Below are 57671 nucleotides of genomic sequence, written 5' to 3'. Positions count from 1 at the left end.
GTGTCGCTAAAGACAACCCATCCCCTTCGCCGAGTGATTCGAATTATTGGTTATACCAAGCGGTGACCATGGGTAATACCGCGGCAATGATGAAATTGGGGTTGCATTATCTGAATGGTATCGGTGTGTCCAGTGATCATCGCAAAGCCTGTTATTGGCTGGAACGCGCATCAGAACGGGGAAGTCGTGAAGCGATGTTTCATGCGGGTCATGCGTGGATGGATTACGGGACAAACGGTAATGAAATTGCTTACATCTGGTTTTTCTTGTCGGCAATGTGCCAATACGAACCCGCTAAAGCCATTCGTGATGCGGTCGGCGCTAAAATTGGGGTTGAATCCGTGGTCGGGTTACAGTCTTTAGCAAAACCGCTGCATAAAAAAATCATCAACAAAGACGTGTCTGACCATGCGCTCATTCGAGTTTTGAACCGATTGTATAAACGGCCTATTCCTGTCTCAGATGAAGACAAAGTGGACGTGCCGTTCGAATCGCTTTCGTCAGAGCATGATATCAATGCGCCAGAACAAGGAGTGTCATTGGTCGAACCGTCGCTCGATGATGAGCAACAAGACGCTCAGTCACCGTCTTCGACGGTGGACAAAGTGGAAGAGTCTAAGGATATAAAACCCTCGTTAGATTTTACTCAGAAGCACTTTTAACCGGATATAATAGGCATAAAAAAACCGACATGATGTCGGTTTTTTTGTTTTTAACGCTCGCGTTAGTTTTGCTTGCTACGACACACTGCCGCAGTAAAGACAACGTCCGTTGAGCTGTTTAACGCGGTTTCGGCTGAGTCTTGGATCACACCGATAATAAAGCCAACTCCGACAACCTGCATTGCAACGTCATTAGAAATACCAAAGAGGCTACAAGCTAGGGGAATCAATAGGAGTGACCCACCCGCAACACCAGAGGCGCCACACGCGGAAATGGCCGCAACCAAACTTAAGAGGATCGCGGTGGTAATATCAATATCGATCCCTAGTGTATGCACGGCTGCGAGTGTCAGCACTGTGATGGTAATGGCTGCGCCACCCATATTAATGGTTGCGCCCAGTGGGATAGAGACAGAATAAGTATCTTCATCCAACTTCAGTTTTTCACACAAGTTCATATTGACTGGAATATTGGCAGCGCTTGAACGCGTGAAAAATGCCGTCACGCCACTTTCACGTAAGCATTGAAGAACTAATGGGTATGGGTTAACGCCTGTTTTGATATAGACAATCAGCGGGTTGACGATTAGGGCAATAAATATCATTGCGCTAAGCAAAACAGCCAGTAAGTGTCCAAAGTTTAATAGAGAGTCAAACCCTGTGGTTGCAAAAGTGGAGGCAACTAAACCGAAGATACCAATAGGGGCTAGACGGATAATAAAGCGAACAATTTGTGATACCCCGTGGCTAAGGTCTTCAAACACTCCCTTGGTGCTCTCTGAGGCGTGATGAAGGGCGAGTCCTAAACCAATGGCCCAAGCCAAGATACCGATGTAGTTGGCATTCATCAATGCACTGATTGGGTTATCGACCAACTTAAAAAGTAGGGTATGCAGGACTTCACCAATGCCTTGAGGTGGCGTGGTTCCTGTCACTGAGTCGCCTAAGTTCAATGTGGTTGGGAAAAGAAAGCTCAGGGCAACGGCGGTTAATGATGCTGCAAATGTACCGATGAGATACAAGGTCACAACGGGACGCATGTTAGAGCTTTGGTTTTTTTTCTGGTTGGCAATTGATGCTGCGACCAAAATAAATACGAGAATAGGTGCAACGGCTTTGAGTGCGCCAACAAAAAGTGAGCCAAGTAGTTTGACACTAATGGCAGCGGCCGGCGAAATGAGAGCGAGAACGACACCCGCAATAATACCCACTACGATCTGGAGAACCAGATTCCCTTGAGCATAGCGTTGAACTATGTTACTGCTTTGCATATTTATTCCTATATAAAAATGGTTTGTGGCAATTTCTAATTATGGATTTTTGAATAGTAAACAATACTAACGTCATCAGTCGAGCTGTCTAGAGTTTATTGCTGTATTGATAAAAAATTAGCGGTGAGTAGCGTTATAAGGTTCACAGCTAGAAAAATTTCATACATAACGGGGATTTCTAGCTGCGGATTCAGAGGGGGAAGATGTGCGTGAGCAATGGATGACCGAGCGGAGACTTGGAATGAATATTAATTCGTCGCTTTATGGTCGATGGGGGGTGGAATAACCCCCGGTGAGTGCAGCGCATCTTTTAAGCTTAAGCGGACAGGGACTTCCACGTTAATGGTTTTTTTGTTACTGAAGTGCAGCGTGAGCGTGATGTGTTCATGGGCTTCTAGCGGTTTGACTAAGCCTAATAACGCAATACGAGTATCACCGGGCTCTAAAACTTTTGAGCTTTGTGCTGGGATAGTCAGTTGATCGACTTTGCGCCCGATGGCTTTGGCATTGTGACTGTCCATTGTTTGTATTTCAACGCGTGTCGAGGCGCTGGTGGTGATGCTGGTGAGTGTCTGTGCTTGATTAGTATTATTGACAATTTTTCCATAAACAAAGCCACTTAATTGCGCCGCTTGAGTGACCGTGACGTAAGGTTGTATCACCGTGAGATTGGTATTCGTTTTGCTCTGGACACTTGGGCTGGCGGCCAGTGTAAGAAGAATTAGGGCGAAAAATGGTTTCATATGAGATTATCCCGTCATAAATATACAGTCATTATACCGCGAATGAGCCATGCTTGCAGTGCGAAGTCTCTTATGGTGAGGAAAAATCCCCTCACCATAAGAGTGGTCAGTACACACTATTTATTATTTTGACTTGCGTACTTTTCTAACCCTAAAACGGCGGCAATGGCACATAACATCATGACAATGGCTAACAGTAATTGTGGGGGATGAGATGTAACGGCTTCATAGTGGAATGGGGATAAGTTCTTCTGCAATAGAGGTACTTGTTCGCCATGAGAATTAATACGCCACGTTAAGGTTTCTTTCCAAGGCCAGATTTTCGGTAATGTCCCGAGCATTAATCCGGTAAGCAGCATCAAGGTTGTGTCTCGGTGGCGATTCAGCAACCAAGATAATAAATGAGAGAACGTCATTAACCCTGCGATACAGCCAATGGCGAATAGCCCGATCACCTCAAACTGCATGGACTTCACTGCGCCCAAAATCGGCGCGTACATTCCTAATAACAACAGAATAAAACTGCCAGAAATGCCGGGTAAAATCATCGCACAAATAGCAATAGAACCAGCAATAAAAATGTTGATGCCTGATGCGTCCATCGCGATAGGTTTGATCTCAGTAATACTGTAAGCGATCGCAATACCCAGCAATAATGTTAGCCACTGTGGTATCTGTTTGTGTTCTATTTGTTTCATCATGTGATACACAGACACCAGAATGAGGCCAAAGAAAAAAGACCACGTTGGTGTGGGGTGCGTTTCCAAAAGCCAAGAAATCAGTTTTGCGAGTGTCAGAATGCTGGTGAGAATGCCGCCAAATAAAGACAGTAAAAAGAAAAGATTGATGTGTTTACAGACGGCTTTAAAGCCCTGCTGACGCCACAAAGAGATTAAGCTTGGGTTAACACGGCGGATACTTTCTAACAGCGTATCATAGACACCCGTGATGAACGCGATCGTGCCACCAGAAACACCAGGAACCACGTCGGCGGCTCCCATGGCAATGCCTTTCAAGTACGTACTTATGTAATTCATTAGATACCTTAAGCCAACTAATTTACTGAGAATGACATGCAGTATAACGAAATTTTATTCGTTTGAGTGATACTGGATGAAAACCTTGCAAAGGCTTTGCTTACGCTAAGGAAATGAGTGCAAAAATTTGCAATATAGGAATTGCATTTTGCGAAAAATAGAGCGTGTTGTTGGATTATCGACCGGAAAATAGCCATCTCAGCATAAAAACAGACACTAATTAGTTGGCACGTATAATGCTTATTATAAAGTGACTCTTTAAGCCAGAGTCACCTAGCCAACTGACGTTGTTAGTGAATGTTTTTGTTCACACGATATTTAAGCCAATCGTACTTTTACGATTGGCTCTTTTTTTATCTGCGCAGCACAACGCATTGTCAGGTTGGCGCGGGCTCTTGGTGTATCAAGGATGCGGTTTAGAGTGTGTCATCAGTTTAGTCTTCGTGACACACTTGGTTGCGTCCGTTGGCCTTCGCTCGATATAAGGCTTTGTCCGCGCGGTGGAAGGTTCTCTGAGTATTCTCTCCAGAACGATGTAAGGTGGCTCCAATACTCACGGTGAGCTGTCTGTCACCTAGTATGGGACTCCAATCGGTCTGCGCGATAATGTGGCGGAGTTCTTCCGCTAGCAGTTTGACCGTTTCTAAATTTTGATTTTCGATGATCACTAAGAACTCTTCACCACCAAAGCGCACCCAGTGTTGCCCCTCTTGATTGAAATAATGACGTATTTCCAAAGAGACTCGACTGATGGCCTGATCCCCAATTAAGTGACTGTACTCGTCATTAATTGATTTAAAGTGGTCGATATCGATGATTAAAAACGCAAAGTCTGTGTCATGCAGTAACATGTCTTTTAACTGACCATCCAGCCAACGGCGGTTATGCATTTGCGTTAAAGGATCGGTGAAGACGTCTTGCTGTAACTGTGCCACCGCATTACGTTGTGTTTCCGTTGTTTCTTTTAGTTCGCGGTTTTCGATTTCAGAGAGAATTAACTTGAGTTGCAAATCAAGTTGCGAAAGGCGGCGTAATTGATTCGGCCCCAGCTCGGCTATTGGCATAAGTCTAATCAGCTCTGACTCACATTCGAACGCTAACTTTTCATAACGCAATGCGTGTTGATACTCCCCCGATTGTGTATGAATGTCGCTATAAGCATTATACAAATCGATTTTGAGCTTTGGATGATAGGAGCGGGTCGCACGACGCTGGGCGTTATCGAGTAAATACATGGCGAGATGCGATTTGTGAAGATAATACAGACAATAGGCTTGTTCTATGCGACATGCACACGCAAACCAATTGTCATGCACCACCCCGAGGGTATAGGAGATCGATGACAAGATTTTTAATGCGGCGTTAAATTGCCCTTTGAGGCGATAAATTCTCGATTTATAGAGTAACACTTTACCATTGAGAAGCTTATCATTGACCAGAATCGATAGCTCTTCACACTCCGACAGCAACACTTGCGCGGCTTTATAACGTTTTAAGCGAATGTAGCTTCCGAGCTTATAGAGTTTATATTGTAAGCGTAAACTGCGACTGGATAGCGCATGATCAATACGGTCGATTTTCTTATAATAGCGATTGGCTCGATTATAATCGCCAAAATGCTCACACATGCGGCCCATTCCAATAATGGCTGAAGCATGGGTATCTAAATCATAGTTTTTAATCGCTAATTTGGTCATCAACACATATTCGTCTAGTGCTAACGTGTATTGTTTTGTCGCGATGTAGCATTCACTCAGGCTTTGCTTAATGGATAATTGTAATTCAATGTTTTGATCGTCATCTGCCACGAGGTTGAGCGCATCTTCTAAGTACTGGATGCTTTGTTCGTAGCATTCGGCATTAATCAGATATTCGGATGTGATCAGTAAACAAAGAGCATGTTCCACATCCGTTTCGGCCACATTTTGGCGAATCGTTTCCCATGACGCGATGGCCTCCTGTCCAGAGAGATGGGTGATATCGTACCCATAGTCTTGTACTTTTTTTAATAATGCTTCCATACGATCAATCTTGTCCTATTATTGAGCTTTCTTCTAGTTCTAATTGCTCTAACGTAAATGGGAACATTAAAATATTATGTAAAGAGACATTAGGGCGAGTGTTGGCTAATCCACGTCGCTCCCATGGATACAGCTTCAGCATTTGACGTAATATGTCATACAGTTCAGAGGCGGAACTGCCTTTGGAATTAATGAGCCAGCCTAGATGAGTACTATCGAGCCGAGCTAAGTAATCTCCAGGACCAGAGAGACTGTGTGTCATTTCTGTACAGGTATCAATATGCTCTGGGCTAGCATGATGCAGCATAATCACCGAATAGTTGGAATTTTTTAATTGGGTTTTAAACTCGACTAAGCGTTCCCACCACAGTGTTTCTGAGACCAACTTAGGAAGTTGTTTCCCTGAATCAAAGTCATACTGACCGCGCAGGCGATTAATGATTTTTCGAGCCCGTTGTTCATGTAAACTTTTCGACTTACGGGCTTTATCGAGTCCCAATTGCATTGCCGTTTCACGCTCATGTGCCAAGGAGTGAAAACGAAAACGTTGATACGCATTGAGAGCTTCGTGGTATTCAGTGAGTGATTCTAACGTTACCGACTGCTGGAGGTAAATGAGCGCAAGGACCTCATGATTAATGCTGGTATTGGCATTGGCGATAGTTTCCGCTTTGAATAACCATTCCAGCGCTAACTTAGGCATCTCTCGGCGTACGTCAATTTTCGCTTTATTAATGAGTGCCAAAATATGCATTTCATCAAAGCCATGTGTTTCTGCAAGGGTTTGAGCAATCGTTGTTGCTTGATGCGCATCTTCTATACAGCCCAATTCTAATAGAGCGGCCGCTCTAAAATCGAAAGTTTGTGCTTTTAACGTGTCATTGGGCGTGCTTTTCAGTAAATCTTCAGCCACCTCAAGCTCTGTCAGCATAGACGGATACTGCTTTAATAGGTACAAATCCCAAGAGAGAAAAATCCGAGATCGAATTTCCAGTTGGCCCTGACGGGTATGGTTGGCTATTTTCACCGCGAGTTCATGGGTGACTTTCGCCAAATTATACACGCTAGTGGCTCGCCACACATTTCCCAGACCGATCAGTGCTTGTATTTGTACATCTGTACTGTCTGACCATGCCGATAATTCAAGCGCGCGCGTCCAAAATTGCAGTGCGGAGTAGTATTTGGCTTGTTTCCAAAAAATACGAGCATGTATATGGAGAATCTCAGCGAGATAATCATCGGTTTCGAGGGTTTGCTGAAGTCGATAGGCGTGACGAATGTGTTTTAAGCCCTTTGGGAGCTGTTCGTTATCCAAGTAGAATTTTGCTGCCAACATCATGAGTTGCAGTACGAGGATGGGCTCTTGGGATGTCGATTCTTGACTTAAGAGGTGTTCAATCTTTTCACAGGCGTGGATGGGATCAACCATCAATTCATTATCAAGTTCTTGAATCGTTTCATCATTTAAGCGGCAATAATTCGTCAAATCTGTATACCCTTTGGCACATCGTATAAAATGTGTTGTTCCTATAATAGTAATGGACTTCTATTTCACGAGAATTACTATGATTGATAGCTGAATATACGCTTCTTTTTAGACTACTCGTTTCACTCACTTGCTCATTATACAAGCCTCTTAGCCATTGTACCTTACCATCATGTCAGGCAAAAGTTGATTTGATTAACAAACGGCTTTTCTCTTTCGATGTTAATTAAATTTTTACTGTGATTATCCTCATAATATATTGAAACATATTGTATAATTTTTCTTTTTTCATATTTGTACAATTATGGAATTTGTATAACTAAATCCCTTGTGTTATACCTATACAAAATATCTATTTGTACAATGGTGATTCGATGACAGCACAACCTATTTTAGTTGGAATCAGTGCCTGTGTCTTAGGTGAGCAAGTACGATTTGATGGTGGTCACAAGCGCAATGCATTTGTGAATGATGAACTGGGTAACTTCGTCGAGTTTTTGCCGATTTGCCCTGAAGTCGCGATCGGCATGCCGATACCACGTAAAGCGATTCGCTTGGTACGAGAAGACGAGCGCATTGCGTTGGTTGAAACCAAAGACGACTCGCAAGACTACACCGACGCAATGAATCAGTTCTCCATGTCGAAAGCCTCAGAATTACAATCCCTGCCGTTGTGTGGGTATGTCGTGTGTGCAAAATCACCGACGTGCGGAATGGAGCGCGTCAAAGTGTATCGCGAGAATTTCGCCGAAAAAGATGGGGTGGGTCTTTATACTCAGCAGTTGCAACAACAGTTGCCTTGGTTGCCCATCGAAGAAGATGGCCGTTTACATGATGATGTTTTACGCGAAAATTTCGTGACACGAGTTTTCAGTCTACATGATTTGTATGAATCACTTGGCGAAGCGCCAACGGCAAAAGATATTGTCAATTTCCATTCACGATACAAGCTCATGCTAATGGCGCATGATCCGCAAGCCTATCGATCATTAGGTCGTATGGTCGCGATTATTAAAGACTACGATCTTGACACGTTTATTGAAGAATATCGACTCGGTTTCATGCAGGCGTTATCCCATCGTGCCAGCCGCAAAAACAACACAAATGTGTTGATGCATTTTCAAGGCTATTTCAAACGGGATTTATCGAAAGCGCAGAAAGCTGAGCTGAGTCAAGTTATTCACGATTACCGCAAAGGGGTATTGCCTCTTTTGGCTCCAGTGACACTGATTAAACATTATTTAGCCATGTACCCCGATGAGTATTTGAGCCAGCAGCGGTATTTAGAGCCTTATCCACAGGAGTTAAGATTACGTTATGGTTTATGATGAACCCTTGTATACCATTCGAGAAGTCTCTGAAATAACAGGCGTTAAGCCCGTAACCTTACGTGCTTGGCAACGCCGCTATAGTTTAGTGCAGCCGCAACGTACGGAAAAAGGGCACCGCTTATATTTATCGAGTGATATTGACACCATTCGTCAGATTCAAAGCTGGTTGGCCAAGGGGGTTTCTATCGGAAAGGTGAAGCCGCTACTACTCGGTCAGCAGTCGGAAGATGAACTGGATAAAGCCAGTGAGCTCGCAGAATGCGCTGCATTGCTCGAGGCGTTGTCTACGCTGCATCGAAATAAAGCGCAACAGATTATTTCTACCGTGTTCAAAGAGTACCCCTTAGATTTAGTGGAAACCCAGTTTCTTAACCCGGTTATGAACACTTTAGAGCATGTCAAAGGCTCATTGCGCAGTCTCCAAAAAGGATTACTGCAGACGCTCATGCTAAGTACCTTAGTGGGCATTTATGAAGCGGAAAATAAAGTGCGCCATAAGCATCATTGTTTGTGTGTCAGCATGGACCCAGTAGGCAACATTCATGCGTGGTTATGGATGTTGAGATTATCCGAGCGTGGGCTCAATGTGACGTTTCTTGATGGCGTTGACGATTTATCCAGCTTACTCGCCAATGACATGCTTACGTCCTATTCCCATATTGGGATTTTTACGAATCGCAGTCTTACCTCGGTGCACTATGAACAGATTCGCGATATCCAAGCGAATTTCAGTGGTAAATGTTGCTTATCGGATGTGTTAACTACGTTGATGACCTAAGGATTGTATATGAAATTAGTCTGGCTACGCCGTGATCTACGATCGATTGATAATACTGCCCTCAACCGAGCGCTCGAGAGCGGTGAGCCTGTCGCTGCCTTGTTTATTGCAACGCCCAAGCAATGGGAAAGGCATGATATGGCGCCAGTTCAGGCTGATCTACTGTATCGACGTTTATTTGAGTTGCAAAAAGAACTGGATAAGTATGACGTTCCGCTCTTATATCGGCAGTGCGATGACTTTACCCAATCACTTGATCTGGTCATGGACGTTGCCTCAGAGCTAACGGCTGACCATATTTTCGTCAATAAAGAGTATGAAATCAATGAAACCTTGCGTGATGAGCGTGCCGCGCAATTGTGCCATGACGCTAAGATAGGGTGGAGCCAGTTTGACGATAAGTGCGTGATGACTCCGGGAACGGTTCTTAATCAGCAAGGCGAGTATTTTAAGGTATTCACTCCGTTTAAAAAGGCATGGCTCAAGAAGATGAGTTGGCCGACCATAGCCAAAACCGTGTCTGCTTCTCAGCGGGCACCATTATCGAATATGGCTCAGCAATGGCTGTGGTCAAAAGACCAAGCGTTCGATTACCCTCGTGTCGATAGTCGAGATTATGCCGTGGATTTTGATTCGATACGCCAGCAGTTACGTGCATTTTGCCAGCAAGCCATGGATGAGTATCACACGCAGCGTGACTTTCCCGCTGAAGATGGCACCAGCCTTCTGTCGCCCTATTTGACCATTGGTGCCTTATCTCCTCGACAATGCATGGCAAGATTGCATGAGGAGACACTATCTCGTCCAATGAGTGAAGGCGCAACCACTTGGTTAAGTGAGGTGATTTGGCGTGAGTTCTACCAACATTTAGTGTATTTCGAACCTCGTTTGTGTAAGGGCGAGAACTTTCATCGCTGGGCCAATCACATTCATTGGCAGCACAATGATGACTATTTTCAAACATGGTGTCAGGGGAGAACCGGGTATCCGATTGTGGATGCGGCCATGAGGCAACTGAACCACACTGGATGGATGCACAATCGATTAAGGATGATTGTGGCGAGCTTTCTTACCAAAGATTTGCACATTCATTGGCACCACGGTGAGCGGTATTTTATGCGTCAGTTAGTCGATGGTGACTATGCGTCGAATAACGGCGGTTGGCAATGGTGTGCCTCGACGGGGTGTGATGGTCAGCCTTATTTCAGGATTTTCAATCCCACCACTCAGAGTGAGAAATTTGATCCAACCGGTAAGTTTATTCGTCGTTGGGTACCTGAGCTGTCGGAATTGGACAATAAAACGATTCATCAACCTTGGAAAGCGACGCAAACGCTCAATTATCCTAAACCAATAGTTGATCATAAAGCGGAAAGAGAAGTAACCTTAAGCCTCTACAAACAGGCAAAAGGGAATGAATAACATGCTGTTGAAAGTTATCGTGCTGTTGGGGCTGTTGAGCAGTGCGATGCTATCGCCTGCCTATGCAACGACGTATGATCTGCCGATGAAAGACAGTCGCATTGTAGGTAACCTACAGTATCATATTGTTAAAAAAGGCGAGTCTCTGGCCCAAGTGGCCAAGCAGTACGATGTGGGGTTTCTTGCGTTGATGGCAGCGAACAAAGGAGTGGATCCCTTCTTGCCCAAAGCAGGCTACGTCCTCACCATTCCTTCACAAATCATTTTGCCTGACGTTGAATATCAAGGCATCGTGATTAATTTGGCTGAGTTACGACTGTATTATTTTGAGCCAAATAAACACACGGTCAGCATTTTTCCCGTAGGGATAGGTCGGATAGGTCGGGATACGCCAGTAATGAAGACGGTGATTAGCCAAAAACGTCCCCATCCGACGTGGACGCCTCCTCAGTCGATTCGCGCTGAATATGAAAAGAAAGGGAAGAGCTTACCGGCAGTTGTTCCTGCAGGCCCGGATAATCCATTAGGCGATTATGCGTTACGTCTCGCATATGGAGATGGATCCTATTTGATTCACGGTACCAATAAGAATTTTGGTATCGGATTACGGGTCAGCTCGGGTTGCATCCGTATGGAGCCGAAGAATATTGACTGGCTGTTCCATCAAGTCACCACAGGCACAAAAGTACGAGTGATCAATGACCCAGTCAAAGTCAGTCTTGAGCCGGATCATCATGTATACCTAGAAGCGCATGAGCCGTTAACTCGTAGTAATGGGTCGAAAGAGCATTTGGTTGTGCCTGCAGAACTGGGCTGGTGGTTGACGGAATTTCATCAGTCCGAGCAGCGAGCGAAAGCCGCGATTATGGCCAAAAATGGCGTGCCTGTGCGCGTTGCATCCCGTCCCGAATAGACATGGATATATGATAAAAAAGAGCCAGCATTTGCTGGCTCTTTTTTGAGATAAATTGGCTTATTTTGTATAAGACTGAGCAATATTATCAATGCGTTTGTTTGCGCGTTGAGCTTCGTCTTGGGCTGCCATAGCGGCATCCGCTGCTTGGTTTGTTTTAGACGCTAGCGCCGCATGCTCAGTTTTTAGTGACGCGACTTCATCTTTCAGTTGCTCAACTTGATTTGTTAAGTTATCGAGCTTAGATGTGCTTGCTTCGCCGTCGGTGCCCGATGCACAACCTGCCAATAAAAGAACTGATGACGTTGCTGCAGCCAGTAACATCTTGTTCATAATGAACTCCTTGATTATTGTCGTTTGTCGCGATGAATTATCGCAAAAGTGTAAGTAAAACTACTACCCCTATAGTGTAGTGCTAAATGCCATGACTCTGCGAGCCTGAAAGTAAAAAAAAACCAAAGATTTCATCAAGAAATGTCTATTTTTTCTTATCCTGTGTGAATCTGTGATCTAGATTCACATTCACAGGGCTTATGCATCTGGGTGAAACGGTCAGATTATTTGTCATATTCTCTATGCTTAATACTCGGTTTCGCGGTAATATACCCTGTTTTTAATTGATACTCTTTGCCTGAATGACGCGGGCAGACACTTAACTTGGAGAATCCTTTGCAGTTTAAAGATTTAGGCTTAGATAATCGTTTATTGAAAAACTTGTTGCACTATGATTTCAAAACACCGACTGAAATCCAGCAGCAGGCAATTCCGTATTCTATGTTAGGGAAAGACTTACTGGCCTCCTCAAAAACGGGGTCGGGGAAAACCTTGGCATTTTTGCTGCCTATGCTTCATAAATCTCTTAAAAGTAAGGCTTTTTCTGCGCGAGATCCTCGTGGTGTTATTCTCGTGCCTACTCGTGAATTGGCCAAGCAAGTCTATAGCGAACTTCGTACCATGTTGGCGGGGTTTAGTTATACGGCGACGCTGATTTCGGGAGGTGAGAACTTTAACGATCAAGTGAAAGCGCTACGTCGTTATCCACGTTTTATCGTGGCAACACCTGGACGTCTTGCTGATCACCTTGATCATCGTTCCCTGTTTTTGAACGGGTTAGAAACCTTAGTGCTGGATGAAGCGGATCGCATGCTGGATTTAGGGTTTGCCCCTCAACTGCGTCGTATTCACCGCGCAGCGAAGCATCGTCGTCGTCAAACCTTGTTATTTTCCGCAACGTTAGATCATGATCAAGTGAATGACATTGCCTCTGAAATGTTGAATGCGCCGAAGAGTATTTCAGTGGGTACGTCCAATTCTGTCGATAAAGACATCACGCAGCGTTTTTATCTTTGTGATCATTTAGACCATAAAGAAGCCATGCTTGAACGCATTCTTGAACAAGAAAACTATCGACAACTGATTATCTTTACGGCGACCCGCGCAGATACAGAACGTTTGACCGATAAGCTCAACGAGCGCGATCTCAAGGCGGTTGCTTTAAGCGGTAACCTCAATCAAACACAGCGTAATACCATTATGAGCCAGTTTGAGAGAGGTGTATTCAAGATTCTGGTGACGACCGATGTGGCTTCACGTGGCCTTGATATTTCCAATGTCACTCATGTTGTTAACTTTGATATGCCAAAGCATACGGAAGAATACGTGCATCGAGTTGGTCGTACTGGACGAGCTGGAAATACGGGCGATGCGATTTCGTTTGTCGGTCCGAAAGACTGGGAAAGTTTAAAACGTGTTGAACGCTACCTTCAACAGGAAATGCCATTTAGCGTGTTAGAAGGGTTAGAAGGTAAGTTTAAAGGGATTAAACCCGCTAAAAAGTCGGTTAATAACGTCGCTGATAATCGGGTGAAACAAAAAGCCAAACCGAAGAAAGTGACCAAGAAACCCGTGAAGCGCGATAAGAGTTTCTATAATAATGTGGATGTGGGCGATACGGTTTTCATCCCTAAAAAGAAAAAAGCGCCTATCGTTGATGACGATGAGTAACTGACTCCGTTTCTTGATTAAGCGATTCTAGGATAAAGAAAAAGGCAACCCATGGGTTGCCTTTTGTATATCAGAGTATTGCTATAGTGAGAACTTATTCAGTTCATGGTTTTGCTTCTCAGCCAGGCTTGATAATTCTTGGCTCGCTGCTGCTGATTGGGTAATACCGGCTACATTTTGACTGACGAGTTCGTAAATATTCGTCAGGTTTTTATTGATGTCCGCCGTCACATGACTTTGCTCTTCAGACGCACTCGCCACTTGGGTATTAATGCTCGTCAGCTCTTCAATCGTATCATGGATACGGTTGAGGTATTGACTTAACTGAGTTGCCATTTCTTGACTTTCATTGAGTGTGTCTAACGTTACAACCATACTGCTGTTTGCGGTGCCTGATTGAGTTTGCAGCTCTTCGATAATCGCTTGGATTTCTTTGGTTGAATCTTGGGTTCGCGCTGCCAGCATCCGGACTTCATCAGCCACGACCGCGAAACCACGACCTGATTCTCCAGCGCGGGCCGCTTCGATCGCTGCGTTCAATGCCAATAAATTGGTTTGTTCAGAGATACTTTGAATGACTTCGATGACCTGACCAATTTTCTCAGATTGTACTTTCAGGTTGCTGACCACATCCGCTGCTGCAGTCAGTTGATCCATCATCTTGTCATTGGCTTGCTGACTGGATGCAAACATTTTTAAGCTGTCTTCCGTGACTTCTTTTGCTTTCAGTGCGGCATTATCGGCTTGATGAGCGTTGTCTGTGACATTATTCGCCGTGCTTTCGAGCTGATTTACCGCAGAGGCGACTTGCTCGACTTCCTGCTTTTCTTGATCCGAATTGACGGACGATTGTGTCATCACAGCAGCCAGTTCAGTAGAAGCGGAGGCAACGTCTTCACTGACTCGAACCAGTGAGCTCATGGTCTCGCGTAAATGTGAAACGGTTGAGTTGATGTCTTTCGCCAGTTGCGCGATTTCATTGTTTCCTTCAACCTTAGCTTTCACAGTTAGGTTACCCGTGGAGACCGACGCCATCACGCTTTGTAGTTTTCGAATCGGCTCGACAATGATGCTTGCTAATCCCCAACTTGCACCCGCAGCAAGGAGCAAAATCACGATCAACCCTATGGTTGTATTGTCCATGACCGCTGAAGAATGCGTGGAATTGGCTTTCATTTCTTGCAAAGCGCGTTCATTCATTTGCGAGGATAAGGCATCAATGGCTTGAACCATTTCTTGGCCTTTTAAGCTATAGGTTTGAGAGGCTTGCGTATAGCGTTGCTCCAGAGCGCGATCCATACCACCCAGATGCTTTTGTTTTAGTATCGGCATCATGGTTTGCACAGAGAAATGCACATATTCATCGCCAGCTTTGCGTAACCGCTGTACGGCTTGGCGCAATTCAGGGACCTTACTCAATTGATCTAAGAGTTTGTGGTTCGCGTTGAGCTTTTTATTCAAATTGTCTTCTAAGGCATCTAAATCATCGGTACGAAACAAACTGTAGATGGCTTTAATACGCATACCATAGGTGTTATCGATGATATGGATCACCGCTTCTTTATTGTCGATCAGATTTTCAGTCGACGTTGTTGCTTGGTGAAAGCTACTTTTCAGTGTTGATGTGCTGTATGCAATACCAGCAAGCAACAACACCATTGTAATAATAACCGGCACGACAACCTGTAACTTTATAGACAAGTTACTGAGCATTTGGCGCATAATCAGTGGTCCTTTTTATCCTAAATAGAAATTGTAAAAAATGTATCAAAAGCTTAATTGTAGTTATTCGCCATAAAATAACGGCTATTGAGCAAAGGTTCATGATTTTGCCGTGAGAATGGATTTTAATCAACTGAATATTTATTAATAATACATTAGTATAATCATGTAATTATAATGAGATGCTTGTTTTTACAACGATTTTTCCCCTATTTCCTCGATACTGAATACCATCCTGAAAATACATTTTTCGTGTTTCTACCCACAAAGGATTATTACTTCTTTCTAATACGAAAGGGCGTTGTTGACCAAATAATCTTCGAGGAAGCCCAGCCCCAAGGGCTTTGCCCCGTTTAATTGACCGCTGATCTAACAGGCATACCGAGTCCTATGACTTTGTTCATCGCTTTTACCCCTGCGAGTGCTTCACCGACTTGGCCGTTGTAATCACGAAGAGTCAGTTTAGGACTGTTGAGCTGCTTGTAGCGATACATCCCGGTCTCCGACAGTGAACGTTGATGATAGTCCGTGTCTTTTTTCCACTGTTTCAACTCTCCGTTTTTCAATGCTTTGACCGCATCATTTCGTGGATGCCCGTCTTCCCAGTACCCCGCATTTGAACGAGGCACAATGGTGGGTGTCGCCCCTTTTCGTTGCAGCACCCTATGGCATTCTTTTGTGTCGTAAGCGCCATCAGCATAGACTTGTTCTATCCGTCGGCGTAATGGATTCAGCAGGGTAGGAAGCGCCTCATTGTCCGCCACGTTGACTAAGCTGACGACAGCGGATACGACTTCATGCGTTTCGGCATCGATAGCCAGGTGGAGCTTGCGCCAGATACGTCTTTTTTCTGTACCGTGCTTACGGGTTTTCCATTCGCCTTCACCATAGACTTTCAGGCCTGTTGAATCGACAACCAGGTGAGCAACTGGGCCTCGACTAGGATTACGATACTTCACTTCAACCGTTTTCGCCCGTTTGCTAACACAGCTGTAATCCGGTGAACGCAGCGGCACATCCATCAATCTAAACAGTGAATTGATAAAGCCTTCCGTTGCTCGTAGTGACAAGCCGAAAATTCCTTTGAGCATAAGCGCAGTCTCGATAGCCGTGTCACTGAACTGAAAACCTCTTCCCCTCCCTCCATGATGTTCTTGGCATTGCCAAGCATCTATCGCTTTCTCATCAAGCCAGAAGGTGAGGCTTCCCCTATTTACCAAAGCTTGATTGTACTCTTTCCAGTTTGTCATTTTACGCGTTGATTTGCCCATGGTCCCGTCCCTTGAAGATACTCACGGGATCTGATCGATGAATAGGCAAAAGGTTCCCGACATTTAGTCAACAACGCCATACGAAAGTGGCAATTTTTCACGGACTATATCTATGCGTATGTGATTGTAAATTTGAGATTTACACTCTGGTGTGGAATCAAACTGACGGGGAGGAGTCAAACATTTTATTGTCAATATATCAAAATAGACAAGATTGTTGTTTTTATCGCATATAGGGTGTTTTTTATGCTTAGTGCCTTTTTTGTAAAGCCGAAGTGGTTGTTTGGCTCTGTATTTTTCTGGTTTTTGTTCTGCATGCTTGCTTGGTACAGTGTGGTCAAAGGCATGGGCCCCAGTTTCAGTCTTGGAGAATGGGTAGGATATGGGTTTCCACATCGATTACCCAGCGGGGCGAGTAAAGCCGCTCAGCATAGTTATCAGTTGGCGGTAGAGCAAGCGTATGAAGTGTGGTTATCTCAGTATCTCATGGTATGTTTTGGCGTGTTTATCGGTGGGTGGGTGTGGCTGACCGATCACCCTTGGAGATACTGGTCTGTAGGCGGTTCGGGGCTGATTATTTTGATTGTCTGGTTTCAAGTGGAGGTGAGTGTGCGCTTGAATGACTGGTACGGGGATTTCTATAACTTAATCCAGACAGCATTGGGTCACCCGAATGCCATCAAGTTATCCGAGCTATATGGCGAATTGATGACGGTTGGCGTCCTTTTAATGACCGCGATTATTGTGTCAGTATTGAACGATTTTTTTGTCAGTCACTTTGTGTTCCGTTGGCGGACTGCATTGACGGAGTACTACACTTCGAAGTGGCAAACGGTTCGTCACATTGAAGGGGCATCGCAACGGATTCAAGAAGATACCATGCGTTTTGCTAATATCATGGAAAGCTTGGGAGTCAGCTTTCTTAATGCCGTCATGACGTTGCTCGCGTTTCTTCCCATTTTATGGCACCTATCAAAGGAAGTCCCCGTCTTGCCACTGGTTGGGCATGTGTCGCAAGGATTGGTATTTGTCTCGATCATTTGGTCGATTATAGGCACTGGCTTGTTGGCGATTACCGGGATAAAGTTGCCTGGACTTGAGTTTAAAAATCAAAAGGTGGAAGCTGGGTATCGCAAGGAGCTGGTGTACGGTGAGGACGATGCGCAGCGTGCTCAGCCCGTCACGTTAACCACATTATTCAGTCATGTCCGCTTTAGCTACTTTCGTCTTTACTTGCATTATGTGTATTTTAACATCGTTCGTTATAGCTATTTGCAGTTTGGAAATTTTATTCCTCTTATCATGTTGGCGCCATCGATTGTGGCTGGTGCTTTTACATTGGGAGTGATGCAGCGCATCATGAATGCGTTTGGTAAAGTGGAAGACTCATTTCAATATTTAGTGAACTCATGGACGACCATTGTTGAACTGCTGTCGATTTATAAACGCTTGAAAGCCTTCGAGCAGGCGATTGATCATGAAGCGTTGGATAAGCTTGAGTTCGAAACCATTGAAGACTAGGGTGAGTTAGGTAAAGCGTATGATCATCCTCCGAGATCAGCATCATGCAGTACACACGAATACGTAGCGATGATAAACTGCGATTACAGGTAGCATAGTGAAAGGTAGGAATATGAATCCAATTATTGCGATTTTAAAAGAAAATAATGTCAGTGACGCCCAAATTAAGGACGTTTTCGAAACGTTAACGCAAAATCCATTGGCTGCGATGGCCACCATCAGTCAACTAGGATTACCTCAGGAACAATTGCAGCAAGTCATGGCTGAAGTGATGCAAAATCCTAGTCTCATTAAGGATGCTGTCGATGAGCTAGGCCTCGACTTTTCTAAAGTAGAAGCGGCGAAAAGTCAGATTCAGCAGTAATGATGCGAGTATAGATAACAACAAAAAGGTCGTGAGCGTATCACGACCTTTTTCTTTTTCGCTAGAACGGCAAGCGCCGGACTACACGATGGTTAACATGACATCGATGTTGTTTTGTGTCGCATTAGAGTATGGGCAGACGACGTGAGCCTTCTCAGCCAACTCTTCGGCTTCTTCTTTACTTAAGTTTGGCACGTGAATCTTTAACTCGACTTCAATACCGAAGCCCGTTGGAATCGCACCAATGCCAACGTCACCGGTGACGGTGGTGTCTTTGGAGAGTGATACACCATCTTGCTTGGCGACGAATTGTAAGGCACCTAAGAAGCATGCCGAATACCCCATCGCGAAGAGTTGTTCTGGGTTTGTACCTGAGCCACCAGCACCGCCTAGCTCTTTCGGAGTTGAGAGTGTTAAATCCAATTTGCCATCAGTGGTTTTGGCTGAGCCTTCTCGACCACCTTTTGCGGTTGCTTCTGCACGGTATAAAACATTTTCAATGGACATGACGCCCTCCTTCAGTAGGTAAAAACCTTGCAGCCTTTTGTCTTGTTGTCTCGATGGAAACCAGACGTTAACTGCATAATGTCTAATTAACGTAAACGAGAGTCGGCCTAGCGGTTGTCATAGCTATGTTAGATCGTACTCAAGACGCGCAGAGACTGTCTGTTTTGCTTACCAAATAAGAAGTGGGTATCATATCGACATTTTCTCACCTTCAGAGTTAACAACGGATGCTTTCATGGGTAAACAAACCATAGTTCTCGAAACCCCTACACCCTCCAATAATGTGTTGCTCCATTCTTGCTGCGCACCCTGTGCTGGCGATGTGATGCAACGAATGAGCGATGCAGGGATTCGCTTTACGATCTTTTTTTACAATCCCAATATACATCCGAAAAAAGAGTATTTACTGCGTAAAGAAGAAAACATTCGCTTTGCCGAGCAACTGGGCATTCCGTTTATTGATGCCGACTACGACGTACAGAACTGGTACGACAGAGTGAAAGGATTGGAGTGGGAGCCAGAAAGAGGGCAGCGTTGTACAGAGTGTTTTGATATGCGCTTTGAACGCACAGCCCAATATGCTCACGAGCATGGATTTGACACTTTTACAAGCTGTCTTGGGATCTCGCGTTGGAAAAATATGACGCAAATAAACGATTGTGGCGAGCGAGCGGCTGCGCGTTATCCTGGCCTGATTTATTGGACCTTTAATTGGCGTAAGCAGGGAGGGGCTAACCGTATGGTGGAACTTGCGAAGCGTGAACGATTTTATCAGCAAGAATATTGCGGTTGTTCTTATTCACTGCGCGATGCCAATTTATGGCGTGATCAGCAGGGCCGAGAGCGCATTAAAATCGGTGTGCAATATTATGGTGATGAAGAATAAACACCGCCCAATAGGGCGGTGTTTACGGAATATTATGTATTAAAAGAGGCAATGCGCGACGCCAGCAATGACTGGCAGCGTAATGAGCGTACGTAATACAAAGATCATGAACAGTTCGACGATATTAACGGGAATCTTACTGCCAAGCATGAGCGCGCCCACTTCCGACATATAAATAAGTTGCGTCACGGACATGGCCGCGATGACAAAGCGCGTCATGTCACTCTCAATCGAGGTTGACAGTATTGCCGGGATGAACATGTCGGCAAAGCCCACGACGATAGTACTCGACGCTTCCACGGCTTCTGGTATGCCCAATAAGTGTAGATACGGGATGAAGGGTTTGCCGAGTAAGGAAAAAACCGCGGTATGCTCGGCCAATAATAGCGCGGCTGTGCCGAGCCCCATCACGACAGGTAACACGCCAAACACCATATCGACCGCATTTTGTGCCCCCGAAAGTAGCACCCCACGCAATGATTTCACATTGTCTGCTTTTGTCAGAGCCAGCTTAAGTCCCCAAGAAAACGCCGTTTCTCCTTTGGGCAAGTGGTTGGCGTCTGGTTCTGGTTGAGTGCCGTCAACAAAATGATCGCGTTTCCAGCAGAGCGGAGGTAAACGGGGAATCACGACCGCGGCAACCAGTCCCGCTAAGCAAATAGTGCCATAGAAGGGCAGGAACATTGACTCAAGACCGACTTGGGCAATCACGACCAAACTGAATGTGATAGAAACCGCTGAAAACGTAGTCGCGACCACCGCGGCTTCACGCTGCGTGTAGAATTTCTCTTCGTATTGCTTACTGGTTAAGAGAATGCCCACGCTACCATCACCAAGCCAAGAGGCCATACAGTCAATGGCACTGCGTCCTGGTAAATTGAACACTGGACGCATGACTTTACTGAGTAAGCTGCCAAATAATTCCAATAAGCCAAAATTTAACAGCAGTGGTAGGAGTAATCCTGCAAAAATGAAGACAGAAAAAAGTGTGGGTAGTAAATCCCCCAACACTAGTCCACCGGTATTTGATTCCCAAATCATTTCCGGACCGACTTGCCAAAACGTCATCACAACGGAGAGGCTGCCAAACAGACGCACGCTGAGCCATAGCCACGATGGATTGAACAGACCGTTGAGAAAGGGCTGTTGAGTAATGGCTTTTGGCTGCACCAGTTTAACCAACAGTGATGCCACTCCCATGAAAGAGATAATCACAGTAATGAGAGGGATGAGAGAACCCCCTAATAAGGATTGCAGTGACTTTGCCATGATCGCGACAGGAATAGTAAACGAGCCCTGATGCTGAATTGGGGCCATGAACAGGAACATCCCCAGTAAAGAAGGCAATAGAAATCGCCAAAAAGTGGCGGAAGCGATGGGACGTTTTTGTGCGTTGTTCTGCATCATTTATCTCATGTGACTAAGGGTTAATTCCTCCTTCCGTGGAATATTCATTCACTTAATGTCCCTGTTTAAGCGGTCGGAGAGAATATCTATTTTTACTGCTAATCGCAATACTATTCACCATTAATATTTAAATATTCAGACGGAACGGCTTTTTTACGCAATCGTTACCGTATTATTAATTTTAATAATAATGAATAACTTACCGAACAGTGCGGGAGGAAGACAGTGTGCGTGAGATACCTCATTCATGTAACAGGTTTCAGCGAGTTATTGGCAGAGCTTGCGTATTCTCATAGTTCGCACTATTTTTTAACGACAACATTGTGCATACAAACGAATGAACTTATTATGGTGATGTTGAGTGTTTTTTATACAAAACGGAGTTTGTTATGATCAATAAACGCTTTTTTAAAACAAGAGATGAAGTGGAAGTGACCTTTGATATTGAGGTGCCGGACACCGCATCTCAGGTGGCTATTGTCGCTGACTTTCTCGATTGGGAACCGCAACCAATGAAGAAAGTGCCTAAATCTCATCACTTTAAGTTTAAAACTCGCTTACCCAAAGATGGCCAGTTCCAATTTCGTTATCTCATGAATGATCAGACGTGGGTCAACGATCCGGTGGCGGATAGCTATATCCCGAATGGGTATGGCGAAGAGAATTGCTTAGTTTATACCCATGGTTAATGGGCTATGCAAACGTGTCAATCTTGTCGGTTTCGACGGAGCATGGAACTTTCTTCCAAGACGTGTGTACTAAGGTTGAATAATATATAGGCGAAGAGGCACGTTATGTGCCTTTTTTATGAGTTGTTTTCATCTCTCTGGTGACATTTTCCTCAGAAAGCCTTAATCTTGGAACAGTTTTATGAATTACACGGGTTAGATTGTGCAAATAAAGTCCCTGCTGCAGCGGTTTTCCGAGTTGTCTAAGCGACAAAAAGTCTTAATAATCGGTTTTCCGCTGATTGGAATGACGCTCCTCCCCTCCACATTTCACGACAATGGTCTGCACAAGCAAATACAGGTCAAGATACCTGAAAGCCAAGTGGTTGGCTCCATTTTGACGAAGCAGTTGGAACAGCAAAAACAGGTTCAAAATGTACCCGATTATGAGTACACCATTAAAACTGGTGATAATTTGAGTACCATATTCTCACGCCTGCATTTCCCATACAGTGATCTGATGAAGGTGATGGAAACCGATTTAAATTACCTTAAGCTGGATACGTTACAGCCTGGTAATACACTTCGTTTTTGGCAAACCGAGGATGGTGAGCACCTGCAAAAAATGGAGTTGATATTCGATATCGCCCACAGCGCGTCTTATACACTTAATTCTGATGGTGATTATGATTACCACGAAGTCAATTTGCCAGGGACGTGGAAAAATAGTGCTATCATTGGTACCGTCAATGGCACCTTTTCTCAGTCTGCACACCGTGCTGGCTTGAGTATTTCGGATATCGATCAGATCGTCACCTTATTAAAAGATAAAATTAATTTTGGTCGCGACTTTCGTGCCGGTGACAAATTTGAAGTGGTGCAAGCCAATCAGTATGTTAAAGGTCAATTGACCGGTTCGAGCGAAATAAAAGCGATTAAAATTTATAATCGCCATCGAGTGATTGCCGCGTATCTTAATAAAGATGGTCAATATTATGATCGTAATGGTGAGAGCTTACAAAAAGCCTTCCGCCGTTACCCAACCGCTCATCGTTATCGTATTTCATCTCCTTTCAATGCGCATCGTCGCCACCCTATTACCGGGCGGATAATGCCGCACTACGGGACCGATTTTGCTACGCCAGTCGGGACGCCAGTTTTGAGTACCGGGGATGGTGTGATTACCTTAATACGTCATCACCCTTATGCGGGTTTGTATGTGGTCGTACGTCATGACAGCACTTATACCACACGCTATCTGCATCTAAGTAAAATTTTGGTGCATCGCGGTCAGCATGTGAAGCGCGGACAAAAAATTGCTCTGTCAGGCTCGACCGGTCGCGTCACTGGGCCGCACTTGCATTACGAGTTGATCATTAAAGGTCACCCTGTCAATGCGATGAAGGCGAAAATCCCGATGGCGCGCTCCGTACCCAGTCAGGATCGTCAGCAATTCATTCGCCAGCGTGACAAAATGGATGTATTGCTTAATCAGCAAAGTGAGAAGTTAGCGCAGCACACCGATGACAGTGCGGTGAAAGACAACAGCTGATAGCGCGCATTGTCGTCTTTAAGGCCTGCATTTGCAGGCCTTTTTATTTTTTCCTTGGCGAATCGTAATCTCAAATGAGAGATGAGGCCGATTTTCAGTACCGACTTGAGCGCTTTATCGTTATAACTCGCCTTCATTGATAGAGGATACACTATGCAACAATCTGAGTTTGAAGCACTTGTGCTACGTTTATGCACCGATACGGACCTTCCGACTGCGCTGACTACCTTAAAAGCCAGTGAAGATGAGGAAGTGGTGCAAGCGGCTCAAGAGCTGACTGGGCAATTTGTGTTGGCGGAAGTCGAGGGTGAAGAGCGCATTTATCACGTCACCACAGAGACAAATGACCAAGGTGAAGAAGAAGAGTTCTTCGAGTTTGTGATGAATAAAGATGACGATGTGATTCGTTTCGTCGCTTGGTTTTTCGACACTCAATTTGGTTTAAAACGTAAAGATGTTTATCAAGCCGCTGGCAAAACGTACCAGCAACCTAAACGCCGTTAACATCGTTTGCAAAAAAAAACCTCCCGTGGGGAGGTTAAAAAATGAAGAGCTCAGTGGTTTCTGCCAGACCACCAACAAGAAGCACAAACGCTGCCTGCATTTGTCTTTATCATAAAGCACTTAGTGTGCCAAAGTTAAATTTTATTATCTTTCATATGGTTAGATATTAAGTGTCCACGTCAGTATGAGCGAATGCATTATGATAGGGCAGTGATTGCTGAAAAACGTGCAAAAAAATGGCCTAACCGAGGTTAGACCATGATGGTATTTGGCAGGAACCAGTACATTAAAAACTGTATTTCATGCCAAGGCGAATTGTATCATCGTCTGCGCCGTCTGCCGAATTAGCTTTGTAGGCGACGTAAGATTTGAGATTACGGTTGAATGTGTAGTAACCGCCCAACTCAACGAAGTCTTCACGGTCAATATCAGAGCCGCCATCGACATCGGTAGTATCTTTTCCGTAAATAGCTTGTACTCTAACTTGTTCAGTAATGTCATAAGCGAGCGCAAATTCCATGGTATCAAATTCGTTATCGCCATTGCCTGTATCGCCGGTTGAATAAGTTGCACCCATGTAAAATGCATCCAACGCGTAGCTGATACCCGCTAAGATTTGATTCGCTTTGTCTGTTGAGTTAGTGGTTGCGGTATTACCGTCAACACGCTCTTGATCCATTGAATAAGCCAGACCCAGTTTTAACCCCATAGGTAAAGCATAAGTGCCCGATACACCGTATGAGTCAGAGTCGTCGCTAGATTCTGCTTTATAAGTCGCTTGTAGATTCAAAGCATCAAAGTTACCACGGTAAGCGATAACGCCTTCTGTGTGATCCGCTGAGCCTTCAATACGTTTTTGCAGGCCAGTAAACTCACCGATGTCTGAGAATTTCGAGACTTGTACTGCCGCCATATCTTGCGCACCGAAGGATAATGCGTTGCCATGGACATCAATACCCGCATACATATAGCGGTTTTTCATTTTCTCATCGGAATCCTTGGCTTTTTGTTCAACTTCGTAGAAACCAAAGGCTTTAACGCCATCAGAAATCTCCGAGGTGCCTTTTAAGTTTAAACGAGCACGAGTTTGATCGCTCATTGTGCCATCAATCTCGGTACCATCGGTGTCTGCATTAAAGTCACCACGAAACTCAACCCGACCACCTACTTTAAATTCAGTACCATCTGCTTTATATACGGTTGCTGCTAGAGTGGAACTTGAAATAAGAGTGGCAAGAACCGCGGTTGCTAGAACTGATTTTTTCATTGTATTACCTTATCTATAATGAGGATGAGCTTCTTTGCTCTAACGTTTTGGTACGCTTAAATTTAGTGAACATAAGTGACGTTTTGATTACTCAAAATTGACATTTACATGTCATTTTTGTGGATTTACTGACAAATCACATGTAAACGCCGTTGCTATTGAAGCAGGAAAGGTCGTTTTATTAACAAAAGGCTTGGTGTCTATCGGCCTTTTGATGGCGAGGCGGGTGGGCAACGGATGATTTTTTTTTGAAATCGACGTATATTGTGGCTTAAGCAACGATAATATAATGATGACTATGAGTAATAAGACTGGCCAGCCCCATTCTGAAGGGACTGATGAATTAAGTGATGAACATTTGTTATTAGATAAACAAATGTGTTTTCCGTTATACAGCGCGGCGAATGCGGTTGTGCGTGCGTATCGTCCGTTGCTTGATGCGCTGGATCTGACGTATTTGCAATATGTTGTGATGATGGTGTTGTGGCAGTCGGACGGAGTCAGTGTTAAAGAATTAGGCCAACGATTGCATTTGGATTCGGGGACGTTGACACCGCTATTGAAACGGTTGGAAGTGAAAGGCTTACTGCAAAGAAAGCGGGGTGATCACGATGAGCGAGTGCGAACATTGCACTTAACCGAGCAAGGTCATGCATTGTATGCTCAAGCCGAATCCATTCCCGCCGCTATGTTTTGTAAGTTGCAGCTTGCCCCCGATGAAATGCAGACTTTAAAGCATTTATGTGAAAAATTGCTGACTCAATTACAATAATTGCCTCCAATTATAGGTACGATGAGCGACATTATCTTAGGTGGTCGACCTATTGTTTCCGATGAAAACTTCATACCAATGTTCAAGGAAGAGCTATGAATTCTGTTTGTTTTAATAATGTCTTGGTCACGCCGTCCAAAGTGCTCTGTGTCGGGCGAAACTATGTGGATCATATTAAAGAATTAAATAATGCCATCCCCGATCATATGGTGGTATTTAATAAACCCAATAGTTCGATTACCCAAACTTTAAAAGCCAAGCATCACGAACCTTTACACTATGAAACCGAGATATGCTTTATTGTGCAAAATGGCCAATACGCCGGGGTCGGGATCGGTCTTGATCTCACTAAGCGCCAGTTACAATCGCAACTCAAAGAGAAAGGACTGCCTTGGGAGCGAGCCAAAGCCTTTGATGGTTCCGCAGTATTGAGTAAATTCATCGCGCTCGAGGGCATCGACCCTGCTCATTTACAACTTGAGCTGCTGATCAATTGTGTTCGGGTACAAAAAGGTCAAGTGTCACAAATGATGTTTGCGCCCCACATCATCTTGCAGGAGCTAGGCACGTTTACCACACTAGAAGATTATGATGTGGTGATGACCGGTACCCCGCAAGGCGTGGGGGAAATCCACTCAGGCGACACGTTTTTAGCGCGATTAAAGGATCAGGAAACGACACTTATCGAGATTGAATGGGTCGCAGAGTAAGCGGGCTAGAGCACCACAAGGTGTAAGAGCAGAAAGAGCCCCATGCTGGCAATAGTCGTCAGTAATACGTTTTTAGTCTTCCACGCGAGAAAAATGGCCAAACAGGCAGACCACAAATACGGGTTATGTGTGCTGACCCAAAGGGTCTTTTCATGAGTGAATACAATTGGAGCCCATAGAGCGGTCAATACGGCGGGGCCAGAATACGCGAGGACTCTTTGCAACCCTGGGCGCAATTTTATCGGCAGCTTAGGTTCTAGAAATACATAGCGGCTGACAAACACAAGTGCCGCCATGGCAAATATCGATAGTATTGTCATTATTTACTCTTGCTCATCAAGGTTTCACATACGTAGCCTGTTACCATTCCTGCGGCACTGGCGAACATCAATCCGCCGGATATCTCTTGAACTTCAAAGACAACTGAGCACACTAAGGACACACTGACTGCGGCCAGAACAGGCAGGGATTTGGTGTTGGGAACGACGATGGCAATGAAGGTGGCTGCTACGGCAAAATCGAGTCCTAACGTATTGAGGTTGGGGATGTAGTGACCGGCTAATATGCCTATCACGGTGGCAGTATTCCACACCAAATAGAAACTCAACCCCGCGCCTAACAAGAACCATCGATCATATGGCTTGGCGGGTTTTTGCCCTGAAATAGCAAAAAGCTCGTCAGTGAGGAGAAAACCGAGCATCAATCGCCAGCGTAATGGCAAGGTTTTGATCGAATCACGCATGGCGATACTGTACAAACAATGTCGAGAAGTGATGAAAAGTGTGGTGAGCAACATCGTCACCAGCCCTACGCCACTTTTGAGCATGCCAGTCGCCACCAACTGTGCTGAACCGGCAAAGAGAATGGCCGATAAAGCTTGGCTTTCGAGCCCGGAAAGTCCTGCGTCCATCGCATAAGAGCCAGCCAATAATCCCCATGGCACCACAGCAATGCTCAAAGGAGAGATCGCAATGACGCCTTGCCATAGGTGTTGTATGCGTGCACGCGTCGGGATAGGTTCTTTATGCTGCGTCGGCGATATGGTTGACATCCTTGCCATTCCTTGATTCGAGGTGAAAGTGGTTAACGAAGTGACGTGAGCAATGTATCGGCCAACGCTTGGAGGACTCCAGGTTGAGGCCTAGTGTGGGCAAATGCCCGCAAACCGAAGACTCCCATCATGAGATACTGACATAAAAATTCACAATCGGTATCGGCCGATAACTCGTGATTTTGTTGCGCGAGAAACAATTTACTGCGCAGCCCTTGTTGCCAAGCGGCCAGTGCGTCACACAATGCGGCTTCGATGGTTTCATCTTGTTGAGAAAATTCTCTCAGTGATTTTTGCAGTAAACAATCGCGGATATTTTCTGCTTCACACTCGCTGACAATATGTTGGAAATACTGTCTTATCCCCATTAATACGAAGTCATTTTGCGTAAAAAAACGTTCAAATTCACAAGCTCGATCATGCGCATATTGTTCTAGTGCGGCTAACAGTAAACCGCGTTTATTCTCAAACGCGCAGTATATTGAACCGGGGTGGAGACCGGTCACCCGCTTGAGATCTTGCATACTGGTTTTTGAATATCCATGCGAAATAAATTGGTTCATCGCAGCTCTTAGGACTGTTTCGCGATTAAATTCGGCTGCACGCATGTCGATCAATACTCCTCACTGTTACTAAGGGCTAAGTGTAACGTGAATATGATAACGTGGAAAGGCTCTTGAATATTGATTCAAAAAAACTATTTGAACAAACGTTCAAGAAAGAGTTAGGATGATGGCATCGATAGTAACGATTAGGACATCACTATGACTGATATATTATTTCAGCCTTATCAACTCAATGACACGTTAACTCTGAAAAACCGTATTGCTATGGCGCCGCTAACACGGTGTATGGCGGATGACGATCTGATTCCAACGGAGGCAATGGTTAAGTACTATGAGCGCCGAGCTGAAGCGGGTTTGATCATTACTGAAGCAACGATCATTCGCCCGGATGGTCAAGGGTATCCTAACACCCCTGGATTATTTACGGCAGAGCAAATTACCGGATGGCAAAAAGTGACGCAGGCTGTTCATGGCAAAGGTGGCAAAATCTTTGCCCAGCTTTGGCATACCGGGCGAGTTGCTCACCCAGCATTTTTTGGTGGTGACGTTCTGGCTCCTTCTGCGATTCGCTTCGATGGGTCGGTGCCACGTCGTCGTGATTTAGAGTACGTCACTCCGAAAGCAGCGACGCATGAGGATATCGCACAATTGGTGCGTGATTACGCAACCGCGGCCAAAAATGCGCTGGAAGCCGGTTTTGATGGTGTTGAGATCCATGCGGCGAATGGCTATTTACTCGACCAGTTCTTACACTTTAATACCAACCACAGACATGATGAGTTTGGTGAAAGCGCGGTGAATATGGCTCGCTTCCCACTTCAAGTCGTGGATGCTGTGTGTCAGGCAATTAGTGCTGACCACGTTGGTATTCGTTTATCACCGGGTGCGTATATGCATATCGAACCGGATGCACGTGATCGTGATGTGTTCGATTATCTGTTGTCTGAGTTGAACTCCCGTCAGTTAGCGTATGTGCATGAAGGGATATTCGATGATGCAATAGAGTTTGACGCCTTCGATGGACAGATTTCAGCGTACTTGCGCGATCACTATGCACATACGGTAATGGGCGTTGGTAATTATACCGCGGAGAGCGCAGCCGAGGCGATCGCGGCCAATAAATTTGATTTGATTGCGATTGGGCGCGCCTTTATCGCCAATCCGGATTATGTTGAGCGAGTGAAGTCTGGGACGCCATTAAAAGAGTACGATGCGTCAATGCTGGAAGATTTGGTTTAATCACAGCGGTTGATCATAAGCGATAGTACTTGTTAAAAAAGCCCACCGAGAGTGTTCTCGGCGGGCTTTTTATCAAGCTGGACACTGGCAAGCAATCACGCTTGTCAGAGCCGCTTGGCGTTTAATCGTCCAAACTGTGTTGGTGCTCGGTGATGAGCAGAGACAATTGCTCTTCCGCGCGCTCTTGCGCCGCAGCAAAAGATTCATCGTCGGCAAAGCTACCTGCTAGCTCATAGTAGCATTTCAGTTTTGGCTCCGTTCCTGATGGACGAACAATGACACGGGCTCCACCATCAAGATGGTAGATCAAGACGTCACTTGCCGGTAAGTGGATCGGATCTTTATCACCGTTTGCATATTGGCGCTCGCACAATTTGAAATCATCCGTCATGAGCACATCGCGGCCTGCGATGTCTTGCGGTGGCTGGGCACGCAGCTTATCGCCCACCGCAGGAGCGTTGGGATCTAACGCAATGCTTTGCTGAGCTGTGACGTATAGACCATGTTGACGATAAATGCTTTCTAATGCGTCCCATACCGTTTTACCTTGTGCCAGTAGCTCGGCACTCAATTGCGCAAAACCAACCAGTGCTGAGAGGCCATCTTTATCCCAAACGGTGGTACCAATGGTATAACCTAGGGCTTCTTCATAGGCAAACACAAACGGTTTTTCATCGGTTTGTTTATCCATCGCCACATTGGTAAGCCATTTGAATCCCGTCAACGTTTGATAATACTCAGCGCCACATGCTTGTGCGATTTTGCCGAGTAAACTAGACGATACGATGGTATTGCCAACCAGTGCTTTGCTTGGGGTTTCTGCACGAGACAATAGGTAATGACCAAATAGTGTGCCGACTTGGTCTCCCGTTAGCATTTGATAGCTACCGTCAGCTTTCCGCGCGGCGACAGCAAAGCGATCCGCGTCTGGGTCGTTGGCACACGCTAGGTGCGCATTAACCGAATTGGCAAGTTCAATCACGCGGTCCATTGCTCCCGCTTCTTCCGGGTTAGGGAAGTTCACGGTTGGGAATGTGCCGTCAGGTTCGCGTTGCGCGGCCACACTGTGCACTTGGGTAAATCCCGCATCGGCCAGTAAGGTTTCGGCCATATTAGCGCCCACACCGTGCATGGCCGTGTAGGCAATGACTAAGTCTTGCGGCTTTTGGTGGTTATCCAGCAATGGGCTGGCATTGACCGTTTTACGGTAAGTATTGTAATACTCGTCGCCAAGCATGGTCAGCAGACCAAGGGCTTTTGCTTCCGATAAATCTAATGTGCAAATAGGATGCTGGGCTGCGTCGTCGATCTGTTCTGCAATGCCTGAATCATGCGGCGGAATGATTTGCGCGCCATTTTCCCAATAGACCTTGAAGCCATTGTATTCTGGTGGGTTATGACTTGCGGTCACAACGACCGCGGCCGCTGCGGACAAATGTTTGACGCCAAATGCAACAATAGGGGTAGCCGCAACATCATGGGTGAGGTAAACGTGAATCCCCAGCGCGGTTAACACAGTCGCGGTATCTTCCGCAAATTGCTTGGAATCTGGACGCCCATCGTAGCCAATCACAACACCACGTTTCTTCGCTTCTTTCACCTCGTTAATCAGATAGTTGCCAAGGCCGGTTGCGGTTTCTTGGATCACCAAGCGATTCATGCGGTTTGGACCCGCGCCCACTTTACCTCGCAATCCGGCGGTACCAAATTGCAAACGAGAAGAAAAGCGATCTTCAAGTTCAGTGGTCATATTCTCGTCGATCAAACGTTGTAATTCTTCACGACTTTTCGGGTCAGGGTCTTTATTAAGCCACTGCGTGACGTAACGCATCATAAGTGTCACCTTCATTTATTACTAGCAATGATAATGAGTATAAAAAACTTCGTTGTAAGATACTGAGCACGCAATCGTTAAACGTGGCTCGCGTGTCTTAAACACATAATGAGAAGCGAAAAAGCAATTCTGCATTTTGTGTTGAATAAAATAAAGGTAAAAGTGTGATGTTCAACGTTTTATCTCAGCGTGTCATCCGTTACACACGAACGAACTTGGAGCGTGGATCGCCAGCGAGTCGGTGTCGTTCGAGCGTGATACAGTAATAAGGGGATTTTATTTTTAATAATATCAATAAAATAGGTTGGCTTTGCCATGTAAGTCAGTCGTCGCAGCGGGTGTAAAATTTTAATTACATTTTTTTGATTTTCTATTTTTGTTTTTGTGTTGCGTTTAAATTAAAAAAGTGATTGCTAAATAGATTGATTGTCGTTACCTTACATGTAAAGCAGGAGCCGGACTGCTCAAAACCTCTAAAAGCCGCACACGTATTAGAATAAAATAGGATGATGGACGCGATGTATCAGAATGATGATGTAAGAATAAAAGAGATCAAAGAATTATTACCACCTGTTGCCGTATTGGAGAAGTGTCCAGCAACCGATATTGCCGCCTCGACTACGTTTAAAGCTCGCGAAGCCATTCATAATATTTTAGAAGGACAAGATGATCGTCTACTTGTCATTGTTGGGCCGTGTTCTATTCATGATCCCCAAGCTGCGCTGGAATATGCCGAGCGCTTGAAAGCGATGCGTGAAGAGCTCGGCGATAAACTTGAGATCGTGATGCGTGTGTATTTTGAGAAACCGAGGACAACGGTTGGCTGGAAAGGACTGATTAATGACCCATATATGAATGATACGTACGCCATTAATGATGGCTTGCGCATCGGTCGTAAGTTGCTGTTGGATTTAACGGACATGGGAGTTCCGACCGCCAGTGAATTTTTAGATATGATTACCCCACAATATGTTGCGGACTTGATCAGTTGGGGCGCCATCGGAGCGCGGACAACGGAATCGCAAGTGCATCGAGAGTTGGCTTCTGGTTTGTCTTGCCCGGTAGGATTTAAAAATGGGACGGATGGTAATATTAAGATCGCAGCGGATGCCATTCGCTCGGCTGGAGCGCCGCACAATTTCTTGTCTGTAACCAAGTATGGTCACTCTGCCATTGTGGGAACGCATGGCAACCCTGACTGCCATATTATCTTACGTGGTGGCAAAGCACCGAATTATAGCGCTGACGATGTCGCACAAGTTAAAGCTAAAATGGACGAGATCGGTTTAGAACGCCGAATTATGATTGACTTCAGCCATGCGAACAGTTCAAAACAATACCAGCGTCAATGTTTGGTGGCAGAAGATGTGTCGGCGCAGATCGCGCAAGGCGAGGACGCCATTTTTGGTGTCATGATTGAATCGCACTTAGTGGAAGGGCGCCAAGATTTAGAGCCAAACAAAACGCTGACTTACGGGCAATCGATCACCGATGGTTGCATTGGTTGGGAAGATACCGAAGCGGTATTGCGCCAATTGGCGGGGGCAGTAGAAGCGCGCCGTCACGCCTAGTTCGATTGTTCGTGGTTATTGAGGCGCGTCCATGTCTCAAATGTAAAAGCACCTCCGATAGGAGGTGCTTTTTATTGATTGTCACTCTACATGCGTCATGGTGTCTCTCAAACCAGAACAGCTTGACAGATCATGAGGTGATGGATTTTTCGACTCGACTTAACGCGCGATCATACAAGATAAAGGCAATGATCCCCGCCAAAATATTCCCCGCGAACGCGCCCCAGAAAATACCATGCAGTCCTCCCCATTGCGATCCTAACCATAAGCAGGGCAGAAAACAGGCAAATAAACGCAGTGCAGAAATCAATAATGCGACGTACGATTTCCCTAGCGCATTGGAAACGGATACCATCAACATACAGATACCCAGCAAGCCTAAGCTAAATGGCACGATGGTTAGGTGCCAATTGAGAATGTGTTGAACATTCGATTCACTCGTCATCAGACGGGCGAGTGGTGTGGCCAATAGCCAAGCAATAACTGCAATGACCAACTGAAAAATGAAGATAAATTTAACGGCGATGGAAACTAATGAGCGGATCTCAGCGGTGTTTTTCGCGCCCAGTAATCTGCCTACCATTGGCGGCATCGACATGGTGAGTGCTAATACGCCAACAATTGAGAAAAACTCAAAACGTGAGCCGACCGCCCAAGCTGCGACCGCTTCCGTGCCGAAGGTGGCCAAGAGTTTGGTGGCCAGCATCGATGACAGCGGTGGCAGTAATTGGCTCATCATCGCGGGTCCCATAATATGAGCAATATCGACAAGACTGTGTTTGATATTAATATCGTGCCAGTCAAATACCATCCAGTGACGCAGTGACACTTTCGGTGCAACAATCAATATGCCGATGCCGAAGGCCGCACACGTAGCAAAGGCTGCGCCATTTAATCCCATGTCAAACGTAAAAATAAACAAAGGATCAAGAGCGAGGTTGAGTAAGCTGGTCACCATCATCATTGTTCCGGGCAGCATGGTGTTACCATTGGCTCGGCAAAGACTATAGAGGAAATACAGTACGGCGCCGACCCAAGCACTTGCTAGCCACCATATCCAGTAAGTATCAATAATCGGGCTGATATTATCGGGGACGCTCAGTAGTGCAAGAATGGGCTCACGGATGAGGTAAATCAGCAGGCAAAATATCGCGACACCAATGCTTCCCATGGTGATCACTAATCCGCCGAGTTGCTTGGCATAGCGTGTTTTACGTGCGCCTAACGCCTTGGATATCACCGCGGTTGTGGCAATGCCTAAGCCCACTTGTAACCCGATGATGATCATTTGGATGGGCATCGTAAAGCCCTGAGTGGCGAGAGGCAAAACACCCAGTTGGCCAATAAAAGCACTGTCTACTAGTTGGAAACTCATCAACGACAAAACACCAAACATCATTGGCCACGTCATTTGAAAAAGTTGTCGCGCAAGCGACGTTGTGTGTTGAGGTTGCTGCATGTGAAAACTCTGTGCCTTACAAAGGAAAAACAAAACCGTCCCATAAAGTGACTTAGGGAAAAACCAATACTTGAGTCATTGAGTCAAGTTTGGGCGCGTATAGTAGCAATCAATAATACTCACGGCTATGGATATGATGTATTTTCCTCACCACAGTGCTTCGCTGCGCAATACTGATTGCGAAATGATACCGATAAATTTGATTAGATTTATCATGTTACTGAGGTTATGGTAAGTAGCATAATGGCAAAGAAAAATGAAAATAGTGGAGTAAAACAATGGCGACGAGTTTACGTGAACAGTGCCACACCTTTCTTTCTGGTAATCGAGAGTCCACACCTGCTGAGCTATTCGCGGCGATGGCAACTTGGTGTGCCGAGCATGATGTTGCGCATGATACCTATGGTGAAGGTGAAACCATTCAAGCATTTGAGCAAAAAATTGCTCAGTTGTTAGGGTTTGATTCGGCGCTTTTTGTGATCTCGGGAACCATGACTCAGCCGACCGCCCTACAGTTAGCCTGCCAACAGCGCCGTTGTTTTAATGTGGCAATGCATGAGACTTGTCATATCATGCGTCATGAAGCTCAAGGCTATCAGCAGCAACAACGTTTTCATGTTCTACCTCTCGGAAATGCGTATCGTCCTTGGTCTGTCGATGATTTAAAAGCGTGGCCAGATGAGATTGCCGCCGCGGTTTACGAATTACCAATGCGCGAATTAGGCGGGCAGCTTCCGTCATGGGAAGACCTTGAGGCGATTAAGTCTTACTGTCAGGAGCAGAATATTCACCTCCATATGGATGGTGCACGGTTATGGGAGAGCGCCGCTTACTATGAACGTTCCTATGCGCAGATTGCGACGGGGTTTTCTTCAGCTTACGTGTCATTATATAAAGGCGTGAATGGGTTAGGCGGTTCGCTATTGCTCGGCGATGACGCATTGATCGAACAAGCCAGAGTCTGGATGCGTCGCCAAGGCGGGAATGTCTACCATCGTACTCCGTATATTGTATCGGCGGCGATGCAATTTGATGAGCGCCTTGCCCGCATGGGGGCGCTGTTTGAGCGGACTCAGCAGGTGTATCAAATCTTTCACGATTACCCCGATTTTACTCTGAACCCACAGCAGCCTCAGGCTAATATGTTCCATTGGTACTTACCCATAAACTACGAGAAAGCCTTAATCCTGCGTGATAAACTTGCCAAGGCTAAGGGCATTTGGCTGGGTAATCCACAAACCGCGCCGCAACCGAATCAGTGCTTTATTGAATGCTATGTCGGTGACCGCTTATTGGCCATGTCGGATCATGATTTGATTGATATTTTGGAATGGGTCAATGACTATGTGCATGAGTAAGTTGGCATGTTAGAAAAAGAGAACATTATCAAGTTGGCTCGTATGAAAATGCCATTCGGTAAATACGCTGGATGGTATTTGATCGACTTACCCGAAGCGTATTTACTGTGGTTTGCTAATAAAAGTGAATTTCCTCAAGGAGAGTTAGGCGAACTTATGCAGCTCTGCTTAGCGCTCAAAGTTGAGGGGCTGGATTCTGTCGTTAAGCCACTGAAATATCATCCTGATGAGTAGTCATTAATGCAATTGTTCAAACAAGATGCGGTGCAATGGTTAATGTCATTGGAGACGGGGAGCGTGGATCTGATGATCACCGATCCCCCTTATGAATCGCTAGAAAAGCATCGTAAAATCGGCACAACCACTCGCCTAAAAGTCAGTCAATCGTCAAGTAATCAATGGTTTGATATTTTCCCCAATCATCGCTTTGAAGCGTTGCTCATACAAGTCTATCGGGTGTTAAAGCCCAATGCGCATTTCTATTTATTTTGCGATCAAGAAACCATGTTTGCGATCAAACCCATTGCTGAGCAAGTCGGCTTTAAATTTTGGAAGCCGATTATTTGGGACAAAGTGACTATCGGTATGGGCTATCACTATCGCGCACGGCACGAATACATTTTGTTTTTTGAAAAAGGGAAACGCAAGTTACACGACTTAAGCATCCCAGATATTCTGACGTTTAAGCGTGTTTACCGCGGATATCCTACGGAAAAACCTGTTGCATTACTTGAGGTATTGATTGCTCAAAGCAGTCGTGCCAATGAGCTGGTGGTGGATCCATTTTTTGGTTCAGGGTCGACCCTCGTGGCAGCTCATCATCTTCAGCGGCGTTATTTAGGCTGTGATCTGTCTGATGCCGCGCACCAACACTTCCGTACGCGCCTAGCCTATTTCTCCTAAGCGGGGTCTCGTTTGAATGACACAAAGTACTCTCAATATATGGGGGGCTTGACGGCCATAGACGGTTTTGGTTCGGGGCATTCGGGATTGAATCTATTGGCGGACTTTCAACCGACTATTATCAAATTGGATATGGGATGAGTGCGCCATATTTCTCAGGATGCCACAGTCTTGCTATGCTCAAAGTCTGAATGTTCGTGTTATTGCGGAAAATATTGAGACCACAGTGCCAACATTCCTCTGGGAATCCTACCTGACTTTCCTACTTAGACTCTCATACTACTATTTGGGTCGATGACATTGGGTTTTATCATCGGGGGTGACTGACTCAGCGTGATTGATGTCAGGTTTGAGATCCTCGACTGACATTGACGATATAACACTTGACACATTTAGAAACAACTTTATAATGAGAATTGTTATCATTATTATTGGTGTTAAGGTTTATGTTTTTTGTTCCTTTTTTAATCATGCTGCGAGAAGGGTTAGAAGCCGCATTGATCGTGGTATTGATCGCCAGCTATCTAAAAAAAACGGGTCAACAACAATGGATGAAAGCCGTTTGGCTTGGCGTTTTTAGTGCTGCAATCGCATGTTTTGGTCTGGGATTGTTTATTGAACATACCACGGGGGAATTTCCCCAGCAGCAACAAGAATTGTTTGAAGGTATCGTCGCTGTGGTCGCTGTGGTCATGTTGACCTACATGATGTTTTGGATGCAAAACGCGAGCAAGCACATTGGTAAAGACATACAGACCGCGTTGGATGGGGCGATTGGCCAGCAAAATGGACAAGCGAAAGCCTTAGTTTTCATGGTTTTTCTCGCGGTAGCGCGTGAAGGATTAGAATCCGTTTTTTTCTTAATTGCCGCCTTTTCTCAAGATGTGGGAGTGATGGCACCGTTAGGCGCGGTTACTGGTGTGGTCACAGCGGTGATCGTTGGCTTTGTTCTCTACTTTGGGGGGATCCGTTTACCGCTTGCGGCATTCTTTCGTTGGACTGCGGTCTTTATTTTATTCGTTGCAGCAGGGCTCGCCGCAGGCGCCATTCGGGCATTTCATGAAGCTGGGCTGTGGAACGAGTACCAAGATATTGCTTATCACTTCGGCACCATAATCTCTACTCACAGCCTATTTGGCACGGTACTCCAAGGTCTATTGGGATACCAAGAGGCACCCACTGACAGTGAAGTCTTTGTGTACTGCCTGTATTTAATTCCCGCATTAGTTGCATTCAGTGTCAGAGCACTGGCCACTAAACGGGTTTATCCATCTCATCAATGATAATACTAGGAATGTTAATTATGATACTCCCTTTTAAGCGTCTTATGCTTTCCACTTTAGTCGCAGCTTTTGCAGTACAAGCGAATGCGGCCACCGATTCGACCGCACTAGTTGAGCCGATGACCGAATACAAGTTATACGTGATTGATGAAGTCCATGACCTCGTCCAAGATACGCGTGCGTTTACTCAAGCGGTCGAAAATGGCGATGTGGAAAAAGCCAAGTCTCTGTATGCGCCCGCTCGTATTCATTATGAACGTATTGAGCCCGTTGCTGAATTGTTCGCGGATCTCGATGCCAGTATGGATGCTCGCGAAGATGACTATGAGCAAGGGGTCAAGGATCCTAAGTTTTCAGGGTTTCACCGCATTGAATATGCATTGTGGGCCAAAAACTCCACTCAAGGTATGGATCAGTTTGCCAAGCAGTTACTGAGTGATACTCAAGAGCTTGAAAGTCGTTTAACCAAGCTTGCGTTTCCACCAAGTAATGTTGTTGATGGGGCTGCCGCGCTGATTGAAGAAGTTGCTGCAACGAAAATTAGCGGTGAGGAAGACCGTTATAGTCATACCGATTTATGGGATTTTCAAGCCAACATTGATGGCGCGAAAAAAATCGTTGATCTGCTTCGCCAACCTTTAAAAGCCAATCATGCCCAATTTTTAGCGAAGGTCGATCATAACTTTCAACGTGTCGATGCCATTTTGGCCAAATACCGTCAAGGGGATGGATTCGAATCTTATGAAGCATTATCCACCCGTGACCGCAAAGCGTTACAAGGTCCGATCACCGTGTTGGCAGAAGAGCTTTCGCAAATGCGTGGCATGTTTGGATTGAACTGAAGCGCTGAGCATTAAGTCAATTGATCGATGGAACCAGCGCTTAATCAAATAGATTCAGCGGTGGTTTCATTTCTTGAGGCAGCAAATGAAAAAACAATTACTGATAGGCGCAATGATGGCACTGACCAGTCTGATGTCATACGCGCAAGCAGTGCCTAAAATTCATGTGTCTGTGACCGACAAACAATGTGAGCCAATGGCGTTGCATGTTGCGGCGGGTAAGACGCAGTTTATTATAAAAAATAACAGTATGCGGGCTCTGGAATGGGAAATTTTAAATGGGGTGATGGTGGTCGCCGAGCGGGAAAATATTGCCCCCGGTTTCTATCAAAAAATGACGGTGAATCTTGAGCCTGGCGAATACCAGACTACCTGTGGGCTACTGACCAATCCCCATGGTTCGTTAACGGTGTCTGGTGCCCATGATTATCAGATAAAGCCACAAGATTTAGTCGCGATCGCGGCAGAATACAAGTTTTATATGATTGTTAAAACGCGCCAATTACACGCTTGGCTGCAGCAAGGTGGTACAGCCGTTCCACCAGACATGCAATCTGCTTACTACAGCCTTCGCTCGTTGATTCCAGCCTATGGTCAAGAGGCTCCGCCGGACTATTTGGCTCCGCTCGACTTACCACAGTTAACAGAGCAAGTCGCCCGTTGGCAAAAGACGGTGCGCAACCACACTCTGAGTCTCGCTCAATTAAACTCACAGATCATTCGTGTGTTATCTCAACCGTTATCGCCGCAAACACAATGGTCCGGTGTCTATACGAATGTCGCGAAATGGATCGATATTGTCATGCCATTAAGCCAAAAATTGGACGCCGCTCAGGCGCAGAAGTTGTCTTCTGATTTAGAACATTGGCGTCAGCATCACACTGCAAAGGCGCGTCTTGCGCTGCAACACCAGATCATGCAATGGGTTAAGCGATTACAGCAGGAGAATCGGTCATGAGTTGCCCTTTTCATTTCTTAAGTAAAAAGGAAAAAGAGAAACCCTCTAGTTCTGATACTCAGTCCAGCCGCCGTCAATTATTGAAAGGCATGCTGGGCGCAGCGGGTGGCGCGCTGATGTATTCTGGTTCAACGCAAGCTGCTGCGGCGATGTCGAACGAACACCAGACCATGATGGACGAGGCCAAAAAATTTACCAGTGAGTGGCACAAACAGCCTTTCTATGGAGAACATCAAAGTGGCATTACGACGCCACAGCAAGCGAATGTGGCGTTAGTGGCGTTTGATGTCTTGGCACTAAACCTCACCGATTTAAGCGATCTCTTTAAGACGTTGACGGAACGGTGCGAATTTTTAACGCAGGGCGGTGCCGTCCCTGAGCGTAATCCGCAGTACCCGCCACTCGATTCTGGGATTCTAGGGCCGACCATTCATCCCGATAATTTAACGATCACAGTGTCTGTCGGTGCATCATTGTTTGATGAGCGTTTTGGTTTAAGTCACCTCAAACCGGTCCATTTACAAAAAATGCAGGCGTTCTCTAATGATGGGTTGGACTCTCATTGGTGTCATGGCGATCTCATGTTGCAGATTTGCGCGAACAGTGCGGATACCACCATGCATGCGCTGCGCGATATTATCAAGCACACGCCCGCCTATTTAGCGGTGCGTTGGCGCCGAGACGGCTTTATTTCCTCACACGCTGCAGCATCGGTGGGGCAGCGCACGCCGATCAATTTATTGGGATTTAAAGACGGTACGGTCAACCCAAGCGGTGAGGATACCCAAACACTCAATAAGATGTTGTGGGTCAACCGTGGGCAAGAGCCTGACTGGGCGGTGGGAGGAACCTATCAAGCGATCCGATTGATTCGATTTTTTGTCGAGCATTGGGACCGTACGCCATTGCAAGAGCAACAAACCATTTTCGGGCGTGAACGTGACAGTGGCGCGCCATTAGGAAAAGCGCACGAACATGACGATCCGGATTATGCCGCGGATCCTCATGGCAAACGTATTCCGTTAGATGCCCATATGCGCTTAGCCAATCCTAGAACAGCAGGCTTTCCGGAATTTTTATTGTTAAGAAGAGGGTATAGCTATTCTTATAGCACCAGTCCTTCAGGGCAGTTAGACGTCGGGTTATTGTTCATTGCCTATCAAGCGGATCTACAAAAAGGGTTTATTGATACCCAACATCGCCTAGATGGTGAACCCTTGGAGGAGTACATTCGTCCGTTTGGTGGTGGGTATTTCTTTACACTTCCTGGCATTGAAAAGGGGCAATATCTCGGTCAAGCCTTGCTCGAATCGGCATAATTTTCCACGCATAAAACCATGCCCACGTGATACATCACGTGGGCATGGTTACGTCTGAGTTTGGTTGAATTTAACTGGTTTGTTGAATTTTGCTAAGACGTTGACGCAGTTGTTGATCGGATTGCAGGGCACGAGCAATGCCATTGAAATCTTTGACAGATAAGCCTGTGTCTTTAACCGCATTGACCATTTCTTCATTCGCTTTTTGACGAATGTCTTCTGCCACGTCTTTATCCTGGGTTTGCCCAAGCTTTTTAATCGCACTTTGGCTGATTTTTTGCACAGATTGTTGCGCGTCGGCAAACTGACTCAACATATCATCGGAGATAGGAGCGTGCTGCGCTTTTTGTTGCGCTTGAGGAGCGGGTTGTGAATGCGCGGCCATGGCGGTGACAGAGGTGCCCGCGCTGAGTACGGAAAAAAGAGTGATCAGGACAAATTTGCGCATAGTATAAGCTCCATATTGATGTTGGTATGCACACCGTAATGCCATCCCGCCTGATTGAAGACGGGATGTCGCTGGTGACTAAGTGGGTCAGATGTGGCCAATTAGCCTTGCTGCATTTGCATCATACGTTGACGCAGTGATTTATCCGATTGCAAGGCACGCGCAATGGTATTGTAGTCTTGCACAGACAGGCCGTTTTCTTTGACGGATTCGACCATGTGCTGATTCGCTTGCTGCTGAATTTTCTGCATCGCGTCTTTTTCTTCTGTTTTGCTGAGTTTAGCAATTGCGTTTTGACGAATATCATTCACAGATTGTTGGGCTTCTATAAATTTCGACAATTGTTTATCTGACACATCGACTTGCTGAGTTTGAGCTTGAGCCTGCGGTTGGGCGTTCTTTTGTGTGTCAGCCATGGCTGATGTCGTTACGCCGGCACCGAGTGCTGCAACGAGTGCGATTAAAGTGAATTGACGCATAGTGTTGCTCCTTTCTCATCATTTTTAAATACGTTTCTAGTATTGCGATAACTATGCCAAGTTTTTGAATTTAACTTAAGTTATTAATATTAATGAATAAATTTCAGACTCCCTTAAATTTTTACATCCGCTAGACAGTCGTAGTGTTTCTTTCTGTCACACTAAAATTCTAGGCAGTGTGACATATTTACACAGTTGGCATGGCTCTCGGAGGTGACGTGAAAAAACGTAGGCGACTGACGTTAGCGACGCGCATGTTAATACTGGTTTTTTTACCGCTTTGGGCGCTCTCTGGGGTATCCATCGGTATTGGGACGTATTACATGGCTGAGCAACAAACTCGTAAGTTAAAAGACGATATCAAGCTCATTGCTCGTGCGATTCGTGTCCCGATCGGTGAGGCGATCGATAAAGGCGATTTGGCAACCGTGCAGCGAACGCTGAACGCGGTGTTCTCGATAGGCCAAGTGTACGGAGCATCGGTATACAATAAAAAAGGCGAGCGCATTGCGGCCGCGGGTATCGCCCGTCACGATCAGGATGATAACCCTTTAGCGAAAAAAATGCTGAAAGGTGGGGAAGATGGCGATGCCTATCAGCATCAGGCAGGCCGTCGGGTTTACTCGCACTTTGTGCCCGTCAATGATGGCGGGGCGCAGTTACCGATAATGATAGAAGTCACGCGACGCGCCAGTGATTTTTCCACGTCAGTCGATAGGCTCGCGTATTGGGCGTGGGGAAGTTGGGGGCTGGTTGGGTTACTCACCTTGATCATTGTCTTGCTCGGCTACCGACAAGCCGCGGGACGTCAAATGGCGCAATTAACGCAAGTGATGGGGGAAGTCGGTCGTGGCCAATTGAAATCACGCGCGCAAGTCAAAGGCGCGACAGAGCTGGCCGCAATTGGTGAGGCTTTGAACCAGATGCTTGATGACATAGAAGCGGCGCAGGCCGCGATTGAGGCACACCAAGCACATGAAATCGCCCTTAATCGACGCCTTGAGCGACAAGAGCGTATGGCGGCGCTAGGCCGACTAGTCAGTGGTATTGCGCATGAATTAGGCGCCCCCTTGAACGTGATTGATGGACGAGCCAGACGCATTGCCAAGTCGAATCATGATGAAAAATCGGCGCGTGAACTGACCGCAATCCGGGGGCAAGTTGGACGATTAACTCGGATTGTTCGGCAGCTGCTCGACTTCTCTCGCAGTGGCATGCAATGGCAGACGGTAGAGTTACGTTCGTTAATTGATCATGCTTTAGAGTCCGTCGGGTATGAGCAACAGGGTGAGTTACCGGACTATACCATTGATATTCCAGACTCATTTCAAGTGTGCGTAGACCGTGCTCGCTTTGAATTGGCATTGGTGAATGTGCTGCGCAATGCGGTGCAAGCCGCTCATCATCACGTTGGGATCACCGCGCGCCTGCAGCCAGTGGAAAAGCAGTGGACGTTAGATATTTGGGATGATGGTGATGGCATTGATGGTGAGTTACAAGCCGCACAATTATTAGAGCCCTTTTTTACGACAAAACCGAAAGGAGAAGGCACTGGATTAGGCTTGGCCATTGTGCAAAACGTAGTCCATGACCATGGCGGGCAGGTGGTGTTGTTACCAAGTGAACAAGGTGGTCTACGCGTATCCTTAGTGCTTCCAGAGGAGGTTCCCTCATGAATATATTATTGGTTGAAGATGACCGCGACCTTGCTGAATTACTCTATGAAGAACTGGAGGGTGAAGGTTATGCCGTGACGGCGGTGGAGTCGGCCGAGGCCGCGTCTGAACGGCTGGTTGAAGACACGTTTGATTTGGTGATTTCGGATCTACGTTTGCCGGGACGCAATGGCATGACATTGGTGCCAGAGATTAAAGCCATCGATAATACGCCCGCGATACTGTTAATCACCGCCTTCGGCAGCGTACAGCAAGCCATTGAAGCATTGAAACAAGGGGCGGATGAATTTTTAACTAAGCCTTTCGACATGGATCATTGCTTACTGACGGTACAACGTTTGCTCGAACACCGTCAGTTAAAACGCAAAACAGAAGGCAGTCAGTTTTTTGGTATGCTCGGTGAAAGTGCCACCATGCAGCATCTGTTTAAAAATATCCGACAGGTTGCGCGAGCGGACAGTCCTGTTTTGATATTGGGAGAAAGTGGCACAGGTAAAGAGCTGGTGGCTCGTGCTGTTCATCAGCAAAGTGAGCGTCGGCAAGGTCCTTTTTTAGCCGTAAACTGTGCCGGTATTCCCGGAGAATTATTAGAAAGTGAGTTTTTTGGCCATGCGGCGGGTGCTTATACGGGCGCCAATAAAGCGCGGCAAGGGCTGCTTCGCGAAGCGGAAGGCGGAACGCTGCTTCTGGATGAGATTGGTGAAATGCCTCATGCTCTGCAAGCCAAATTATTGCGCGTTTTACAAGAAGGGACGATTCGTCCGGTCGGCAGTGATAAAGAGATTGCCGTCGATGTGCGTATCGTTACCGCGACTCATCGCGATCTTGAAACTCGCGTACAGCAAGGTGAGTTTCGCGAGGATCTGTTCTTTCGCTTAGAAACGTTTACGTTGCAAGTTCCTCCTCTGCGAGAGCGAGGATATGATATCGCCTTATTGGCTCGGCAATTTTTAGGTCGTCAGCAGCAATCCGGTAAAACCAATGCACTGCAGTTAAGTCATGCCACATGGCAGCAGTTATTGAATTATTCCTTTCCTGGTAATGTGCGTGAATTGCAAAATGCGATGGAGCGCGCGGCTATTTTTTGTGAAGGTGATGAAATCCTGCCTGAACATTTACCCGAGCGTATTCGTAGCTCAGTGAAAGTGAATACCACCGGGTTGTTCGCGTCGTTAAATAGCGATGCTTTACCGAAATTACTCACGATTCAGAAAGACTATGTGGATTATGTGTTGGAGCAAACTCAAGGGAATAAAGCACAAGCGGCCGAAATCCTAGGAATTACTCGTCGCACTTTATATCGCTGGCTAGAAGAATCAGACGGAGTTGAATAAACAAAAACATCACGTTGTGCATTCCGCTTCCAAGATTGAGTGGGTGGCAACGTGATTGGCGTCGTTGAAAGCTCGTTCATCGTATGCGATAACGGCGCCGGGAACGTTGTGACTTACTGATGACAACGTAGAGCATTTTTATCAAGTTTAGTGCGTATTTCTTATATCAATGAGTGCGTTTTAACCAAAGTTATATCTAGCTCGCACTCTCTTACCCAGTAATTTCTAAAATTACACATTGGTTCCAGTCTCTTTTTACACTCATCAAGTGCCTGATGTATTCATCTAACCTTTTTAGGGCAGCGTATTACTTGAACCAGCGGGTAGCGCTGCGCTGTTTTTCACGCAGTTACAGAAGAATCAACCCAAATTATGGATATAGAGGTGACAAGATGAACGTGGCTAAGGTAATAACAATCAAAGCACTAACTCTCGCGATAACCATGGCGTGTGGCAGTGCTTTTGCAGCGGTTCCCGCACTAACCACCAATGGCAGTCAAATTTTGAGTGGCGGTGATGTGAAAAGCTTCTCCGGTAACAGTTTTTTCTGGAGCAACACCGGCTGGAAACAAGAGAAAATGTATAACGCAAAGGTAGTTAAGTGGTTAAAAGACGACTGGAAAAGCTCGATTGTTCGTGTGGCTCTCGGGGTCGATAATGATGGATCCTATATTGAAGATCCTACAGGGAATGTGCAACGCATTGAAAAAGTGATTGATGCCGCGATTGCCAATGACATGTACGTGATTATCGACTTTCATTCTCATCATGCGGAAGATCATCAACAAGAAGCTATCGAATTTTTCACGCAAATGGCACAAAAATACGGTCAGACCAACAATGTGATTTATGAAATCTATAACGAACCGCTTCAAGTGAGTTGGTCAGGGGTGATTAAACCGTATGCTGAGGCAGTCATCGCCGCCATTCGAGCCATTGACCCGGATAACTTGATCGTAGTGGGGACGCCGAATTGGTCGCAAGATGTGGATGAGGCCTCTCGTGATCCGATTAATGATGTGAATGTGGCGTATACCCTGCATTTTTATGCGGGCACACATCGCCAATACTTTCGTGACAAAGCCATTACTGCTTTAAATAACGGTGTGCCGCTGATGGTCACCGAGTGGGGAACGGTCAACGCCAATGGTGATGGCGGCGTCGATGCGCAAAGTACCGATGAGTGGGTCGATTTCATGAGAACCAATCACATCACCAACCTGAATTGGGCTGTCAGCGATAAAGATGAAGGGGCTTCGATTATTAAACCCGGTGTTAGCCCGACAGGAAATTGGTCTGATAGCGACTTAACAGCATCAGGGCGTTATGTTCGTGACATTGTGCGGAGTTGGGGAACCTCGGCAGATGCGGGCACCGGGGGAGATGACAGTGGTGCGTTTAGCTGCGTGTTTACGCAAGGGAATACGTGGAATGGTGGGTTCCAAGGCTCGATTACCGTCACGAATGAAAGCAAGTATCCTGTGAGTGATTGGGCGATTCGCTGGCAATTTGCCTCTGGAGCGACGGTGACGAACAGTTGGAATGCGAATGTGACAGGCAGCGGTGTGTATACTGCGACCCCGATTTCATGGAATCAAACTATGCAGCCTAATCAGACCTTTGATATTGGTTTAGTCGTCCAAGGAACTGGAGAGCCAACCATTCTGAGTGATATTTGTCGCTAGTCATCGTGGCGTATTGAGCGTCATTGAAGTGCTCCTCTAAGGAGCACTTTCTTGTGTTGTGGCTTATAGTGGTTATGAATTTATTTCATGATCACTATGAACAATATGAAGTTAAAAGACATCTAGACATCTATTACTCTAAGTCTTATACGACTAGTAGAAATAATAGGACTTACTTATGACGCTTCGCGCTCCATTTCGCTCTGATATTGTTGGTAGCTTTTTACGACCTGACACCCTTCATCAAGCACGCCGTGACTTTGAAGGTGGTCGTATTTCGGCAAGCGAACTTACCGATATTGAAGATCACGCTATTACTGACTTGGTTGAGCAGCAGCGAGCGGCGGGGCTGAGTGTGGTTACTGATGGTGAATTTCGTCGTGGTTTCTGGCATATCGATTTTTTAGAACACTTAAATGGTATCGAAGGCTACGTTCCGGAATCGGGTTATAACCAAAATTTTAAAGGGAAAGCGGCTCCGTCATATAATATTCGTGTTAACGACCATATTTCTTTTAATCCTGAGCATCCGTTTTTATCTCATTATCAATTTCTTCATGAGCTCGTCGCCGATGATGAATCTGTTGTGGCTAAAGCGACGATTCCGGCACCGACGATGATCATTCGTCAAGAAATTCTTGCCAACGATGGGTCATCCAATCTGGAGAATATTTACCCTAACGTTGAAGATTTTTATCGCGATCTTGCCGCGACGTATCGCGATACAATTCAGGCTTTTTACACATTAGGTTGTCGTTATTTGCAATTAGATGATACCAACTGGGCATTTTTAGCGGATGCATCGAGACGTCAAGCTTTGGCTGAAAATGGGATTGATGCGGACGAAATAGCGCATATTTGTGCCAAGGTATTAAATGAGTCTTTGCAAGGTGCACCAGAAGACTTAGCGATTACTACTCATGTTTGCCGAGGTAATCATGCGTCTTCTTGGCTGTTTTCTGGGGGGTATGAACCGGTTGCTGAAGCGCTATTTTCGACCCATTTTGATGGCTATTTTTTAGAATACGATAATGAGCGTGCTGGCGATTTCTCGCCATTGCGTCATTGGCATCATCAAGATAGCTGTGTGGTACTTGGATTGGTGACATCGAAGTTTGCTGAGTTGGAAGATAGTGCAAAAATTAAAGCACGTATTCAAGAAGCGGCAGAATACATTCCGCTAGAGAACTTGTGTTTAAGTCCACAGTGCGGTTTTGCCTCGACGTGTGAAGGCAATAAAGTTTCCAATGAGGATCAATGGAAAAAAATAGGTTTAATTAATCAGATTGCCAAAGAAATTTGGGCGGACGCTTAAGTTTGCATCTACTAACATAAAAGCGCACAACTCTGTGCGCTTTGTCATTTAAGTGTCTTGCCTAGTGGCGCTTGCTTGGGCCATTTCTCACCATATCGGCGCCTGCTTCGGCAACGTCTTTGGTTACCCAACGACCCAGCAGCAATTGATGCTGGTCATCCAGCACGGCGACAAAAGGTTTGCCCGTCGCATTATGTGTCGCGAGTGCAACACCCGCCGCATTATTTAACCCCAAACCACCACTTTCAATTTGAATAAGAAAGGCTTCAAGCTCATCTAATGTTTCAATCAGGCTATCGTTCTCAATCATGTCATCATACCCGCTATAAAATATAGGCTAAGGATACCAGTTCCCAAATATAATCCAAGGTGCAGTGTGTTCTCATGACATGATATTGGACAGAGAGCTGAGTGCTCGTGTAAGTATCAAGCCTGATTGAAGGGGTAGACATTATCTCCAGAAAACGGGGCGAAGGAGATAAAACGCTGACGGCTGCCAGCGAAGGTATTATCAGTGGGTAAAGAAGACATTTCTTTGTGATGAGAACCGCGCTATCTATGGCATGCGCTTAGTTTCTTTTAACTTAATCAGTTTTTCGCACTTTTTGCAGATGTAAACTTCTTTAACACCACTTAGTTTGTCCCAAATCGTACGATGTTGTCGTACAAGTTGGTTTTTATGATCACATTGGGTCGCCATTCTGTTCGCCTTATTTATATAATCAAAAACCACATCATTGTTATTTTTGGATGGTTTAACCTATTACGCGAAAGCCCTTGCTAAAAGCTATTTGAATTAAATGCATAAAGGTGAGGCGATACTATATGGGATCCGGAATAACAACGTCACGAGAATGTTAATTTCCCGTGACTTTACTATGACGTCCTACTTTAGCGATTACGTATAAAAACTGTCCTTTGAGTGTTGTTTTGAGTACTTTGTCGTAATGTGAAAAAGTGACGACAGTGACAAGGTCGTACGATTTTGGGTGAGACATTGTATTGCAGTGCAATTTTTGGTTATGCTGGTTGCGTAATGCGATGGTAGCGATGTCATGAGATGTCGCGCCTCCATGAAACAAGACCAAGTGACATGACATTCATCAGTCAAAAGGACAATCCATTATGATTACTGCAACGTCAAATGAATCCAAAACGATCTCTCCGATTAGCGGTGAGGCAATCGCGAGCTACCCGTTTGACTCCAAAGAACAGGTTGAGCGTGTTGTGCAGCAAAGTTTTGAAGCGTCTCAGCAGTGGAAAAATACCTCAGTCGCAGACAGAGTGGATGCACTGGTCGCAATAGGGCAAGCCCTGCGAGAGAACAGTGAAGAATTGGCGCAGATGATGACTCTGGAAATGGGCAAACCTATCGGTCAGGCGCGTGGTGAAGTGACGAAAAGCGCAAACTTGTGTGATTGGTATGCGACGCACGGCCCGGATATGTTGGCAACTCGACCGACGCTGGTGGAAAATCAGCAGGCGGTTCAAGAGTTTCGTCCGCTCGGTGTGTTGTTGGGTATTATGCCGTGGAACTTTCCTTTATGGCAGGTGATGCGTGGTGCCGTGCCTATGATGTTGTCAGGCAATACTTATATCCTCAAACACGCGCCCAATATCATGGGCTGTGCGTACATGATTGAGCGCATTCTTAATTCTACAGGCTTGCCACAGGGCGTGTTTTCTTTGATTCACGCCACCAACGATAGGGTCAGCGACGTTATCGCAGATGATCGTGTGGCGGGTGTTGCCTTTACCGGCAGTGTCGGCGCAGGCAAAACCATTGGCTCTCAAGCTGGCGCGGCATTGAAGAAATCCATATTAGAATTAGGTGGCTCAGATCCCTTTATTGTTTTAGCCGATGCCAATATGGATGAAGCCGTCAAAGCGGCGGTCGCCGGGCGATATCAAAACAATGGCCAGGTTTGTGCGGCGGCAAAACGTTTTATCGTGGAAGCGTCAGTTGCGGAAGAGTTTACGCAAAAATTTGTGGCGGCAGTAAAAGCGTTGACCATCGGCGATCCGCGCAAAGATGAGAACTACATTGGGCCGATGGCTCGATTTGACTTACGTGATGAATTGCACGATCAAGTCCAGCGAACCATACAGCAAGGGGCAACTTTATTGCTCGGTGGCGATAAGATGGATGGCTCGGGGAATTACTATCAGCCGACTGTACTGGCGGATGTCACACCGGAGATGACGGCTTTTCGAGAAGAAATGTTTGGTCCGGTCGCGGCAATCAGTGTGGCAAACGATGCTGAACACGCGTGTCGCTTAGCCAATGATAGTGATTTTGGTTTGTGTGCCACCATTTATAGTGGTGATGAAAATCGCGCTCAACACATGGCGGCGCAACTTGAATGTGGCGGAGTCTTCATCAATGGGTATTGTGGCAGCGACCCTCGCGTGACATTTGGTGGAGTGAAGAAAAGTGGTTACGGACGTGAGTTGTCTGACTTTGGGCTCTATGAGTTCTGTAATGTTCAGACGGTCTGGAAAAATCGTCAGTCGTAACGGTGGCTTGATTCGATAAAATCTCTGTCTCTTTTGTTAAAAAAGCCCCTAAAGGGGCTTTTTTTTGTTGTGTTATTCAGAGTTTATTCTGGAAGGGCAGCGCGGCTTAAGCGATCGTTGACGGCATTCCACATTTCGCCTTGAGGGGGGCGTTCTAACCAAATCTCATCAGGTTTGAGTTCGTCTGCTTGTGCTAATACCCGATACAAACATTGGCCATAAGCCACGGGCTCATCGGGCATAGTGATCGCGTGCGTACCATGAGGGTAGGCGTCCAATTTGGAATGATGCAAGACGGCATATTGGGCTTGAGGATCGGCCAGCGCGAGCGCTTGTGGCAGGTCATTAATCAAACGCAATATCGTTTTGGGCTGATAGTGACTCCCCACATTCCCCGGCACGGCAACATTATGGTGCTGAGGGTAATGCACCTCGGTGCCTAGGATTTTGCCCAGTTCTTGGGCGGTGACAGGGCCTGCGCGCAGCACGTTTGGCTGAGTGGATGTCATATCAAGAATCGTCGATTCTAGGCCAAATAAACAGTCCCCGCCATCAACGATGGCATCGATTTTCCCATCTAAACCTGAGCAGACTTGTTGGGCATTGGTTGGGCTTAACTGTTTATAGGGATTGGCAGATGGCGCGGCCACCGCTAACCGATGCTGCTTAAGAATCGCCAACATCACCGGGTGTGCTGGCATGCGTATCGCAATGGTATTGAGTCCTCCCGTCACGACCGGGGAGACATGATCGGCTTTAGAGAGGAGCAAAGTCACCGGACCTGGCCAACAGGCTTTGGCCAAGTCCATCGCTTGTGGTGGAATGTCTTTTGCCCAATCCGATAATTGCTCAATACGACCAATATGCACGATTAAAGGGTGGTTGGCAGGGCGTCCTTTCGCCGCAAAAATGCGTGACACGGCCTCTGGCTGCGTGGCATCCGCTGCCAGACCGTAGACCGTTTCTGTCGGCAAGGCGACTAATTTCCCTTGTTGTAATAAATGTGCGGCAATATCTAAGTCTTGAGCTTGCGCGCTTAATTGAAGCGTTTTCAACGAACACTCTCCGTTATTCAATGTGATTGAGCAAGCCAGCCATCGCGGTGGCGCTTCCATACTTGATGGTTATCATCAATGTGATAGATAAATAACCATTGGTTGTCGACCAGCGATGCGACATCTTGATGACGCGCCAGAATGTGGTCGATGGCCTCTTTCGGGGCTTGAATGAAGGCGCTTAAGCGCACAGGTTGGTGACGATACTGCTGCCCATCATGCACCGACTGTGTGGACAAACCAATGCGTAAGTCCCCCCCATTGCCTTCAAAAACACCAATGTGACCACCGACAATGTTGTGCAGCAACTTGTTACCACTGCTGTATTTATCTGGAACGGCGACAGAGGCGTAATATTGCATGTTGATCCAGTTGGTGACCAGTAAGGGGGCGGTCATGATTTTCTCGAGTTGGGCAAATTGTGGATCTTGCGCGACATCGTATTCATGTAAAAAAGCTCGCCCTTGTAAATCAATGTGCTTGGTCAGTGCACGTGGGGCGATAAAAACACCGGCATTGTTACACAGGCCCCATTCAGGACGCATTTGTGCCCAGTTGGTTGCTCTTTGTTTAAAGAAGCGTTTTACCTGATGCGGCGTTGGGGTGTCCCCATGATCAAATTGCTCGATACGTGCGTTGCGTGCTTGTTCGCTTGCGCTGACTAACCAGTTCATCCATGGGGCGAATGGCGCATCATACACGTCGATATCATCGGTGGTGGTGTTATGCATGGCTGCGTAGAACACCGTGTCTTGTGGAACGGTCACGCCATATTTCGGCATGTTCGCTCGGACATTGGCTTCATTGAGCAGTTGTGCCAAGACTTTAACGTTCACTTCCCCTGTTTGCCCACCGCAGGCGCCGCAATCTAAACCTGACGCCGTATGGTTGTTGCAGGTTTCACTACCGTGGCCAGTGAGCAGAAAGACTGGGGCTAAACGCTCGCTCACGCCCATCGCTTTAAGGATGCCCGCACCGAGCTCAGCTTTTTCATCATCGGTCAGGGGGACATCATGACGTTTTAATTGCCAATAATCATTGTGATGGGCGTCGCGATTGATCGGGTTAGTGCTGCCTTGCTGCAAAATCACTCGTTTAAATAAGCTAACGAGCTTTAATAAACCTCCCGCTTCAATCATCCCTAAGTTAGAGGACGGTTTTTCTAAGCTATTTTGCCAGCCTAATTGTGTCAGGCGCAGCCAACGCTCCGGTTGCATTTTGGTTTGCTGTGCCACTAAATTGGGCGCCAATAAGCCCGGCAATTGAGGGCGTGAAATTCTGTCGTCATGCGTGTGGTAGGCAATCGGCAACCCAAAGAAACCGGCGAAGCCAAGCGTATCTATACTCGGATCTTGTTGCTCTAATGCTCGGCGCATCGGCTCTGAACGCACATCGATACAAAAAACGGCTTGCAGACTCGGGCGTGCAGTGGCCGTAGGCGTGGTGGTGTTTTGTACTTGTGTAATCCATGGCTGGTGCACACTCAGTTCCAATGCGCGTTGCCATACCCACCAAGGGGCCAGTTGACGCTCAGCCTGTTGATACTCTTCATCAATCAAGCGAGCTTGATTGGCAATGTTTGTTGCTATGGAATCAAACGTCGCTGGGGCATGTTCTTTTAGCCATTGCCACAATACCGAGTTCCAAGCGAGAACAATCGTGGTCAGCCCCAAGGTGTGGGGAATATCGAGATGTTGATTGTCAAGATTGGCTTGCCAATCTAGCCAAGACTGCCAGCCTGCCCAACCTGAGAGTAAGTGCAACGCCGCCCGCGTATACGCATAAGCGCCTTCTTTTGTCTGTAACATTGGCGCCCACTGCGTTTCACAGTGTTTGAGCATCTCTTCAAGCGAGGTCGGTAACTTGGCAAAGTAGGGCAGTAGATCGACACCCAGTAAGGTTTTAATGCCTTTATCTCGAGTGACGACTTCTAACCAGCTTTGATACAGATGTTCCCCGTTTTTGCCTTCAGCATCGAAACGTGCGGGATATTGGTGATAGAGCGCCACGAATTGACTAATTTGCTGTAATACTTCTTGTGGCCAGCTGTGCCCTTGTGCCGACGGGATCTCGCGGTCCATCAGGGCACCAAGTGTATTCCACCGCGGTAACGCTGTACTGGGCGTGGAAAGACATTGTTCAAGTTGCTCTGCGTTAAATGGACTGTGTAATTCCGTTATCGCTTGCTCAAGGTGTTGTGGTTGAATTTGGGTCGCCCATTTTTCTGCATAGTAGGTCCGTGGCATCAGCCCGGTTTCTCCGGTTAATACGGCTTGCTCAGCAAAGGCTTGCTCAATACGGTCATGACGTTGTGGCCACCAAGGATTGACCGCCACAGAGCGATCGAGAGGCCATGCCGGAGCAATAGAAGAAGACGCTTCTCGAGCGATGGCGGCAAAAGAAAGAGTTTGATTGAACACAGTCATTATTTTACCTCTGGATTAGTGTGCCATTGATGTTGGCGCAGTTCGAGTAGGGATTCACTCGGCCATAGTTTCAGAGTGAGTTTCGTTGCCCACTCATCAAGATAGCCGCCCGCGTTTAACCAGATAAACAAGCGTTTCACGAGTGGTGAATGTGGCCAATATTGCAAGGCTAATGACAAGACAAATAAAGTGGCAAACAGCAGAGCGATGAACCCATCGGCCCAGACATTTAACACCGGATCTGGCAGTGCAAATTCAGCAAGCGCGTGTTTCGCAATGGTATAAAGCACCAGCAGCCCAGCCGCGAAGCTCATTGTGATCAAAATTTTCGGTATCCGACCGCGGTCGGCGCGCGTAAAGCTTGGTACCAGCAACGCGGTGATAGCCAGTAGCACTAACGCCATTGCGGTCAGACTCGGCAAGAAATTAAACTTCCATTGGGTGAAGACCATCATCAGCGAAGTGGCCAGCAGGGCATAAAACCAGTGTTGCAGTTTGGGTTTTTCGTCTCCTGCGAGTTTGGCCGCGAGATAGTGATTCACGGTATTGCCACTATTGAGGAACGAATAGGCCTTATAAAATGAGTGAGCAAAGAGGTGTAACAGGGCCATTTCATAAAGACCCAGTGCAATTTCAACCAGCATTAGTCCCATTTGCGAACTGGTAGACCATGCCAACTTCACCTTAATACTGATGCGCGTGATACTGACTAAGCCTGCGATAACGGTACTGATACCGGCGAGCACCACCAATAACCAACTGGCCGCGCTGCTGGCCGCAAGGATTGGTGAAAAGAAGAGCAAAAGAATCCCGCCTAAATTCACGATGCCAGCATGCAACAACGCCGATACGGGGGTCGGGGCTTCGACCACTTGTATTAGCCAGCCATGCATCGGCAACTGCGCACATTTAATCAATGCAACCAGCACGAGTAATATCGCCGCAACATTGAGGTCTAATGATTGCGATATTGGCATTGAAGCGTGCTGCACAATGGCTTGAATATTCGACGTATCAAACTGAAGGTAGAGATTCACAAAAGCAGCTGCCAGCAATAGCTCACTTAAACGCGCGAGAAGAAACTTTTTGTGTGCCGCGAGTTGGGCACGTGGTCTGTCTGGATAAAATAGAATCAAACGGTGTAATGACAAACTCACACTGACCCAAGCCGCCCAAAAAATCGCTAAATGATTGGCGGTAATCACCAACACAACGGTGGCGATGGTCAGCAATAGCGCGTGTATAAAACGACGACGGTCACGTTCACCACTAAACGCGACCCAACTGTATCTCAGAATCGTCAATCCGAGAATTGCCACTAAACCCAGCAACATCATACGCAGTGGTGTAACCAGAAATAAAGAAGACATGATAGACCTCACAGTTTTAACAATGGTGGCTATTGTGAAAGTGTATGAATGTTAAGTAAAATACATAATTAATGACAAATCATTCTGTTTAAGAGAACTATGAGCCGACTCAACTATCATCACCTATACTATTTTTGGCAAGTCGCGAAGCAGGGGAACTTGACGCAAGCCGCGCAAAACTTGCACATTTCTCAGTCCGCTTTATCCTCTCAAATCAAACAGTTAGAGCAATCTTTGAATGTCCAATTATTTGAGCGTAAAGGGCGACGTCTCATCCTAACTGAGGGGGGATATCATGCGCTAAATTATGCTGATGATATCTTTCATAACGGTGAAGAATTAGAGAAATTATTGACCAGTGGCAAGGGATTAGCTGGTTCGACCATTCGAATTGGCATGCTATCGACCATTTCTCGTAACTTTATTGAGCAATTTATCCAACCCTTAATCACACAAAGTGATTGTGGTTATGTTTTACAATCGATGAGTCAGACCGGGCTGTTAGAAGCCTTGAATGAATTAAAGATTGATGTGGCGCTCACCAATACGCCTTTGCATGATGCCAGTAAACCCCATTGGCAGAGCCGAGTGCTAGCCCGTCAAGCGGTGGCAATCATTGGACCACCGGGATTGGATCTCAATGAAGAATTCGACGAACGCTATCGCCAGCAACGCTGGGTATTGCCGTATGGGGAAAACCCATTGCGCGCCGCATTCAATTCGTTCTCGGCTCAATATCATTTAAAGCCGATTATTGTGGCGGAATCCGATGATATGGCCATGCTGCGCCTATTGACTCGTGACACTGGTGCTTTGGCAGTGATGCCGGAAGTCGTGGTAAAAGATGAGCTCGATAATGGCATCTTAAAACGCTACATGTTACTGCCTGATGTGTATGAAAGCTTTTACTCGGTGACGGTCAAACGGAAAGTGGTTCACCCGAAACTGGATAGTTTGCTGCGCCCGTTGTGATTGTCAGTTTGGGTAAAATGTGGGCGTTTGATGGGTCGTTTTTTCATCGCAATCGCACAACGCCTTGCGGCTAAGCTTGAAACCGCATCCACTGCGACGACGATGGATATTCTATCTTGTTATTTGGATGGCAGTTAAGGATACCGCTGCGATCTAAAAGCTGATAAAATACGTCGGAAACGAAGTACTTATACAGGAACCTGAAATGTCAGATTTTAACAAAATTTTAACTCCTGGTGATTATGACAACGGTTTGGTCAACGTTGTTGTTGAGATCCCAGCAGGTAGCAATCATAAAATTGAATGGAACCGTGAACTGGCTGTTTTTGAGCTGGATCGCGTTGAGCCTGCAATTTTCGCAAAACCAACAAACTATGGCTTTATTCCACAAACGTTGGATGAAGATGGCGATGAGCTAGATGCGTTGATCATTACTGACCAGCCGCTAACCACCGGTATTTTCCTTGAAGCAAAAGTGATCGGCGTGATGAAGTTTGTCGATGATGGCGAAGTGGATGATAAAGTTGTTGTGGTTCCTGCTGATGACCGTAACACAGGTAATGCTATTGAAACGCTTGATGACCTTCCTCCTCAGCTGATCAAGCAAATTGAATTCCACTTCAATCATTATAAAGATCTGAAAAAACCAGGCACAACAACGGTTGAAAGCTGGGGATCGATTGAAGAAGCGAAAGCTGTGATTGCTGAATCCATCACTCGCTGGAACGAAAAGTAAGACGCTTTACGTGTGGTAAAGCCATCCGTTATTCACGTAACGTGATCATGGTTTAGCCCCCACGATGCGAACAAACCGTCCGTTCTTCTCGCTAGAACGGACGGTTTTTTGTTATGCCGCTTTCTGCTTGTTTGATGACATTCACTGACGCTACGTGTACGTCATAGCCTACTTTTTTGACTTTATTTCTTCATGTTTTCGTTATCAATTATGAACCGATACACTCCGCTTTTTGACCGATTCAAATATCATCTCGTCATTATCACCATTTTCTTGTTGGTCATGACGGCCATGTCACACTTGCTTTATCCTGTCGATTTGCTGTCTTCGCCGCGGGCTGTCATTGGGATGATTTGGAATGGCTTCTCGGCAAGTGCGTCTTCGTTTGGCTGTGTATTGAGCTTGCTCGTCTTACTGTTTTGTGTGTTTTGGCGTGCCGATATGAATACAGAATTC

Annotated in this window: 53 protein-coding genes and 1 pseudogene (2 of these 54 cut by a window edge); 32 read left to right on the top strand and 22 right to left on the bottom strand. The window is 46.1% G+C overall.

Annotation, left to right across the window (positions count from 1 at the left end; all coding sequences use genetic code 11):
- A protein-coding gene (locus EAE30_RS03515) for a tetratricopeptide repeat protein (protein WP_123014692.1) crosses the window boundary here: on the top strand, window positions 1-662 show its 3' portion. It extends 541 nt beyond the left edge of the window; the window shows 662 of its 1203 coding nt (coding positions 542-1203); the start codon falls outside the window, past its left edge; the stop codon is at window positions 660-662.
- A gap of 62 nt (window positions 663-724) precedes the next feature.
- On the opposite strand, the gene sstT is transcribed toward EAE30_RS03515, so the two are convergent.
- The 5 genes from sstT to EAE30_RS03485 form a co-directional block, all read right to left on the bottom strand.
- Entirely contained in the window at window positions 725-1933 is a 1209-nt protein-coding gene (sstT, locus tag EAE30_RS03510; RefSeq protein ID WP_123014691.1) for a serine/threonine transporter SstT, read from the bottom strand.
- Window positions 1934-2181: 248 nt separating this feature from the next.
- Window positions 2182-2676, bottom strand: a complete 495-nt coding sequence (locus tag EAE30_RS03505) for a copper chaperone PCu(A)C (protein WP_123014690.1) — start codon at window positions 2674-2676, stop codon at window positions 2182-2184.
- A 116-nt stretch (window positions 2677-2792) separates the two neighbouring features.
- Window positions 2793-3713 carry a polyprenyl-phosphate transporter gene (locus EAE30_RS03500; protein ID WP_123014689.1) on the bottom strand — a complete coding sequence of 307 codons (921 nt, stop codon included), beginning with the start codon at window positions 3711-3713 and terminating at the stop codon, window positions 2793-2795.
- 434 nt (window positions 3714-4147) lie between these two features.
- A complete protein-coding gene (locus EAE30_RS03490) occupies window positions 4148-5734 on the bottom strand; it encodes a GGDEF domain-containing protein (protein ID WP_123014687.1) in 1587 nt (528 codons plus the stop codon).
- Between the two features lie 4 nt (window positions 5735-5738).
- Entirely contained in the window at window positions 5739-7220 is a 1482-nt protein-coding gene (locus EAE30_RS03485) for a hypothetical protein (protein WP_123014686.1), read from the bottom strand.
- A 374-nt stretch (window positions 7221-7594) separates the two neighbouring features.
- Here EAE30_RS03485 and EAE30_RS03480 point away from each other — a divergent pair, with 374 nt between their 5' ends.
- From EAE30_RS03480 to EAE30_RS03465, 4 genes are read left to right on the top strand one after another with little or no spacing between them, the layout of a single operon-like run.
- Window positions 7595-8548, top strand: a complete 954-nt coding sequence (locus tag EAE30_RS03480) for a YbgA family protein (RefSeq protein ID WP_123014685.1) — start codon at window positions 7595-7597, stop codon at window positions 8546-8548.
- Window positions 8538-9329: a MerR family transcriptional regulator gene (locus EAE30_RS03475; RefSeq protein ID WP_123014684.1), complete on the top strand. Its 792-nt coding sequence runs from the start codon at window positions 8538-8540 to the stop codon at window positions 9327-9329. The genes EAE30_RS03480 and EAE30_RS03475 overlap by 11 nt, the downstream gene beginning before the upstream one ends.
- A 9-nt stretch (window positions 9330-9338) precedes the next feature.
- Window positions 9339-10751 (top strand): deoxyribodipyrimidine photo-lyase, encoded by a 1413-nt coding sequence (gene phrB, locus EAE30_RS03470; RefSeq protein ID WP_123014683.1) that lies wholly within the window; start codon window positions 9339-9341, stop codon window positions 10749-10751.
- 1 nt (window position 10752) lies between these two features.
- Entirely contained in the window at window positions 10753-11664 is a 912-nt protein-coding gene (locus EAE30_RS03465) for a L,D-transpeptidase family protein (protein ID WP_123014682.1), read from the top strand.
- Window positions 11665-11724: 60 nt separating this feature from the next.
- Here EAE30_RS03465 and EAE30_RS03460 read toward each other — a convergent pair whose 3' ends face one another.
- The gene (locus tag EAE30_RS03460) at window positions 11725-11997 is read right to left on the bottom strand and encodes an Lpp/OprI family alanine-zipper lipoprotein (protein ID WP_123014681.1); all 273 of its coding nucleotides are present in this window, start codon (window positions 11995-11997) and stop codon (window positions 11725-11727) included.
- 336 nt (window positions 11998-12333) lie between these two features.
- Between EAE30_RS03460 and EAE30_RS03455 the strand changes: the two genes are divergently transcribed.
- Entirely contained in the window at window positions 12334-13668 is a 1335-nt protein-coding gene (locus EAE30_RS03455; protein ID WP_164711780.1) for a DEAD/DEAH box helicase, read from the top strand.
- Window positions 13669-13749: 81 nt separating this feature from the next.
- Here EAE30_RS03455 and EAE30_RS03450 read toward each other — a convergent pair whose 3' ends face one another.
- Window positions 13750-15390: a methyl-accepting chemotaxis protein gene (locus tag EAE30_RS03450; protein ID WP_123014679.1), complete on the bottom strand. Its 1641-nt coding sequence runs from the start codon at window positions 15388-15390 to the stop codon at window positions 13750-13752.
- Between the two features lie 353 nt (window positions 15391-15743).
- The gene (locus EAE30_RS03445) at window positions 15744-16661 is read right to left on the bottom strand and encodes an IS5 family transposase (RefSeq protein WP_123014678.1); all 918 of its coding nucleotides are present in this window, start codon (window positions 16659-16661) and stop codon (window positions 15744-15746) included.
- A 246-nt stretch (window positions 16662-16907) separates the two neighbouring features.
- Between EAE30_RS03445 and sbmA the strand changes: the two genes are divergently transcribed.
- Together sbmA and EAE30_RS03435 are read left to right on the top strand one after the other, a co-directional pair.
- Window positions 16908-18182, top strand: coding sequence for a peptide antibiotic transporter SbmA (gene sbmA, locus EAE30_RS03440; protein WP_123014677.1), 1275 nt, complete (start codon window positions 16908-16910; stop codon window positions 18180-18182).
- Window positions 18183-18294: 112 nt separating this feature from the next.
- Window positions 18295-18546, top strand: coding sequence for a DUF2999 family protein (locus EAE30_RS03435; protein ID WP_123014676.1), 252 nt, complete (start codon window positions 18295-18297; stop codon window positions 18544-18546).
- Window positions 18547-18627: 81 nt separating this feature from the next.
- Here EAE30_RS03435 and EAE30_RS03430 read toward each other — a convergent pair whose 3' ends face one another.
- Complete coding sequence (locus tag EAE30_RS03430) at window positions 18628-19053, bottom strand: organic hydroperoxide resistance protein (protein ID WP_123014675.1); 426 nt, start codon at window positions 19051-19053, stop codon at window positions 18628-18630.
- 235 nt (window positions 19054-19288) lie between these two features.
- On the opposite strand from EAE30_RS03430, the gene EAE30_RS03425 reads away from it, so the two are divergent.
- Complete coding sequence (locus EAE30_RS03425) at window positions 19289-19939, top strand: epoxyqueuosine reductase QueH (protein WP_123014674.1); 651 nt, start codon at window positions 19289-19291, stop codon at window positions 19937-19939.
- A gap of 39 nt (window positions 19940-19978) precedes the next feature.
- Here the strand turns inward: EAE30_RS03425 and EAE30_RS03420 are convergent, their stop codons facing one another.
- Window positions 19979-21343: a YjiH family protein gene (locus tag EAE30_RS03420; protein WP_123015003.1), complete on the bottom strand. Its 1365-nt coding sequence runs from the start codon at window positions 21341-21343 to the stop codon at window positions 19979-19981.
- A 392-nt stretch (window positions 21344-21735) separates the two neighbouring features.
- Between EAE30_RS03420 and EAE30_RS03415 the strand changes: the two genes are divergently transcribed.
- The 3 genes from EAE30_RS03415 (at window position 21736) to EAE30_RS03405 (ending at window position 24070) form a co-directional block, all read left to right on the top strand.
- Window positions 21736-22035: an isoamylase early set domain-containing protein gene (locus tag EAE30_RS03415; RefSeq protein ID WP_123014673.1), complete on the top strand. Its 300-nt coding sequence runs from the start codon at window positions 21736-21738 to the stop codon at window positions 22033-22035.
- A 202-nt stretch (window positions 22036-22237) separates the two neighbouring features.
- Window positions 22238-23566 carry a peptidoglycan DD-endopeptidase ShyA gene (locus EAE30_RS03410; RefSeq protein WP_123014672.1) on the top strand — a complete coding sequence of 443 codons (1329 nt, stop codon included), beginning with the start codon at window positions 22238-22240 and terminating at the stop codon, window positions 23564-23566.
- Window positions 23567-23719: 153 nt separating this feature from the next.
- Window positions 23720-24070: a hypothetical protein gene (locus tag EAE30_RS03405; protein WP_123014671.1), complete on the top strand. Its 351-nt coding sequence runs from the start codon at window positions 23720-23722 to the stop codon at window positions 24068-24070.
- 286 nt (window positions 24071-24356) lie between these two features.
- Here EAE30_RS03405 and EAE30_RS03400 read toward each other — a convergent pair whose 3' ends face one another.
- Complete coding sequence (locus EAE30_RS03400; protein WP_123014670.1) at window positions 24357-25337, bottom strand: porin; 981 nt, start codon at window positions 25335-25337, stop codon at window positions 24357-24359.
- A gap of 292 nt (window positions 25338-25629) precedes the next feature.
- On the opposite strand from EAE30_RS03400, the gene ohrR reads away from it, so the two are divergent.
- Window positions 25630-26109 carry a transcriptional regulator OhrR gene (gene ohrR, locus EAE30_RS03395; RefSeq protein WP_479685939.1) on the top strand — a complete coding sequence of 160 codons (480 nt, stop codon included), beginning with the start codon at window positions 25630-25632 and terminating at the stop codon, window positions 26107-26109.
- A gap of 95 nt (window positions 26110-26204) precedes the next feature.
- Window positions 26205-26819 carry a fumarylacetoacetate hydrolase family protein gene (locus EAE30_RS03390; RefSeq protein ID WP_123014668.1) on the top strand — a complete coding sequence of 205 codons (615 nt, stop codon included), beginning with the start codon at window positions 26205-26207 and terminating at the stop codon, window positions 26817-26819.
- 5 nt (window positions 26820-26824) lie between these two features.
- On the opposite strand, the gene EAE30_RS03385 is transcribed toward EAE30_RS03390, so the two are convergent.
- Genes EAE30_RS03385 through EAE30_RS03375 form a run of 3 tightly spaced genes read right to left on the bottom strand, consistent with a single transcriptional unit; the run spans window position 26825 to window position 28478 of the window.
- Window positions 26825-27139: an AzlD domain-containing protein gene (locus EAE30_RS03385; protein WP_123014667.1), complete on the bottom strand. Its 315-nt coding sequence runs from the start codon at window positions 27137-27139 to the stop codon at window positions 26825-26827.
- Window positions 27139-27870 carry an AzlC family ABC transporter permease gene (locus tag EAE30_RS03380; protein WP_123014666.1) on the bottom strand — a complete coding sequence of 244 codons (732 nt, stop codon included), beginning with the start codon at window positions 27868-27870 and terminating at the stop codon, window positions 27139-27141. Before EAE30_RS03380 ends, EAE30_RS03385 begins: the two co-directional genes overlap by 1 nt.
- 32 nt (window positions 27871-27902) lie before the next feature.
- Window positions 27903-28478, bottom strand: coding sequence for a TetR/AcrR family transcriptional regulator (locus tag EAE30_RS03375; RefSeq protein WP_123014665.1), 576 nt, complete (start codon window positions 28476-28478; stop codon window positions 27903-27905).
- Between the two features lie 156 nt (window positions 28479-28634).
- Here EAE30_RS03375 and EAE30_RS03370 point away from each other — a divergent pair, with 156 nt between their 5' ends.
- Window positions 28635-29675 (top strand): alkene reductase, encoded by a 1041-nt coding sequence (locus EAE30_RS03370; RefSeq protein WP_123014664.1) that lies wholly within the window; start codon window positions 28635-28637, stop codon window positions 29673-29675.
- A gap of 121 nt (window positions 29676-29796) precedes the next feature.
- Here EAE30_RS03370 and EAE30_RS03365 read toward each other — a convergent pair whose 3' ends face one another.
- Window positions 29797-31509 carry a phospho-sugar mutase gene (locus EAE30_RS03365; protein WP_123014663.1) on the bottom strand — a complete coding sequence of 571 codons (1713 nt, stop codon included), beginning with the start codon at window positions 31507-31509 and terminating at the stop codon, window positions 29797-29799.
- A gap of 518 nt (window positions 31510-32027) precedes the next feature.
- Here EAE30_RS03365 and aroG point away from each other — a divergent pair.
- Entirely contained in the window at window positions 32028-33080 is a 1053-nt protein-coding gene (gene aroG, locus EAE30_RS03360) for a 3-deoxy-7-phosphoheptulonate synthase AroG (RefSeq protein ID WP_123014662.1), read from the top strand.
- Between the two features lie 130 nt (window positions 33081-33210).
- On the opposite strand, the gene EAE30_RS03355 is transcribed toward aroG, so the two are convergent.
- A complete protein-coding gene (locus tag EAE30_RS03355) occupies window positions 33211-34539 on the bottom strand; it encodes an MATE family efflux transporter (protein WP_123014661.1) in 1329 nt (442 codons plus the stop codon).
- A gap of 278 nt (window positions 34540-34817) precedes the next feature.
- Here EAE30_RS03355 and EAE30_RS03350 point away from each other — a divergent pair, with 278 nt between their 5' ends.
- The 8 genes and pseudogenes from EAE30_RS03350 (at window position 34818) to efeB (ending at window position 41202) form a co-directional block, all read left to right on the top strand.
- On the top strand, window positions 34818-35897 hold the full coding sequence (locus EAE30_RS03350) for a threonine aldolase family protein (RefSeq protein WP_123014660.1): 1080 nt from the start codon (window positions 34818-34820) through the stop codon (window positions 35895-35897).
- 6 nt (window positions 35898-35903) lie between these two features.
- The gene (locus EAE30_RS03345; protein ID WP_123014659.1) at window positions 35904-36131 is read left to right on the top strand and encodes a DUF3820 family protein; all 228 of its coding nucleotides are present in this window, start codon (window positions 35904-35906) and stop codon (window positions 36129-36131) included.
- 6 nt (window positions 36132-36137) lie between these two features.
- A complete protein-coding gene (locus EAE30_RS03340; protein WP_123014658.1) occupies window positions 36138-36800 on the top strand; it encodes a DNA-methyltransferase in 663 nt (220 codons plus the stop codon).
- Window positions 36801-36842: 42 nt separating this feature from the next.
- Window positions 36843-36938 (top strand): annotated as a pseudogene (locus tag EAE30_RS18960) (EAL domain-containing protein); the annotation flags it as partial.
- A 308-nt stretch (window positions 36939-37246) separates the two neighbouring features.
- Entirely contained in the window at window positions 37247-38083 is an 837-nt protein-coding gene (efeU, locus tag EAE30_RS03330; RefSeq protein ID WP_123014656.1) for an iron uptake transporter permease EfeU, read from the top strand.
- Window positions 38084-38103: 20 nt separating this feature from the next.
- Entirely contained in the window at window positions 38104-38925 is an 822-nt protein-coding gene (gene efeO / locus EAE30_RS03325; protein ID WP_277871331.1) for an iron uptake system protein EfeO, read from the top strand.
- Window positions 38926-39010: 85 nt separating this feature from the next.
- A complete protein-coding gene (locus EAE30_RS03320; RefSeq protein ID WP_199287008.1) occupies window positions 39011-39883 on the top strand; it encodes a cupredoxin domain-containing protein in 873 nt (290 codons plus the stop codon).
- Window positions 39880-41202: an iron uptake transporter deferrochelatase/peroxidase subunit gene (efeB, locus tag EAE30_RS03315; RefSeq protein WP_123014654.1), complete on the top strand. Its 1323-nt coding sequence runs from the start codon at window positions 39880-39882 to the stop codon at window positions 41200-41202. Before EAE30_RS03320 ends, efeB begins: the two co-directional genes overlap by 4 nt.
- 70 nt (window positions 41203-41272) lie before the next feature.
- Here the strand turns inward: efeB and EAE30_RS03310 are convergent, their stop codons facing one another.
- Together EAE30_RS03310 and EAE30_RS03305 are read right to left on the bottom strand one after the other, a co-directional pair.
- Window positions 41273-41650 (bottom strand): DUF4168 domain-containing protein, encoded by a 378-nt coding sequence (locus tag EAE30_RS03310; protein ID WP_164711779.1) that lies wholly within the window; start codon window positions 41648-41650, stop codon window positions 41273-41275.
- 101 nt (window positions 41651-41751) lie between these two features.
- Entirely contained in the window at window positions 41752-42129 is a 378-nt protein-coding gene (locus EAE30_RS03305) for a DUF4168 domain-containing protein (protein ID WP_123014652.1), read from the bottom strand.
- A gap of 218 nt (window positions 42130-42347) precedes the next feature.
- Between EAE30_RS03305 and EAE30_RS03300 the strand changes: the two genes are divergently transcribed.
- The 4 genes from EAE30_RS03300 to EAE30_RS03285 all read left to right on the top strand — a co-directional run bounded on the left by EAE30_RS03300 (window position 42348) and on the right by EAE30_RS03285 (window position 48139).
- Window positions 42348-43805: a sensor histidine kinase gene (locus tag EAE30_RS03300; RefSeq protein WP_164711778.1), complete on the top strand. Its 1458-nt coding sequence runs from the start codon at window positions 42348-42350 to the stop codon at window positions 43803-43805.
- Window positions 43802-45139: a sigma-54-dependent transcriptional regulator gene (locus tag EAE30_RS03295; RefSeq protein ID WP_123014650.1), complete on the top strand. Its 1338-nt coding sequence runs from the start codon at window positions 43802-43804 to the stop codon at window positions 45137-45139. The genes EAE30_RS03300 and EAE30_RS03295 overlap by 4 nt, the downstream gene beginning before the upstream one ends.
- A gap of 398 nt (window positions 45140-45537) precedes the next feature.
- Window positions 45538-46824 (top strand): cellulase family glycosylhydrolase, encoded by a 1287-nt coding sequence (locus tag EAE30_RS03290; RefSeq protein WP_199287007.1) that lies wholly within the window; start codon window positions 45538-45540, stop codon window positions 46822-46824.
- A 178-nt stretch (window positions 46825-47002) separates the two neighbouring features.
- On the top strand, window positions 47003-48139 hold the full coding sequence (locus tag EAE30_RS03285; RefSeq protein ID WP_123014648.1) for a 5-methyltetrahydropteroyltriglutamate--homocysteine S-methyltransferase: 1137 nt from the start codon (window positions 47003-47005) through the stop codon (window positions 48137-48139).
- 61 nt (window positions 48140-48200) lie between these two features.
- On the opposite strand, the gene EAE30_RS03280 is transcribed toward EAE30_RS03285, so the two are convergent.
- Window positions 48201-48449, bottom strand: coding sequence for a hypothetical protein (locus tag EAE30_RS03280; protein WP_123014647.1), 249 nt, complete (start codon window positions 48447-48449; stop codon window positions 48201-48203).
- 815 nt (window positions 48450-49264) lie between these two features.
- Here EAE30_RS03280 and EAE30_RS03275 point away from each other — a divergent pair.
- Entirely contained in the window at window positions 49265-50656 is a 1392-nt protein-coding gene (locus tag EAE30_RS03275; RefSeq protein WP_123014646.1) for an aldehyde dehydrogenase family protein, read from the top strand.
- Between the two features lie 83 nt (window positions 50657-50739).
- Here EAE30_RS03275 and EAE30_RS03270 read toward each other — a convergent pair whose 3' ends face one another.
- Genes EAE30_RS03270 through EAE30_RS03260 form a run of 3 tightly spaced genes read right to left on the bottom strand, consistent with a single transcriptional unit; the run spans window position 50740 to window position 55507 of the window.
- Window positions 50740-51771: an L-threonylcarbamoyladenylate synthase gene (locus tag EAE30_RS03270; protein ID WP_123014645.1), complete on the bottom strand. Its 1032-nt coding sequence runs from the start codon at window positions 51769-51771 to the stop codon at window positions 50740-50742.
- Window positions 51729-54137 carry a putative inorganic carbon transporter subunit DabA gene (locus EAE30_RS03265; protein ID WP_123014644.1) on the bottom strand — a complete coding sequence of 803 codons (2409 nt, stop codon included), beginning with the start codon at window positions 54135-54137 and terminating at the stop codon, window positions 51729-51731. Before EAE30_RS03265 ends, EAE30_RS03270 begins: the two co-directional genes overlap by 43 nt.
- Window positions 54137-55507, bottom strand: a complete 1371-nt coding sequence (locus EAE30_RS03260) for an NADH-quinone oxidoreductase subunit L (protein ID WP_123014643.1) — start codon at window positions 55505-55507, stop codon at window positions 54137-54139. The genes EAE30_RS03265 and EAE30_RS03260 overlap by 1 nt, the downstream gene beginning before the upstream one ends.
- Window positions 55508-55606: 99 nt before the next feature.
- On the opposite strand from EAE30_RS03260, the gene EAE30_RS03255 reads away from it, so the two are divergent.
- The 3 genes from EAE30_RS03255 to EAE30_RS03245 form a co-directional block, all read left to right on the top strand.
- On the top strand, window positions 55607-56479 hold the full coding sequence (locus EAE30_RS03255; RefSeq protein WP_123014642.1) for a LysR family transcriptional regulator: 873 nt from the start codon (window positions 55607-55609) through the stop codon (window positions 56477-56479).
- Between the two features lie 205 nt (window positions 56480-56684).
- The gene (locus EAE30_RS03250; protein ID WP_123014641.1) at window positions 56685-57215 is read left to right on the top strand and encodes an inorganic diphosphatase; all 531 of its coding nucleotides are present in this window, start codon (window positions 56685-56687) and stop codon (window positions 57213-57215) included.
- Window positions 57216-57425: 210 nt separating this feature from the next.
- Window positions 57426-57671, top strand: partial view of a phosphatase PAP2 family protein gene (locus EAE30_RS03245; RefSeq protein ID WP_164711777.1) — the 5' portion only. Its footprint extends 528 nt past the window's final position; the window shows 246 of its 774 coding nt (coding positions 1-246); the start codon lies at window positions 57426-57428; the stop codon falls past the right edge of the window.

Origin of the sequence: Vibrio zhugei (assembly GCF_003716875.1) — a bacterium.
In the GTDB taxonomy this organism is placed as follows: domain Bacteria; phylum Pseudomonadota; class Gammaproteobacteria; order Enterobacterales; family Vibrionaceae; genus Vibrio; species Vibrio zhugei.
Note: the sequence above shows the minus strand (reverse complement) of the source record. Positions and strands in the feature narration are given on the sequence as shown.

Bases quoted from the DNA above. Each gene is read 5' to 3' on its own strand.
- EAE30_RS03350 (WP_123014660.1), top strand. From the start codon at position 34,818: ATGGCGACGAGTTTACGTGAACAGTGCCACACCTTTCTTTCTGGTAAT.
- EAE30_RS03400 (WP_123014670.1), bottom strand. From the start codon at position 25,337: ATGAAAAAATCAGTTCTAGCAACCGCGGTTCTTGCCACTCTTATTTCA.
- EAE30_RS03340 (WP_123014658.1), top strand. From the start codon at position 36,138: ATGCAATTGTTCAAACAAGATGCGGTGCAATGGTTAATGTCATTGGAG.
- EAE30_RS03405 (WP_123014671.1), top strand. From the start codon at position 23,720: ATGCAACAATCTGAGTTTGAAGCACTTGTGCTACGTTTATGCACCGAT.
- EAE30_RS03415 (WP_123014673.1), top strand. From the start codon at position 21,736: ATGATCAATAAACGCTTTTTTAAAACAAGAGATGAAGTGGAAGTGACC.
- EAE30_RS03435 (WP_123014676.1), top strand. From the start codon at position 18,295: ATGAATCCAATTATTGCGATTTTAAAAGAAAATAATGTCAGTGACGCC.
- EAE30_RS03420 (WP_123015003.1), bottom strand. From the start codon at position 21,343: ATGCAGAACAACGCACAAAAACGTCCCATCGCTTCCGCCACTTTTTGG.
- EAE30_RS03425 (WP_123014674.1), top strand. From the start codon at position 19,289: ATGGGTAAACAAACCATAGTTCTCGAAACCCCTACACCCTCCAATAAT.
- efeB (WP_123014654.1), top strand. From the start codon at position 39,880: ATGAGTTGCCCTTTTCATTTCTTAAGTAAAAAGGAAAAAGAGAAACCC.
- EAE30_RS03275 (WP_123014646.1), top strand. From the start codon at position 49,265: ATGATTACTGCAACGTCAAATGAATCCAAAACGATCTCTCCGATTAGC.
- aroG (WP_123014662.1), top strand. From the start codon at position 32,028: ATGTATCAGAATGATGATGTAAGAATAAAAGAGATCAAAGAATTATTA.
- EAE30_RS03445 (WP_123014678.1), bottom strand. From the start codon at position 16,661: ATGGGCAAATCAACGCGTAAAATGACAAACTGGAAAGAGTACAATCAA.
- EAE30_RS03295 (WP_123014650.1), top strand. From the start codon at position 43,802: ATGAATATATTATTGGTTGAAGATGACCGCGACCTTGCTGAATTACTC.
- EAE30_RS03505 (WP_123014690.1), bottom strand. From the start codon at position 2,676: ATGAAACCATTTTTCGCCCTAATTCTTCTTACACTGGCCGCCAGCCCA.
- phrB (WP_123014683.1), top strand. From the start codon at position 9,339: ATGAAATTAGTCTGGCTACGCCGTGATCTACGATCGATTGATAATACT.
- EAE30_RS03375 (WP_123014665.1), bottom strand. From the start codon at position 28,478: ATGCGTGCAGCCGAATTTAATCGCGAAACAGTCCTAAGAGCTGCGATG.
- EAE30_RS03380 (WP_123014666.1), bottom strand. From the start codon at position 27,870: ATGTCAACCATATCGCCGACGCAGCATAAAGAACCTATCCCGACGCGT.
- EAE30_RS03255 (WP_123014642.1), top strand. From the start codon at position 55,607: ATGAGCCGACTCAACTATCATCACCTATACTATTTTTGGCAAGTCGCG.
- EAE30_RS03320 (WP_199287008.1), top strand. From the start codon at position 39,011: ATGAAAAAACAATTACTGATAGGCGCAATGATGGCACTGACCAGTCTG.
- EAE30_RS03465 (WP_123014682.1), top strand. From the start codon at position 10,753: ATGCTGTTGAAAGTTATCGTGCTGTTGGGGCTGTTGAGCAGTGCGATG.
- EAE30_RS03370 (WP_123014664.1), top strand. From the start codon at position 28,635: ATGACTGATATATTATTTCAGCCTTATCAACTCAATGACACGTTAACT.
- EAE30_RS03365 (WP_123014663.1), bottom strand. From the start codon at position 31,509: ATGATGCGTTACGTCACGCAGTGGCTTAATAAAGACCCTGACCCGAAA.
- EAE30_RS03285 (WP_123014648.1), top strand. From the start codon at position 47,003: ATGACGCTTCGCGCTCCATTTCGCTCTGATATTGTTGGTAGCTTTTTA.
- EAE30_RS03355 (WP_123014661.1), bottom strand. From the start codon at position 34,539: ATGCAGCAACCTCAACACACAACGTCGCTTGCGCGACAACTTTTTCAA.
- EAE30_RS03250 (WP_123014641.1), top strand. From the start codon at position 56,685: ATGTCAGATTTTAACAAAATTTTAACTCCTGGTGATTATGACAACGGT.
- EAE30_RS03430 (WP_123014675.1), bottom strand. From the start codon at position 19,053: ATGTCCATTGAAAATGTTTTATACCGTGCAGAAGCAACCGCAAAAGGT.
- sstT (WP_123014691.1), bottom strand. From the start codon at position 1,933: ATGCAAAGCAGTAACATAGTTCAACGCTATGCTCAAGGGAATCTGGTT.
- EAE30_RS03265 (WP_123014644.1), bottom strand. From the start codon at position 54,137: ATGACTGTGTTCAATCAAACTCTTTCTTTTGCCGCCATCGCTCGAGAA.
- efeO (WP_277871331.1), top strand. From the start codon at position 38,104: ATGATACTCCCTTTTAAGCGTCTTATGCTTTCCACTTTAGTCGCAGCT.
- EAE30_RS03270 (WP_123014645.1), bottom strand. From the start codon at position 51,771: ATGGAAGCGCCACCGCGATGGCTGGCTTGCTCAATCACATTGAATAAC.
- ohrR (WP_479685939.1), top strand. From the start codon at position 25,630: ATGACTATGAGTAATAAGACTGGCCAGCCCCATTCTGAAGGGACTGAT.
- EAE30_RS03390 (WP_123014668.1), top strand. From the start codon at position 26,205: ATGAATTCTGTTTGTTTTAATAATGTCTTGGTCACGCCGTCCAAAGTG.
- EAE30_RS03385 (WP_123014667.1), bottom strand. From the start codon at position 27,139: ATGACAATACTATCGATATTTGCCATGGCGGCACTTGTGTTTGTCAGC.
- EAE30_RS03310 (WP_164711779.1), bottom strand. From the start codon at position 41,650: ATGCGCAAATTTGTCCTGATCACTCTTTTTTCCGTACTCAGCGCGGGC.
- EAE30_RS03345 (WP_123014659.1), top strand. From the start codon at position 35,904: ATGTTAGAAAAAGAGAACATTATCAAGTTGGCTCGTATGAAAATGCCA.
- EAE30_RS03500 (WP_123014689.1), bottom strand. From the start codon at position 3,713: ATGAATTACATAAGTACGTACTTGAAAGGCATTGCCATGGGAGCCGCC.
- EAE30_RS03460 (WP_123014681.1), bottom strand. From the start codon at position 11,997: ATGAACAAGATGTTACTGGCTGCAGCAACGTCATCAGTTCTTTTATTG.
- EAE30_RS03490 (WP_123014687.1), bottom strand. From the start codon at position 5,734: ATGGAAGCATTATTAAAAAAAGTACAAGACTATGGGTACGATATCACC.
- EAE30_RS03475 (WP_123014684.1), top strand. From the start codon at position 8,538: ATGGTTTATGATGAACCCTTGTATACCATTCGAGAAGTCTCTGAAATA.
- EAE30_RS03305 (WP_123014652.1), bottom strand. From the start codon at position 42,129: ATGCGTCAATTCACTTTAATCGCACTCGTTGCAGCACTCGGTGCCGGC.
- sbmA (WP_123014677.1), top strand. From the start codon at position 16,908: ATGCTTAGTGCCTTTTTTGTAAAGCCGAAGTGGTTGTTTGGCTCTGTA.
- EAE30_RS03260 (WP_123014643.1), bottom strand. From the start codon at position 55,507: ATGTCTTCTTTATTTCTGGTTACACCACTGCGTATGATGTTGCTGGGT.
- efeU (WP_123014656.1), top strand. From the start codon at position 37,247: ATGTTTTTTGTTCCTTTTTTAATCATGCTGCGAGAAGGGTTAGAAGCC.
- EAE30_RS03450 (WP_123014679.1), bottom strand. From the start codon at position 15,390: ATGCGCCAAATGCTCAGTAACTTGTCTATAAAGTTACAGGTTGTCGTG.
- EAE30_RS03480 (WP_123014685.1), top strand. From the start codon at position 7,595: ATGACAGCACAACCTATTTTAGTTGGAATCAGTGCCTGTGTCTTAGGT.
- EAE30_RS03280 (WP_123014647.1), bottom strand. From the start codon at position 48,449: ATGATTGAGAACGATAGCCTGATTGAAACATTAGATGAGCTTGAAGCC.